Annotated in this window: 59 protein-coding genes (2 of these 59 running past the window's edge); 38 read left to right on the top strand and 21 right to left on the bottom strand. The window is 53.2% G+C overall.

What is annotated here, in order from left to right:
* The 10 genes from LG198_RS13740 to pap form a co-directional block, all read left to right on the top strand.
* On the top strand, positions 1-461 hold the final stretch of the coding sequence (locus LG198_RS13740) for a type I restriction-modification system subunit M (RefSeq protein ID WP_230343745.1). The gene continues 1,075 nt to the left of window position 1, outside the view; only the last 461 of its 1,536 coding nucleotides appear in the window; its start codon lies beyond the left edge, outside the window; its stop codon occupies positions 459-461.
* Positions 458-1,213 carry a DUF3800 domain-containing protein gene (locus LG198_RS13735; RefSeq protein ID WP_230343744.1) on the top strand — a complete coding sequence of 252 codons (756 nt, stop codon included), beginning with the start codon at positions 458-460 and terminating at the stop codon, positions 1,211-1,213. The genes LG198_RS13740 and LG198_RS13735 overlap by 4 nt, the downstream gene beginning before the upstream one ends.
* 97 nt (positions 1,214-1,310) lie before the next feature.
* Positions 1,311-2,513 carry a restriction endonuclease subunit S gene (locus LG198_RS13730; protein WP_230343743.1) on the top strand — a complete coding sequence of 401 codons (1,203 nt, stop codon included), beginning with the start codon at positions 1,311-1,313 and terminating at the stop codon, positions 2,511-2,513.
* A 15-nt stretch (positions 2,514-2,528) separates the two neighbouring features.
* Complete coding sequence (locus tag LG198_RS13725; RefSeq protein ID WP_230343742.1) at positions 2,529-4,586, top strand: ATP-binding protein; 2,058 nt, start codon at positions 2,529-2,531, stop codon at positions 4,584-4,586.
* Between the two features lie 43 nt (positions 4,587-4,629).
* Positions 4,630-5,532: a hypothetical protein gene (locus LG198_RS13720; RefSeq protein ID WP_230343741.1), complete on the top strand. Its 903-nt coding sequence runs from the start codon at positions 4,630-4,632 to the stop codon at positions 5,530-5,532.
* A gap of 2 nt (positions 5,533-5,534) precedes the next feature.
* Positions 5,535-6,086 carry a hypothetical protein gene (locus LG198_RS13715; protein WP_230343740.1) on the top strand — a complete coding sequence of 184 codons (552 nt, stop codon included), beginning with the start codon at positions 5,535-5,537 and terminating at the stop codon, positions 6,084-6,086.
* 26 nt (positions 6,087-6,112) lie between these two features.
* Positions 6,113-6,637 carry a virulence RhuM family protein gene (locus LG198_RS14355; RefSeq protein WP_268866873.1) on the top strand — a complete coding sequence of 175 codons (525 nt, stop codon included), beginning with the start codon at positions 6,113-6,115 and terminating at the stop codon, positions 6,635-6,637.
* Positions 6,638-6,665: 28 nt separating this feature from the next.
* Positions 6,666-7,130: a RhuM family protein gene (gene rhuM, locus LG198_RS14350; protein WP_268866872.1), complete on the top strand. Its 465-nt coding sequence runs from the start codon at positions 6,666-6,668 to the stop codon at positions 7,128-7,130.
* Between the two features lie 4 nt (positions 7,131-7,134).
* A complete protein-coding gene (locus LG198_RS13705; RefSeq protein ID WP_230343739.1) occupies positions 7,135-10,338 on the top strand; it encodes a type I restriction endonuclease subunit R in 3,204 nt (1,067 codons plus the stop codon).
* A 188-nt stretch (positions 10,339-10,526) separates the two neighbouring features.
* Complete coding sequence (pap, locus tag LG198_RS13700; protein ID WP_230343738.1) at positions 10,527-12,017, top strand: polyphosphate:AMP phosphotransferase; 1,491 nt, start codon at positions 10,527-10,529, stop codon at positions 12,015-12,017.
* A gap of 136 nt (positions 12,018-12,153) precedes the next feature.
* Here pap and LG198_RS13695 read toward each other — a convergent pair whose 3' ends face one another.
* Entirely contained in the window at positions 12,154-12,825 is a 672-nt protein-coding gene (locus tag LG198_RS13695) for a hypothetical protein (RefSeq protein WP_230343737.1), read from the bottom strand.
* Between the two features lie 244 nt (positions 12,826-13,069).
* On the opposite strand from LG198_RS13695, the gene LG198_RS13690 reads away from it, so the two are divergent.
* Genes LG198_RS13690 through gluQRS form a run of 3 tightly spaced genes read left to right on the top strand, consistent with a single transcriptional unit; the run spans position 13,070 to position 15,482 of the window.
* Positions 13,070-14,242 (top strand): PilT/PilU family type 4a pilus ATPase, encoded by a 1,173-nt coding sequence (locus LG198_RS13690; RefSeq protein ID WP_230343736.1) that lies wholly within the window; start codon positions 13,070-13,072, stop codon positions 14,240-14,242.
* Positions 14,242-14,568: a DUF3301 domain-containing protein gene (locus LG198_RS13685; RefSeq protein WP_230343735.1), complete on the top strand. Its 327-nt coding sequence runs from the start codon at positions 14,242-14,244 to the stop codon at positions 14,566-14,568. The genes LG198_RS13690 and LG198_RS13685 overlap by 1 nt, the downstream gene beginning before the upstream one ends.
* A gap of 5 nt (positions 14,569-14,573) precedes the next feature.
* Positions 14,574-15,482: a tRNA glutamyl-Q(34) synthetase GluQRS gene (gene gluQRS / locus LG198_RS13680; protein ID WP_230343734.1), complete on the top strand. Its 909-nt coding sequence runs from the start codon at positions 14,574-14,576 to the stop codon at positions 15,480-15,482.
* A 7-nt stretch (positions 15,483-15,489) separates the two neighbouring features.
* Here the strand turns inward: gluQRS and LG198_RS13675 are convergent, their stop codons facing one another.
* On the bottom strand, positions 15,490-17,151 hold the full coding sequence (locus LG198_RS13675) for a sensor domain-containing diguanylate cyclase (RefSeq protein ID WP_230343733.1): 1,662 nt from the start codon (positions 17,149-17,151) through the stop codon (positions 15,490-15,492).
* A gap of 157 nt (positions 17,152-17,308) precedes the next feature.
* Between LG198_RS13675 and hslO the strand changes: the two genes are divergently transcribed.
* Positions 17,309-18,190 carry an Hsp33 family molecular chaperone HslO gene (hslO, locus tag LG198_RS13670; RefSeq protein ID WP_230343732.1) on the top strand — a complete coding sequence of 294 codons (882 nt, stop codon included), beginning with the start codon at positions 17,309-17,311 and terminating at the stop codon, positions 18,188-18,190.
* Between the two features lie 21 nt (positions 18,191-18,211).
* On the opposite strand, the gene LG198_RS13665 is transcribed toward hslO, so the two are convergent.
* Positions 18,212-18,994, bottom strand: a complete 783-nt coding sequence (locus LG198_RS13665; protein ID WP_230343731.1) for a TrmH family RNA methyltransferase — start codon at positions 18,992-18,994, stop codon at positions 18,212-18,214.
* An 82-nt stretch (positions 18,995-19,076) separates the two neighbouring features.
* Between LG198_RS13665 and rpiA the strand changes: the two genes are divergently transcribed.
* Genes rpiA through dhaK form a run of 3 tightly spaced genes read left to right on the top strand, consistent with a single transcriptional unit; the run spans position 19,077 to position 21,426 of the window.
* The gene (gene rpiA, locus LG198_RS13660; RefSeq protein WP_230343730.1) at positions 19,077-19,760 is read left to right on the top strand and encodes a ribose-5-phosphate isomerase RpiA; all 684 of its coding nucleotides are present in this window, start codon (positions 19,077-19,079) and stop codon (positions 19,758-19,760) included.
* Positions 19,757-20,392, top strand: a complete 636-nt coding sequence (dhaL, locus tag LG198_RS13655; protein ID WP_230343729.1) for a dihydroxyacetone kinase subunit DhaL — start codon at positions 19,757-19,759, stop codon at positions 20,390-20,392. The genes rpiA and dhaL overlap by 4 nt, the downstream gene beginning before the upstream one ends.
* A gap of 38 nt (positions 20,393-20,430) precedes the next feature.
* Positions 20,431-21,426: a dihydroxyacetone kinase subunit DhaK gene (dhaK, locus tag LG198_RS13650; protein ID WP_230343728.1), complete on the top strand. Its 996-nt coding sequence runs from the start codon at positions 20,431-20,433 to the stop codon at positions 21,424-21,426.
* An 83-nt stretch (positions 21,427-21,509) separates the two neighbouring features.
* Here the strand turns inward: dhaK and LG198_RS13645 are convergent, their stop codons facing one another.
* The 5 genes from LG198_RS13645 to LG198_RS13625 all read right to left on the bottom strand — a co-directional run bounded on the left by LG198_RS13645 (position 21,510) and on the right by LG198_RS13625 (position 23,473).
* Positions 21,510-21,938 carry a VOC family protein gene (locus tag LG198_RS13645; protein ID WP_230343727.1) on the bottom strand — a complete coding sequence of 143 codons (429 nt, stop codon included), beginning with the start codon at positions 21,936-21,938 and terminating at the stop codon, positions 21,510-21,512.
* A gap of 115 nt (positions 21,939-22,053) precedes the next feature.
* Positions 22,054-22,299 carry a protein L gene (locus LG198_RS13640; RefSeq protein ID WP_230343726.1) on the bottom strand — a complete coding sequence of 82 codons (246 nt, stop codon included), beginning with the start codon at positions 22,297-22,299 and terminating at the stop codon, positions 22,054-22,056.
* 44 nt (positions 22,300-22,343) lie between these two features.
* Complete coding sequence (locus LG198_RS13635) at positions 22,344-22,682, bottom strand: tRNA-binding protein (protein WP_230343725.1); 339 nt, start codon at positions 22,680-22,682, stop codon at positions 22,344-22,346.
* Positions 22,683-22,686: 4 nt separating this feature from the next.
* On the bottom strand, positions 22,687-23,025 hold the full coding sequence (locus tag LG198_RS13630) for a zinc ribbon domain-containing protein YjdM (RefSeq protein ID WP_230343724.1): 339 nt from the start codon (positions 23,023-23,025) through the stop codon (positions 22,687-22,689).
* Between the two features lie 193 nt (positions 23,026-23,218).
* Positions 23,219-23,473, bottom strand: a complete 255-nt coding sequence (locus LG198_RS13625) for a hypothetical protein (RefSeq protein WP_230343723.1) — start codon at positions 23,471-23,473, stop codon at positions 23,219-23,221.
* Positions 23,474-23,691: 218 nt separating this feature from the next.
* On the opposite strand from LG198_RS13625, the gene LG198_RS13620 reads away from it, so the two are divergent.
* The 6 genes from LG198_RS13620 (at position 23,692) to LG198_RS13595 (ending at position 29,664) form a co-directional block, all read left to right on the top strand.
* Complete coding sequence (locus LG198_RS13620; RefSeq protein ID WP_268866871.1) at positions 23,692-24,195, top strand: DUF3617 domain-containing protein; 504 nt, start codon at positions 23,692-23,694, stop codon at positions 24,193-24,195.
* Positions 24,196-24,212: 17 nt separating this feature from the next.
* Positions 24,213-24,926: a pseudouridine synthase gene (locus LG198_RS13615; protein ID WP_230343722.1), complete on the top strand. Its 714-nt coding sequence runs from the start codon at positions 24,213-24,215 to the stop codon at positions 24,924-24,926.
* 299 nt (positions 24,927-25,225) lie between these two features.
* Positions 25,226-26,776 carry a DEAD/DEAH box helicase gene (locus LG198_RS13610; RefSeq protein ID WP_230343721.1) on the top strand — a complete coding sequence of 517 codons (1,551 nt, stop codon included), beginning with the start codon at positions 25,226-25,228 and terminating at the stop codon, positions 26,774-26,776.
* 12 nt (positions 26,777-26,788) lie between these two features.
* Complete coding sequence (gene recQ, locus LG198_RS13605; protein ID WP_230343720.1) at positions 26,789-28,621, top strand: DNA helicase RecQ; 1,833 nt, start codon at positions 26,789-26,791, stop codon at positions 28,619-28,621.
* Between the two features lie 18 nt (positions 28,622-28,639).
* A complete protein-coding gene (locus LG198_RS13600) occupies positions 28,640-29,098 on the top strand; it encodes a YaiI/YqxD family protein (protein WP_230343827.1) in 459 nt (152 codons plus the stop codon).
* Positions 29,099-29,124: 26 nt separating this feature from the next.
* On the top strand, positions 29,125-29,664 hold the full coding sequence (locus LG198_RS13595) for a lipocalin family protein (protein WP_230343719.1): 540 nt from the start codon (positions 29,125-29,127) through the stop codon (positions 29,662-29,664).
* Positions 29,665-29,742: 78 nt separating this feature from the next.
* On the opposite strand, the gene LG198_RS13590 is transcribed toward LG198_RS13595, so the two are convergent.
* Entirely contained in the window at positions 29,743-30,147 is a 405-nt protein-coding gene (locus LG198_RS13590) for a DUF6152 family protein (RefSeq protein WP_230343718.1), read from the bottom strand.
* Between the two features lie 201 nt (positions 30,148-30,348).
* The gene (locus LG198_RS13585; RefSeq protein WP_230343717.1) at positions 30,349-30,864 is read right to left on the bottom strand and encodes a BON domain-containing protein; all 516 of its coding nucleotides are present in this window, start codon (positions 30,862-30,864) and stop codon (positions 30,349-30,351) included.
* 213 nt (positions 30,865-31,077) lie between these two features.
* Here LG198_RS13585 and LG198_RS13580 point away from each other — a divergent pair, with 213 nt between their 5' ends.
* Complete coding sequence (locus LG198_RS13580) at positions 31,078-31,770, top strand: DUF2490 domain-containing protein (protein ID WP_230343716.1); 693 nt, start codon at positions 31,078-31,080, stop codon at positions 31,768-31,770.
* Between the two features lie 28 nt (positions 31,771-31,798).
* Here LG198_RS13580 and LG198_RS13575 read toward each other — a convergent pair whose 3' ends face one another.
* The gene (locus tag LG198_RS13575) at positions 31,799-33,211 is read right to left on the bottom strand and encodes a sensor histidine kinase (protein ID WP_230343715.1); all 1,413 of its coding nucleotides are present in this window, start codon (positions 33,209-33,211) and stop codon (positions 31,799-31,801) included.
* A 118-nt stretch (positions 33,212-33,329) separates the two neighbouring features.
* Between LG198_RS13575 and LG198_RS13570 the strand changes: the two genes are divergently transcribed.
* The 7 genes from LG198_RS13570 to LG198_RS13540 all read left to right on the top strand — a co-directional run bounded on the left by LG198_RS13570 (position 33,330) and on the right by LG198_RS13540 (position 38,265).
* Positions 33,330-33,497: a DUF1328 domain-containing protein gene (locus LG198_RS13570; protein ID WP_230343826.1), complete on the top strand. Its 168-nt coding sequence runs from the start codon at positions 33,330-33,332 to the stop codon at positions 33,495-33,497.
* Between the two features lie 66 nt (positions 33,498-33,563).
* Positions 33,564-33,977, top strand: a complete 414-nt coding sequence (locus LG198_RS13565) for a hypothetical protein (RefSeq protein WP_230343714.1) — start codon at positions 33,564-33,566, stop codon at positions 33,975-33,977.
* Between the two features lie 104 nt (positions 33,978-34,081).
* A complete protein-coding gene (locus LG198_RS13560; RefSeq protein WP_230343713.1) occupies positions 34,082-34,714 on the top strand; it encodes a response regulator in 633 nt (210 codons plus the stop codon).
* A 113-nt stretch (positions 34,715-34,827) separates the two neighbouring features.
* Positions 34,828-35,250: a LytR/AlgR family response regulator transcription factor gene (locus tag LG198_RS13555; protein WP_230343712.1), complete on the top strand. Its 423-nt coding sequence runs from the start codon at positions 34,828-34,830 to the stop codon at positions 35,248-35,250.
* A 434-nt stretch (positions 35,251-35,684) separates the two neighbouring features.
* Positions 35,685-37,115 (top strand): cytochrome ubiquinol oxidase subunit I, encoded by a 1,431-nt coding sequence (locus LG198_RS13550; RefSeq protein ID WP_230343711.1) that lies wholly within the window; start codon positions 35,685-35,687, stop codon positions 37,113-37,115.
* Positions 37,116-37,121: 6 nt separating this feature from the next.
* Entirely contained in the window at positions 37,122-38,129 is a 1,008-nt protein-coding gene (gene cydB, locus LG198_RS13545) for a cytochrome d ubiquinol oxidase subunit II (RefSeq protein ID WP_230343710.1), read from the top strand.
* Positions 38,116-38,265 carry a DUF2474 domain-containing protein gene (locus LG198_RS13540; RefSeq protein ID WP_230343709.1) on the top strand — a complete coding sequence of 50 codons (150 nt, stop codon included), beginning with the start codon at positions 38,116-38,118 and terminating at the stop codon, positions 38,263-38,265. Before cydB ends, LG198_RS13540 begins: the two co-directional genes overlap by 14 nt.
* A 79-nt stretch (positions 38,266-38,344) precedes the next feature.
* Here the strand turns inward: LG198_RS13540 and speG are convergent, their stop codons facing one another.
* The 3 genes from speG to LG198_RS13525 all read right to left on the bottom strand — a co-directional run bounded on the left by speG (position 38,345) and on the right by LG198_RS13525 (position 42,117).
* Positions 38,345-38,914 carry a spermidine N1-acetyltransferase gene (gene speG, locus LG198_RS13535; RefSeq protein WP_230343708.1) on the bottom strand — a complete coding sequence of 190 codons (570 nt, stop codon included), beginning with the start codon at positions 38,912-38,914 and terminating at the stop codon, positions 38,345-38,347.
* A 92-nt stretch (positions 38,915-39,006) separates the two neighbouring features.
* The gene (locus tag LG198_RS13530; protein ID WP_230343707.1) at positions 39,007-39,798 is read right to left on the bottom strand and encodes a TraB/GumN family protein; all 792 of its coding nucleotides are present in this window, start codon (positions 39,796-39,798) and stop codon (positions 39,007-39,009) included.
* 96 nt (positions 39,799-39,894) lie between these two features.
* Entirely contained in the window at positions 39,895-42,117 is a 2,223-nt protein-coding gene (locus LG198_RS13525; protein ID WP_230343706.1) for a YgiQ family radical SAM protein, read from the bottom strand.
* 90 nt (positions 42,118-42,207) lie between these two features.
* On the opposite strand from LG198_RS13525, the gene LG198_RS13520 reads away from it, so the two are divergent.
* Positions 42,208-43,470, top strand: a complete 1,263-nt coding sequence (locus LG198_RS13520; RefSeq protein WP_230343705.1) for an OmpP1/FadL family transporter — start codon at positions 42,208-42,210, stop codon at positions 43,468-43,470.
* A 13-nt stretch (positions 43,471-43,483) separates the two neighbouring features.
* Here LG198_RS13520 and LG198_RS13515 read toward each other — a convergent pair whose 3' ends face one another.
* The 3 genes from LG198_RS13515 to LG198_RS13505 form a co-directional block, all read right to left on the bottom strand.
* Entirely contained in the window at positions 43,484-44,638 is a 1,155-nt protein-coding gene (locus LG198_RS13515; protein ID WP_230343704.1) for a mechanosensitive ion channel protein MscS, read from the bottom strand.
* 17 nt (positions 44,639-44,655) lie between these two features.
* Complete coding sequence (locus LG198_RS13510; RefSeq protein ID WP_230343703.1) at positions 44,656-46,326, bottom strand: sensor domain-containing diguanylate cyclase; 1,671 nt, start codon at positions 46,324-46,326, stop codon at positions 44,656-44,658.
* Positions 46,327-46,629: 303 nt separating this feature from the next.
* Complete coding sequence (locus LG198_RS13505) at positions 46,630-48,822, bottom strand: heavy metal translocating P-type ATPase (protein ID WP_230343702.1); 2,193 nt, start codon at positions 48,820-48,822, stop codon at positions 46,630-46,632.
* Between the two features lie 102 nt (positions 48,823-48,924).
* On the opposite strand from LG198_RS13505, the gene LG198_RS13500 reads away from it, so the two are divergent.
* Positions 48,925-49,116: a heavy-metal-associated domain-containing protein gene (locus LG198_RS13500; protein WP_328485666.1), complete on the top strand. Its 192-nt coding sequence runs from the start codon at positions 48,925-48,927 to the stop codon at positions 49,114-49,116.
* 9 nt (positions 49,117-49,125) lie between these two features.
* On the opposite strand, the gene LG198_RS13495 is transcribed toward LG198_RS13500, so the two are convergent.
* The 4 genes from LG198_RS13495 to LG198_RS13480 form a co-directional block, all read right to left on the bottom strand.
* Positions 49,126-50,493, bottom strand: a complete 1,368-nt coding sequence (locus LG198_RS13495; protein ID WP_230343700.1) for a multicopper oxidase family protein — start codon at positions 50,491-50,493, stop codon at positions 49,126-49,128.
* A complete protein-coding gene (locus LG198_RS13490; RefSeq protein WP_230343699.1) occupies positions 50,493-51,872 on the bottom strand; it encodes a TolC family protein in 1,380 nt (459 codons plus the stop codon). Before LG198_RS13490 ends, LG198_RS13495 begins: the two co-directional genes overlap by 1 nt.
* 3 nt (positions 51,873-51,875) lie before the next feature.
* A complete protein-coding gene (locus LG198_RS13485; protein ID WP_230343698.1) occupies positions 51,876-52,157 on the bottom strand; it encodes a hypothetical protein in 282 nt (93 codons plus the stop codon).
* 76 nt (positions 52,158-52,233) lie between these two features.
* Positions 52,234-52,584, bottom strand: a complete 351-nt coding sequence (locus LG198_RS13480; RefSeq protein ID WP_230343697.1) for a hypothetical protein — start codon at positions 52,582-52,584, stop codon at positions 52,234-52,236.
* Positions 52,585-52,705: 121 nt separating this feature from the next.
* On the opposite strand from LG198_RS13480, the gene aat reads away from it, so the two are divergent.
* From aat to cmk, 5 genes are all read left to right on the top strand, one after another.
* Positions 52,706-53,401, top strand: a complete 696-nt coding sequence (gene aat, locus LG198_RS13475; protein ID WP_230343696.1) for a leucyl/phenylalanyl-tRNA--protein transferase — start codon at positions 52,706-52,708, stop codon at positions 53,399-53,401.
* Positions 53,398-54,144, top strand: coding sequence for an arginyltransferase (locus LG198_RS13470; RefSeq protein ID WP_230343695.1), 747 nt, complete (start codon positions 53,398-53,400; stop codon positions 54,142-54,144). Before aat ends, LG198_RS13470 begins: the two co-directional genes overlap by 4 nt.
* Positions 54,145-54,331: 187 nt before the next feature.
* Entirely contained in the window at positions 54,332-55,213 is an 882-nt protein-coding gene (locus LG198_RS13465; RefSeq protein ID WP_230343694.1) for a prephenate dehydrogenase, read from the top strand.
* A gap of 2 nt (positions 55,214-55,215) precedes the next feature.
* Complete coding sequence (aroA, locus tag LG198_RS13460) at positions 55,216-56,505, top strand: 3-phosphoshikimate 1-carboxyvinyltransferase (protein ID WP_230343825.1); 1,290 nt, start codon at positions 55,216-55,218, stop codon at positions 56,503-56,505.
* Positions 56,506-56,526: 21 nt separating this feature from the next.
* Positions 56,527-57,149, top strand: the 5' portion of a protein-coding gene (gene cmk / locus LG198_RS13455) for a (d)CMP kinase (protein WP_230343693.1). It continues 58 nt past the right edge of the window; 623 of the gene's 681 nt are visible here — the first part of the coding sequence; its start codon is at positions 56,527-56,529; its stop codon lies off the right edge, out of view.

Here is a 57,149-nt window from a genome sequence, read left to right as displayed (position 1 = left end):
TCATTGATTGCATCGTCAACCTGCCCGCCAAGCTGTTCCTCAATACGCAAATCCCCGCCGCTTTATGGTTTATGAACCGTGGACGTAACAAGGACAATTTGCGCAAAAATGAAATCCTGTTTATTGATGCACGCAACCTCGGCCACCTGATCAACCGCCGCACTAAACAACTGAGTGCGGAAGACATTAACAAAGTAACTGAAACCTATCATGCCTGGCGCACTGGCGAAGGCAACTACGAAGATATTGCAGGCTTCTGCGCATCGGTATCTTTAGAGCGGGTGAAAGAACTCGATTACGTACTTACTCCAGGCCGCTATGTCGGCCTGCCGGATGATGAAGATGACTTTAACTTTGCTGAGCGCTTTAACGCCCTGAAAGCAGAGTTTGAAGCGCAGTTGATTGAGGAAGAAAAACTGAATAAAGCGATTCTGGAGAGTTTAGCGAGAATAAAACTATGATTGATACTTGCCTCTCACAGTCACGCTTTATTACATTTTTTGATGAGTGCGGAGACCACTCACTGACAAAAATTGATAAGGACTTCCCGCTATTTCTACTATGCACAGTGATTGTCGAAAGAGACACCTATGCCCGGCAGGTCATTCCTTCATTGGCAGAATTCAAACTTCGCTACTTCGCACATGAAGGCATCAACCTGCATAGCCGTGAAATTCGCAAGGCAGAAGGCCCTTTCAGCATTCTGCAAAACGCCAGTGTGCGTCAGAGTTTCCTTGCAGAGCTGAGCAAGCTAATGGCTGCGCTACCCTTTACCCTATTTATTACCACCATCCATAAAAATGCCTACGCAGCACGTTATGGCAGAGAAGCAAGAAACCCTTACGATGTAGCACTTGAGTATAGTTTTGAGCGGATACTGCATTTTATGGAAGCTCAACAGGAAAATCAGCTACCCGTCATTGCTGAAGCACGAGGCCAACAAGAAGATGACGCCCTCAGAGCCAGCTTTCACAAACTGATGACTCAAGGCACCTATTACAACAGCGCGGAACGCTTTCAGAAACTCATCTGCCCGATTAGCTTCCGGCGCAAACAAGATAACATCAGCGGTATCCAGGTGGCCGATCTATGCGCACACCCCACGGCTCGCCACCTACTCAAGCCAGACATAGCCAATCAGGCATTCGATATTGTGAGGCCACATATCTATACATCAGGCAATATCAATGGACTCAAGGTACACCCCAAATGAAAACGGACGCTTCCAGTTTCCCAGAAAACGTCCGCCGACCGGGCATTCCCAATCCATATAGTTACTATAACAAACAATTGGTTGTAAATAAACAAGCATGAAAAATAATCAAGGACTTTGCGAAGGTGAAGCTGTGAGTGAGTGGCAAGAAGTTTCATTAGATTCAGTTGCTCAAATAAACCCAACGGAATCATTACCAAAGGGTACTGTAGCTAAAAAAATTGCTATGGACGCCTTGCAACCATTTACAAAAAGACCTTCTACTTTTGAAGTCGAACCCTATAACGGTGGAATGAAATTCAAAAATGGCGACACGATTATTGCTCGTATCACGCCTTGTTTAGAAAATGGAAAAACTGCATACATAGATTTACTTGATGAAAATGAAGTTGCCTTTGGCTCAACAGAATATATAGTTTTGCGTGAAAAACTAGGTGTAACTGATAAGCAATTTTTATATTACTTTTCTATTTCACCAATTTTCAGAGATGTTGCAATTGCATCAATGACAGGTAGTTCAGGAAGGCAAAGAGTTCAAACTGATGTTGTTAAACAGCATGTTTTTGAAATGCCATCATTAAAAGAACAAAAAGCCATCTCCTCAGCCCTCAGCAGTTTGGATGACAAAATCGACCTGCTCCACCGTCAAAACGCTACCATGGAACGCATGGCCGAAACCCTGTTTAGGCAGTGGTTTGTAGAAGAAGTACAGGAGAGTTGGGAGGAAAAGCGAATTGGTGATTTGGTTAAAGTAATTGATAACCGAGGGAAAACGCCACCTTACACCGATATTCCTAGCGCTCACCCTTTAATTGAAGTGAATGCTCTAACTGGTAACAATCGATTGGTAGATTATTCGGTGATCAGAAAGTTTGTTGATGAACAAACTTTTAAAACTTGGTTTAGAGGCCACCCAAAGAAATATGACAGCTTACTTTCAACTGTTGGCAGTATCGGGGAAATTTCAATGTTTCTTGTTGAAAGAGGTAGCATTGCACAAAATGTCATTGCGCTTAGCGCAGTAAATATTTGTCCAATTTATCTTTTTGAGGCACTGAAAAACATTAGAGATGAAATAAAAGAATTAGATATTGGCTCAGTACAACCTAGTATAAAAGTACCTCATCTTCTATCTCTGAAAATTAAAATCCCATCTAAAGATAAATTAGATAATTTTTCTATGATTATCAAAAGCCAGCTTGAGAAGATGGTAATTAACTATCATCAAACCCTAACCCTAGAAAAATTCCGCGACAACTTTCTCCCCAAGCTGATGAGCGGTGAAGTAAGAGTAATTTAATCGAGGAATATACTGATGTTAAAGAATAGATTTGTCGTTTTTGGTTTGTTTTTCTTCATTCTTATGACATTAAATTACTATTTCACTAAATCATTATTGCCAAGCCCTGATACCAAAAATCTTTGGTTTTACTCTGGGTTATTTATGATGGTATTTTCAATACTATTCATTGACCCATACTATTCTTCTCCAAAAAATGTAATAACAAACACCATTCCATTAGCTTTGACGCTTATAGCAATCAAAGACGTATTTATTGATCTAAAACTATGGTGGGTTTCATTTGGTGTTGTTCTGACCTTACTAATTGTAGCCCTTGTTGCATTAGTATTAAACAATGAAACCAAGAGTGAAAATCATATACAAAATCGCATTTCAATTTTGCTGAAAAATAGCGTGGTATTATTTGGTCAAGGGAGGGTTTTATATTCTTTGGTATTTATTGCATCTTTACTAAGCTACTACTCAATCCAGAACAACTACACGATAACGTTATTTTTCTTTTGGTGTGGAATTTTGCTAATAAACCCAAAAGCATTAACGAATACGTTTAGCTTGAAAAGTAAAAGGCTATCTAATAATGCTATTGGCGAAGTCTTTAGCATTCAATCTAAACAGCTTTTATTAGCGAAAGTCTTTAAAGATAAAACTGATGTTAATAAATTTGATGTTGTTGAATTTAAATACTCAACTCAAGATGATAACACGGTTTCTGTTGGTTTCGTTTTTGATACGCATTTCCTTAATAATGAAAAATGGATAAAAGTACTTAAGCTTAAGAATGATATTCAACAAAACTCATCGTTAAATCCAAACATTATTTACAAGATCAGCAATTTAGTGAATCAACACACAGACTTAGCTATTGATAAATTTGTAGGTATCGTCACTGACGGTTCTAATATAGGGAATATTAAATTTGAGTATTCCAAAAAAGATGAAGACTTAGAAGAAGGTCAATTGTTGGAAGTAATGGTTGGCAGTAAAACCATTTACTATCAAGTAGTAGAAGGCATTACAGCAATTGAGCATCTAGAATCTAAAAATGAAAGTGGCTTCACTTGTGGAGAGGCTATACAACTTGGTGAATGGCAGAACAATGATTTGAGTTTTAAGAAATATGGTTGGGTGCCAAATATAAACACGCCAATATTTTTAGCAAAAACGAACTTTGCAGTTAATCAATACGCTTATCCTGAATATAAACTGGGAGTCATCCCCGGCACAAATTTACCATCAGTTATCAATTTACATGATGCTGTCAGTCACCACATGGCTTTGCTTGGAGTTACAGGCTCAGGGAAGTCATTTTTGGCGAGAGAAATAATAGGTCAACTTCAAACGGATACTAAAGTAATTTGTGTTGATTTTAATAACGAATTTGTCACAACATTAAATCCATCACCATTACCTATCATAAATTCTGTAATCGCAACTCAAATCGCTAATCACATTGATTGGATAAATAATGATCTAGATAAATTTTCTAATCAACAAGACAAGCCCCAAATAGCAACTCGACAGGCTCAGATTAAAACATTAATCAAAACTGAAGTAGATGCATTTTTAGATGATGCACAATCTATGGTTAAAGTTTTTGAGTTACCAGATGTAAGCAACACCACAGGAATTCTTGATTACACTAAATATTTCTTTAAAGTGGTTTTCGAAGTAGCAAAAGAGCGTCTTTTAGCTGGTAATCCAGCGAGAATTTGCATTGTGATTGAGGAGGCTCATACTGTAATACCAGAGTGGAACTTTGCAGGCAGTTTTGACAAAACATCTCAAAGTTTAGTTAATAGCATAAGTCAGGTAGCACTTCAAGGCAGAAAATATGGTGTTGGGTTTATGATTATTGCGCAAAGAACTGCAAATGTTTCTAAGACCATACTAACTCAATGTAATACAGTAATTTGTTTTAAAGCGTTCGATGATACGAGTTTTACATTTGTTGGAAATCATATAGGTAAAGAGTTAGTACAGACTTTACCGAGACTTAAACAATTTCATGCTGTCGTTACTGGGAAAGCGGTTAAATCGAACTTGCCAATGATTGTGGACTTAAAGCGGTAACTCGTACTGGCAAAACTAATGAGCGATGAAGTAAGGATAAAAGATGTCTGAAGAAAATCTGTCTCAGCAATTTCAAGTCCATTATTACTTTGATGACGAAAGTCACTCAATGAATGCATTTGTCAGAAATCGAGCTGAGAAAGATTTGCTAGAGGCAGTAAAAAGAATTTTAGAGTTATCAGATGTAACCGCTGAAATTGAAACTGAAGCGTTTAATGAGGGAGGTTTAATTGAAACATTAAACCTAATTATTCCGAGTCTAAGCGCAGTCGCAATTTTCTTGTCACCTGCTATCAATGAGATTCTTAAACACCATTTCACAAAAAATAAAACAGATGACGTAATCAAAGAGGAAACCTTAAAAGGTTTGCAACTCGACAATTCTCTAAAAGAGCTTGATTATGAAACTAAGTTTGCTAAAGCGTTAGAAGATAAGCTGGTTAAAAAGCATGTTTCAAATTATTACTCAAGAATTATCGGTTATGAAAAAGTAGAAAAGATTGGCTTTAAAAACTTGAGCATAAAGACAGACGAGATTGTTATACCTCGGAGCCGATTTAAAGATTTTATTTTAGTAGATGACAAAACAGTTACTGAAGATGACGATGCCGAGATTGAGATTATTTCCCCAGTTTTAAAAGAAGGCACATTTAACTGGCGCGGTTCATATAAAGAACAAAGGATTGACTTTAGTATGGGGGATGCAAGGTTTAAGAACGAAGTCATCAATGGACAGCATCAGTTCGCTAACGGTTTTGTAATGAGTTGCTTATTACAGGTCACTACAACTTTCGATGAGTTTGGTGATGAAAAACGTAGAAGTTATTCAGTACGAAAGGTTTATGCAATAAAAGAGAGTGGTTCAACAAATTACACTCTGAGACCGTTAGGGTTTAAGAAAAAAGAAGGAAAAGACCAACGGCCATTATTTGATGATGGAGAATAAAAATGATTAAAAAAAATTGGCTAGAGCAGAATAGGTTTTATTATCAAATTGATGGCGCAAAACTACATAGTATTTTCTACTTTATCCTAGTGTGGAACATTTATGAAAAAGAGCTGTGTGGCAGGGATGGCAAGATAAGACGGCATCCAAAATATCATTCAGAAAAATATGACCAGAAAGTAAACCAAAGTCTTTTAGATAGTGTATTTAATTACTTTAAAAATCGATACGTTTTAAATGGGCAGCCGACTTATCACTTTGGTACTTTTGAGTTTAATTCAGAGCCAATTAAAAGTAAGGTGTATGGTTGCTTATCAAGTGCAGATCCATCAAATGAAGAAAAGTTAAAAGCTCTGTTATTTATAGCTTTTAGGCTTATAAATAATTTATTTCACGGTGAAAAACAAGTTGAAAAACTGTATGAACAAAATGAAAATTTCAGACAGATAAATATGCTTTTAATGAATTTGATTGATACTGAAAAGCAATTATCACGAAACCAAGTGTTGAATGAACTGACTACCGTTTCTCAAAAGTTGGGAATGGGGTACTAAAGTGAAAGCGTGTAAAAGGACTATCAATGAATAACCAACAAATTCAGGCTACCAATTTCATTTTATATACAGCCCCTAGTGGTGATGTTCAGTTAAATGTTGCATTGCGTGGTGAAACTGTTTGGTTGACACAAAAAGCAATGGCAGATTTGTTCGCGGTGGGTGTGCCCGCCATCAATAAGCACCTTAAAAACATTTTTGAGACCAATGAGTTGGTTGAAGATTCAGTTATTTCCATTTTGGAAACAACTGCCGCAGACGGCAAAAATTATAAGACCCAGTATTACAATCTTGATGCGATTATCTCCGTAGGCTATAGGGTAAACTCACGTGAAGCCACACAATTCCGCATTTGGGCAACTCGAACACTTAAAGAATATATCATCAAAGGCTTTGTGTTGGATGATGAGCGCCTCAAACAAGGTTCACAAGTATTTGGTAAAGATTATTTTGATGAGCTACTTGAACGTATTAGGGAAATACGTGCCAGCGAGAGAAGGTTCTATCAAAAAATCACAGATATTTATGCATTAAAACGCGCCGTTAACTAAAGAGTTTTTTGCCACGGTGCAAAACAAATTGCACTGGGCGATTACGGGCAAAACTTCAGCTGAGATTATTTATCAGTCTGTGGATGCTTCAAAGCCTAAGATGGGCTTAATGACTTTTAAGAATGCGCCAAACGGCAAGGTGTTAAAAAGTGATGTGGCCGTCGCAAAAAATTATCTATCTGAGCAACACATACGTGAATTAGGGCGGATCGTTTCAGCCTACTTAGACTTGGCAGAAAATCGTGCAGAGCGCCAGATTGTGATGAAGATGGCTGATTGGATTACCTTTTTAAACGGATTTCTTGAGCTGTCAAACTATCCAATTTTTCAAGATGCGGGGAAAGTAAGTGCGGAAATGGCGAAGCTTAAAGCAGAAAAGGCTTATGAATTTTTTAGAGTTGAGCAAGATAAACAATTTGTGTCTGATTTTGATAAAACGGTAAAAGCGCTTAAGAAGCCAAGCAAATCAAAAAAACAAGAACCGAAAGAATAGTCTTTTGCATAAGCTCACAGAATCTGCTATTGAAACCCTTGCCATCGAGCGCCTGCAAGCACTTGGATTTGATTATATTTATGGGCCAGATGTTGCACCTGACAGCGCAAACCCAGAACGCGAGAGTTTTGCAGACGTATTATTAAATAGTCGCCTGCGCCATGCGGTTGCCCGCATCAACCCTACCCTGCCCGCTGCCGCACTCGATGAAGCCATAAAAACCATACAGCGTATTAGTTCGCCTGAGCTACTTGCCAATAATGAGGCATTTCACCGTTTGCTGACCGGGGGCGTGAAAATCAGTTATCAAAAAGATGGCAACACACGTGGGGATCTGGTTTGGCTGGTGGATTTTGCCAACCCCGACAATAACGAATTTGTGGTGGCAAATCAGTTCAGCATTATTGAAAACAACCAGAACAAACGCCCTGACATTATTCTATTTGTGAATGGCTTGCCATTGGTGGTGATGGAGCTTAAAAATGCCGCAGATGAAAACGCCACACTGACTTCAGCCTACCGACAATTGGAAACTTACAAACAGGCGATTCCCGGCTTGTTTGCCTACAACGGCTTTGTCGTGGTTTCGGATGGGTTGGAAGCGAAAGCAGGCAGTATTTCAGCAGGGTTAAGCCGCTTTATGGCCTGGAAAAGCGCCGATGGTAAAGCGGAAGCTTCGCACCTTGTCAGTCAGCTTGAAACGCTGATTGACGGTATGCTGAATAAAGCGACTTTTCTGGATTTAATCCGCCACTTTATCGTGTTTGAAAAGTCCTCAAAAGAAGATACCAAAACAGGCCAGATCAGTATCAGCACAGTTAAAAAGCTGGCAGCGTATCACCAGTATTACGCAGTGAATGCGGCGGTGATTTCCACTTTAAGAGCATCAGCAGAAGCTAATAGTGTTGCACAAGACCCTGCCAGCTATGGTTTGCCTAGTGTCAGCACACAGCCCAAAGGCGACCGCAAGGCTGGCGTAGTGTGGCATACCCAAGGCAGTGGTAAATCACTCAGTATGGTGTTTTACACCGGCAAGATTGTGCTGGCGCTGAACAACCCGACCATTGTGGTGATTACCGACCGTAATGATCTGGATGACCAGTTGTTTGATACGTTTGCGGCATCCAGCCAGTTATTGCGCCAGGAGCCTAAGCAGGTGGAAGACAGGCAGCAACTTAAAGAGCTGCTCAAAGTCGCTTCGGGCGGCGTGATATTTACCACCATCCAGAAATTCCAGCCTGAGGAAGGCAATGTGTATGAAACCTTATCGGAACGCCGCAATATTGTGGTGATTGCCGATGAGGCGCACCGCACACAATATGGCTTTAAGGCCAAAACGGTAGAAGATAAGAATGCAGCCGGTGAAGTCATCGGCCAAAAGATAGTGTATGGCTTTGCCAAATATATGCGCGATGCTTTGCCGAATGCCACTTACTTGGGCTTTACCGGCACGCCGATTGAAAGCACCGATGTGAATACGCCGGCGGTATTTGGCAATTATGTGGATATTTACGATATTGCCCAGGCAGTGGAAGATGGGGCGACAGTCCGAATCTATTACGAAAGTCGTTTGGCCAAGGTGCAGCTCTCGGATGAAGGCCGCCAACTGGTGGCAGAGCTGGATGAAAAACTGGCGCAGGACGACCTCAACGAAACACAACAGGCCAAGGCACGCTGGACCCAGATTGAGGCATTGATCGGAAGCGAAAAGCGCATCAGGAATATTGCGCAGGATATCGTCACGCATTTCGAACAGCGGCAAGAGGTATTTGCCGGCAAAGGCATGATTGTGAGCATGTCACGCCGCATTGCGACGGCATTATATGCCGAAATTATCAAACTCAAACCTGAATGGCATTCAGACGACTTGAACCAAGGCGCCATCAAGGTGGTAATGACGGCATCCTCCAGCGATGGGCCTGCGCTTGCCAAGCACCACACCACCAAACAACAGCGACGTGCACTGGCAGAACGCATGAAAGACCCGGAAGACCCGCTCAGATTGGTCATTGTGCGTGACATGTGGCTGACAGGCTTTGATGCGCCCAGCATGCATACGTTGTATATCGACAAGCCCATGAAGGGCCACAACCTGATGCAGGCCATTGCGCGCGTGAACCGCGTGTATAAAGACAAGCCTGGTGGTTTGGTGGTGGATTACCTGGGTATCGCGGCAGACTTGAAACAGGCATTGTCGTTTTATTCAGATGCCGGCGGCAAGGGTGACCCGGCCATTGCGCAGGAACAGGCATTGCAATTGATGCAGGAAAAGCTGGAAGTCGTCGCCAACCTGTATCACGGCTTTTATTACCAGAATTATTTCCATGCCGATACTTCGCAGAAGCTATCGCTGATATTGGCTGCCGAGGAACATATTCTCGGATTGGAAGATGGAAAAAAGCGTTATATCAACGAAGTCACCTTGCTCTCCCAAGCATTTGCCATTGCCATCCCGCATGAGCAGGCCATGGATGTGAAGGATGAAGTGGCTTTTTTCCAGGCAGTGAAAGCACGCCTTGCAAAGTTTGACAGTGCAGATAGCAGCCAATCAGACCAGGCCCTTGAAACCACGATACGCCAGGTGATTGACCAAGCATTGGTCAGCGAACAGGTGATTGATGTGTTTGATGCTGCAGGAATCAAAAAACCTGATATTTCGATATTGAGCGATGAGTTCCTGATGGAGCTCAAGAACCACCAGCACAAGAACATTGCACTTGAAGTGCTGAAAAAGCTATTGACCGAAGAGATCAGAATCCGCGAGAAAACCAATCTGGTGCAAAGCCGCAGCTTGATGGAAATGCTGCAGAATTCAATCAAACGCTACCAGAACAAAATCATCACGGCAGCGGAGCTGATTGAAGAGCTGATTAAAGTCAGCAAGGAAATTGTGCATGGCGACAATGAACCTGAGCGCTTGAAGCTCAACCCGCTGGAATTTGCCTTTTACTCCGCGGTTGCCAACAACAACAGCGCACGCGAGCTGATGCAGCAGGAAAAACTGCGCGAGCTGGCCATTGTGCTCTTGCAGCGTGTTCGCGAGAATGCCTCGATCGACTGGACCATCAAGGAAAGTGTGAAGGCAAAACTGAAAGTGATTGTCAAACGCACTTTGCGCCAGTTTGGCTATCCGCCCGATATGGAGTTGCTAGCGACAGAAACCGTATTACGCCAGGCTGAACTGATTGCTGCGGAATTACAGCGCTGAGAACCCGTCAGTCTGTGGAAAGACTTGCACTTCCTCTTCTGTCATGCCGGATCAAGCCCGGCACGACAGCGTGTAAAAAAAATAACTGGCTCAAAACCGGAATGGCAAGTAGCTGCTTTGAGGGCGCTTTGACACCCAGCTGGAATTTATGCACCATGAATTAACCCTCAACCTGGAAAGCCGCACTCATGTTCGAATCCGCCGAGCTAGGCCATAGCATTGCCGATGAAGTCTATAAAAAGGAAACTCCCGCCCTGCGCGAAGCATTGCTCGACGTACAGTTTGATTTGGCCGAAGCCAAGAACTTTCCGGTAGTGATCCTGATCGGCGGTGTGGACGGTGCGGGCAAGGGCGAAACGGCCAACCTGCTTAATGAATGGATGGACCCGCGCCTGATCCATACTTGTGCTTTCGGACCCGCAACGGAAGACGAGGCAGAGCGTCCCCCGATGTGGCGTTTTTGGCGCGAGTTGCCGCCCAAGGGAAAGATCGGGATTTTCTTCGGCTCATGGTATACCTCAGCGATCCTGGAAAACCTGGACGGCAAACTGCGCAAGAAGCTCGACAGTCATCTCAACGATATCGTGCATTTCGAGCGCATGCTTACGGATGAAGGCGCGCTCGTCATCAAGCTCTGGTTCCATTTGTCAAAGAAGCAGCAAAAAAACCGGATTGCCGAGCTGGAAGCCAACCCGAAGACACGCTGGCGCGTCACCGAGCAGGATAAGCAGCATCTCAAGCATTACGACGCCTTCCGCACCCTCACCGGACACATCTTGCGCGAAACCAGCACGGCCAACGCTCCGTGGATGGTAGTTGAGGGCTTTGACGCCAACTACCGCAGCCTGACTACTGGCAAGTACTTGCTGGAAACCATACGCAAACGCCTGGATAGCAAGACCCCTCCCCCACGCAAGGCGGCAGCGCCCGCCTTGGCGCTGGCGGCAGTCGATGGCCTCAATGTGCTGAATACGCTGGACCTGAGCAAATCCCTGGACAAGGATGATTACGAGGACCAGCTGGAAGAGTATCAAGGCAAACTCAACCTGCTCACCCGGCATGAGAAATTCAAGCAGATTTCAGTGATTGCGGCGTTTGAAGGCGTGGATGCGGCTGGCAAGGGCGGCGCGATCCGTCGTGTCACCCAGGCACTGGATGCGCGTATCTACAGCATTATCCCAATCGCTGCCCCCACCGATGAGGAAGGCGCGCAACCCTACCTCTGGCGTTTCTGGCGCCAACTGCCAAGGCGCGGGCGCGTCACGATCTTTGACCGCACCTGGTATGGCCGCGTGCTCGTGGAACGGGTGGAAGGCTTTTGCAGCACGCAAGACTGGATGCGCGCTTATGCCGAAATCAACGACTTTGAAGAACAACTGATCAACCACGACATCGTGCTCGCAAAGTTCTGGCTGCATATCGACAAGGACGAACAGCTATCCCGCTTCAAGTCACGTGAAGAAACCACCTTCAAGCGCTACAAGATCACCGATGAAGACTGGCGCAACCGCGAGAAATGGGATGAATACCAACAAGCCGTCTGCGACATGATAGACCGCACCAGCACCGAGCAGGCCCCGTGGACGCTGGTGGAATCCAACGACAAGAAATACGCACGCATCAAGATACTCAAGACAATTTACGAACAGCTGGATCGCAAGCTTGATTCGCTTAAGTAACAAGGGGAACGTAGCGAAGCCAAGTATGGGTTTGGCCTCCCTTCCCATTTGACCGCGCCAAACAGCTCAGACAGACGGGGATCCTAAAGTCAAAAGCGACTTGGCTTCGCTGCGCTAACCCTTGATATTGAGAAGCTCAAGCAATATTCTCCGCCCGCTCGATCTGGATATGACTTACCGCATCCGGATCACCGATCCAGAAATAATAGAACTCCCGTGCAACGGAAAGAAACAACCTCTGGGTAGGTTTCATGCTGAAAATCCCCACAGTGGCATCCACAGCCTGGCGGTATACCTTGTGGTCGCGCTCGGGGACGTCCCTGAGTTTGAGCAGCAATAGCTTGACGAGGCGCACGCGCGTATCCACCAGTGCCTGTTCGGCGCCTTCCTGGCGCAAGGCGTGGCTATAGGCCTTGAGCGGCCAGGTGTCGGCCACGCCGAACTTCTCATTATCCAGCCGTTGCCAAAGCGTCTTGAGGTCTTGCTCCACCGGTTGCCACTTGGCGGGATTCAGTTCGAACTCATGTCCGGCATTCAACGCAGCAATCGCCTTGATGTCATAGTTCCAGAAGTGGTAATACTCGCGCACCACAGACAGAAAAAACGGCCACTGTTCGCGCTCCACCTCGGTCAACAGTTGCTCGACGGCTTCGCGGTAGATCAAGCCATCCGCAGGCTGGCCGGTAATGGCGGGGACAAGCTCAAGCAGCCAGTGCTCTCGTTGTTTAAGCCCTTCATCGTTAACGCCTTTGTTCTTGAGCAGCTTGAGATAGGCGTTGAGGGCTTCACGTTCACGGGTATCATTCATTGGCTTGGCACAACTCGATGGAATCAGTCAAAGAAACAATATCCAGGGGGGACGGTTTAACATGCATCAACATATTATCGGCATTGGCTGAATTAACTTTACCCCTTGATATAAGAAATTCATGACCGCATATTTAAACCTCATAATGACAGCCGAGTTTATCCTCATTTAATATGGCGGCTGCAAACGGAGCATCAACAGGCCCTCATGGCCTTTTAACCAACATCCCCAGATTGGATTTGGCATGAATCAGGAACAGGCCCTGGCCTATATGCACACGCTGCTGCGCTCCATACTGGAGAAAAAAGCGTCCGACCTGTTTATCTCTGCGGACTTTCCGCCCGCCATGAAGATAGATGGCAAGATGACGCCGGTCACCCAGCAGAAATTGACCGGCGAGCATACCAAGGCCTTCGCCTATGCACTTATGAGTGAGAAGCAGCGGTTGGAGTTCGAGCAGAGCAAGGAATGCAATTTCGCGATATGGCCCAAGGAGATAGGCCGCTTCCGTGTCAACGTGTTCATCCAGCAGGAAAAGGTCGGCATGGTGCTGCGCACCATTACCACGCAAATTCCACGCTTTGACGACCTAGGCCTGCCGCCTGTGCTCAAGGAGGTCATCTCGGCCAAGCGCGGCCTGGTGATTCTGGTCGGCGGCACCGGCTCGGGCAAGTCCACGACCCTGGCTGCCCTGATCGACTATCGCAACGAAAACAGCCATGGCCATATCATCACCGTGGAAGACCCGGTGGAGTATGTGCATGCAAGCAAAAACTGCCTGATCACGCACCGCGAGGTCGGGCGCGACACCAACGACTGGTTCAGCGCGCTCAAGAACACCTTGCGTCAGGCACCCGACGTGATCCTCATCGGCGAAATCCGTGACCGCGAGACCATGGAATTCGCCCTGGCGTTCGCCGAGACCGGCCACTTGTGCATGGCAACGCTACACGCCAACAGCGCCAACCAGGCCATAGACCGCATCATCAATTTCTTTCCCGAGGAGCGCCATGCGCAACTGCACATGGACCTTTCGCTCAACCTGCGCGGCTTCATTTCCCAGCGCCTGGTGCCGAAAAAAGGCGGCGGACGCTGCGCCGCGATCGAAATCCTGCTCAACTCGCCGCTGGTGGCCGACCTCATCCTCAAGGGTGAAACCGGCATGGTGAAGGATGCCATGGCCAAATCCGTCGAGCTCGGCATGCAGACCTTCGACCAGGCCTTGTTCACGTTGTGCGAGGAAGGCCGCATCACAGAAGAGGACGCCTTGCGCAATGCCGATTCCTTTAACGAACTGCGCCTGCGCTTCAAGCTGCATGGCAAGAATGCCGCCGCGCAGGACAACAACGCACGCGTTGACACACTCTCCCTGCACGAGGATGAGCCCGAAGAACAACCTGACCGGCTGAAACCATAATGGAACTGTATTTACTCATTATCGCCGTGATCGCCGCCTGGTACTGGATAGACAGCATCGCCAGCCGCGAACAGGCCATTGCCTGCGGACGCGAATTGGCGGAACGCTGGAACCTGCAACTGCTGGATGAAACCGTTTCCTGCAGCAAGGTCTGGTTTGGCCGCAACAGCCGCGGCCGCATGCAGTTGCAGCGCACCTACCAGTTCGAGGTTAGCGCCCGCGGCAGCGACCGTCTTTCCTGCGAGCTTGTCATGCTTGGCCGTCATTTGCAGAGCTGGCACATTCCGCCCTATTTGCAGCCGGTGCCCTCCAATCCTCTCCACTAGGCAGTATGACTGAAGCGTTTACGACCGGCACCCCCAAGGGCCGCTTCGCCCCTTCGCCCACCGGGCCGCTGCATTTCGGCTCGCTCATCGCCGCTGTGGCAAGCTATCTCGACGCCCGTGCCAGGCAAGGCGAATGGTTGGTACGCATCGAGGACCTGGACCTGCCCAGGCAAATGCCAGGCGCTGCCAGCCTGATCCTGCGCACGCTGGAACAATACGGATTTGAATGGGATGGCGAAGTGCTGTACCAGAGCCAGCGCGATGCCTATTACCAGGATGCGCTGCAGACCCTGTCAACGCACGGCCTGCTCTATCCATGCGGATGCTCGCGCAAGGAAATTGCCGACTCTGCCACGCACGGCATAGATGGCCTGGTATACCCCGGCACTTGCCGCCATGGCCTATCGCCCGGCAAAAACGCCCGCGCCTGGCGCATCAGGGTAGATGACCAGCCCATCAGTTTCCATGATGCGGTACAAGGTGAAATCGGCCAGGTGCTATCGCGCGACATCGGCGACTTCATACTAAAGCGTGCCGATGGCTTGTTTGCCTACCAGCTCGCGGTGGTAGTGGATGACGAGATGCAAGGCATCACGCATATCGTGCGCGGCGCCGACCTGCTGGATTCCACGCCGCGGCAGATTTTCCTGCAACACGCGCTGGGTTACGCTACCCCGGAATACCTGCATGTGCCGGTCGCGGCTAATGCCGCAGGTGAGAAACTCAGCAAACAGACCCTGGCGCAACCGCTGGACAGCCGTGACACAACCAAGGACTTATGGGACGTGCTAGCGTTCCTGCGCCAGTCTCCGCCGATAGACTTACTTAAAGAGAACCATGCGTATTTGTGGCAATGGGCCCTGCAACACTGGCAGCCGAACAGCATCCCACGTCAGCGCGCCATTACGGTTTGATGGGCTTTCACGCCCCCGACGCCACTTCCACACGGTTACGGCCTGCCGCCTTGGCACGATAAAGCGCCTTGTCCGCAAGCCTCAGCAACTCCTCAGCACTAGTCGCATGCTCAGGGAAGAATGCCAAGCCGAACGAGGCCGAGACTTGCCCCAGCGACCGACCGAAATGCTGGAGCTGCAAGGCGAAAATCAGCTGCCGCAAATGTTCGGTCCGCTCCAGGACAATCTCGGCGGAAGTCTCGGGGAAAATCAGCAAGAACTCCTCGCCGCCGAACCGGCATACGATATCGCTGGAACGCGAACTCGAGACCAGCAACGCCCCGACCTCGCGCAACAGGCAATCCCCCGCATCGTGGCCGAAGGTATCATTGAAAGTCTTGAAATGGTCCAGGTCGAGGATCACGACGCCCAGCGAGCGTTGCTTGCGGTGTGCAATGGCCAGCTCGCGCTGCAGGGATTCCTCCATATAGCGGCGGTTGAACAAGCCGGTCAACGGGTCGCGCACAGAAAGGTTGCGCAGGGTTTCGCGTAACTTCATGCTCGCCATTGCCAGCGCCACCTGGCTAGCCAGGGCGGAAGCAAGCTTGCGCTGGACCTCATCCAGAGCATGGCCCTGGGGATTCTCCAGGTGCAGGATACCCAGCACATTGCCCTGGGCAACAATGGGGATGCACAAGCTGTAAGCCCCAGCTGCATCATGCTGATGACGGCATGCCAATGAATCGTGCGTGCCGCCGGTCATATGGGGTTCTCCCCGGCGCAAAGCCCAGCAATCATCAGGTTGGAATATGGGGTCGCTCTTCAATTCATTGCCCCAGCTTATTTTTTCTTCGATCTGGTTACCAGATTCGCAGAACAGGTAAATTGCCCCTGCATCCGCATTCAAGAGCTGCATGGCAAACTGCCGGATAACCTCCAGCGACTCGTCCACCTGGGAACAGGCTTGCAACAGGTTGCTCATCTCGCCCATCAGGGAAAGGTTGTGCACAGTCTCCTGGTTTTGCATCTGGCTTGCCAGCAAACCAGCCTCAACCTTGCGCCGCTGCCGGATTTCGCGATACATATTGTTCAGGACAAACCCCAGCAATAACAAGAAACTGACCCCCATGAGCGCCAGCATGAGGCTAAGTTGCGATTGCTTGCCGGCACTGTTTGCAAGGCGGCTTTTCAACACGGCATTTTCATGGGCATGTATTTCGCCAAGCACAAAACGCGAGCGCTCAAGCAAGGGAAGCGCCTTGTTGCTGTAAGCCGGGTAGGCAATATTGTTTTCCTCGAGCTCGGCAATGTTGTTCGCCGTTTCCTCCAGCAAGAGCGCAACCGTCTTGTCCAACTGCTCAAGACGGGCCTGTTGGTAGGCATTGTCGCGGGTCATGCCTTGCAGCACCGCAATCTGCTGCGGAATGCCCGAACGCGCTTGGTGGAATTGCTGCAGGTGCTCGGTATTCCTGCGGATAAAGTAGCCTTTGCGCCCGATTTCCAACGTATCCAGTTCGGCACGCAACCCATGCAAGTGCTCCAGTACTCCATAAGTATGCTCAAGCCAGGCACGGGAATTCACCAACTCGTGGGTGACCTTGCTCGAAAGCCAGAAAAATAACGGCACGATGGCCACGATTAATAAAAAGGCAAGCTGACGGAGATTGAAGGACTGAAAGATTCTTGGCACCAGGTTTCCATGACTTTTTTATTAGTGATGAAATTATATAGAAAAATCATCATTTTAAAAAAACGCCCTCACGGCACACATAAGCAAAACGGCTTCATCGCACAGGTGCAGTGGTATCATTCACCTATTGGCAATATGCATCACACCTTGAGATTCCATGCAAATCAGCGACCAACTGCACCGTTTTATTTTTGAAAGCACGCCCGTACGCGGCAACATCGTTCACCTTGACGAAAGTTTTACCCAGGCCTTGCAACACCACGGCTTTCCCCCCATCTTGCGCAAAGCCTTGGGCGAGCTCATGGCGGCCAGCGCACTGCTTGCCGCAACTCTCAAGCTGCAAGGTGGCACACTGGTTCTGCAAGTGCAGGGCAAGGGGCCGCTCAAGCTGCTGGTGGTGGAATGCACGGCCGACCTCAAACTGCGTGCAACAGCAAAATGGTCTGGAGATTTTAACGACATTAGCTTCGGTGACATGGTCAGCGAAGGCCATTTCGTCATTACGCTGGACCCGCGCGATGGCGGCCAGCCTTATCAAGGCATTGTGCTGGTCGAAGGCGACAGCATTGCAGAAATATTACAGAACTACATGCAGCGCTCGGAGCAGATCGATACCCACATGTGGCTTGCCTGTGACGGCAAGAGCGCTGCCGGCATGCTGCTGCAAAAGCTGCCGGATCAGCCCGATGCTGCCGACCCTGATGCATGGAACCGGATCACGACATTGGCCGACACGGTACAGGATGAAGAGCTGCTCACCCTGGCCGCTGTTTCATTGATCAAACGCCTGTTCAACGAAGAAGATGTGCGGCTGTACAAAGAGCAGCTTCTGCAATTCCATTGCAGTTGCTCGCGTGAAAGCGTGGGCAACATGCTGCGCATGCTGGGTGAAGAGGAAGTCGCCGATATCCTGGCCGAACAGCACACCATTGATATTAATTGCGATTTCTGCAATGCGGAATATCACTTTGACCAGATAGATGCCGAGCAGCTATTCGCTAGCGAAATCGTGCTGCCCGGCAACGATGTGCGCCACTAGATAGGCCACAGGCGGCCAGACTCAAACCCGGCTTGCTTTCTGCCGGCTGCGTTCAAACAGGCATACCGCCGTTGCCGCAGCCGCATTGAGCGACTCTACCTGGCCTGCCATCGGAATACTTACCTGGCGGCGGGCGGCGGCAATCACAGCCTCAGTCAATCCCGCTCCTTCATTGCCCACCACAAATGCTGTCGGCTGCGCCAAATCCAGTTCGTATAGCGACTCGCCAGCCAACGTAGTCGCAAGGGTTTGACCTTCAAAATCCTGCAACACCGGCACCAAGTCGGCACGCTCTACAACCGGCACAACAAACTGGGCACCCTGCCCGCCGCGTAATGCCTTGGGTGACCACGCATCGGTACAGCCCGGCGACAGATATACGCCCTCAACGCCTGCCGCAGCAGCCGAACGCAATATGCTGCCGAGATTGCCCGGATCCTGGATATCCTCCAGCAGCAAGAGAAAATCCGGCTTTTCAGGCACGGGCAATTGTGGAATATCTACCAAGGCAAGGATGCCAGTAGGCGTCGCGACTGGGGATAACTCCGCAAACATCAGTGTCGTGAACATCACCGTGGGCACATCCGACAACTCCTGCAACAGCGCCGCCACCTCATAAGTGGATTCTCCCTCGGCGGTAATCAGCAGTTTGGGCAGACCAAACTGCTCGATATACGCCTGCAGCAAATGAACGCCGTCCAGCAGGGTCTCATTGCTTTTCCGGCGTTCGCGGGCATTGTCGGCCAGCCGTTTCAATTGTTTGAACAGGCTGTTATCGCGGGAGGTGATATGTTTAAATGTCATGAGAAATCGCACACAGCTTGAGATGCGGGCCATTTTACCCGATTAAGCAGCAAGCGCCCGCCCCAAAACAGAGGAGAAACCCATGAACGACAAGCAACTGGTCGCCATCCAGGCCGCGCGCCAGGTTCAAGACGGCATGATCGTAGGCCTGGGCACAGGCTCTACCGCCAACTACTTTATCGAGGAACTCGCCCGCCGCCATCGCGAGCAAGGCCTACGCATCACGACAGCCTCCAGCTCGGTGGCCAGCGCACTGCAGGCACAGGAACAAGGACTGCCGCTAGTGGCGCTAGAGCATCTGCGCAAGCTCGACCTCTATGTCGACGGCGCTGATGAAATCACGCCATCGCTGGCTCTGCTCAAAGGCAGGGGTTACGACCTCGTCCGCGAAAAGCTGCTTGCGCGTGCCAGCGACCGCTTTATCGTCCTCGCCGACAAAAGCAAGCTGGTCAGCCACCTGGGCGAGAAATTCCCCATCCCGGTGGAAGTCATGCCATTTGCCTGGCAACTGGTCAAAACCTCGCTGGAAAGCCTGGGCATCACAGTCAGCCTGCGCCAGAATGCCGCCAAGGACGGCTGGGCCATCACCTCATACGGCAGCCTGGTACTCGAACTCCAGCTGCCGAAAGCGCTCAATAGCGGCGAACTCAACCAGTTGCTCAACAATATCCCCGGCATCGTCGAGCACGGTGTATTTGATGAGCTTGCCGATGCAGTGTTTATAGCAGACAACGGACAAGTGGAAGAAATCTGGAAGAACCCATGAGAACCGAATTTATTCTTGAAGCCATCGAGGCAGTGAACAATGCCCTGCTGAACAGCGAAGCCGAGCTGGAATCATTAGACCGGGAAATTGGCGACGGCGACCACTTCATCAACCTCAAGCGCGGCTGTGCAGCCCTGCTCGCCATGCATGACGAACTGGCCCCGCTACCTCCCGCAGATGCATTGCAACGTATCGGCATGAAGCTGCTTTCCACCATCGGCGGCGCATCCGGCCCGCTATTTGCCACATTTTTCACTACCCTGGCCAAGGTTGAAAAGGCAGGCAATATCAGCAGCCTGACCGAAATCGCTGCCGCCTTCAGTGCCAGCGTGGAGGCAATCAAGCAGCGCGGCAAAGCCGGCGCCGGTGAGAAAACCATGCTCGACACCCTGATCCCTGTCGCAGAAACCTTTGGCCGATTGACTGCGGCCAACGCTGCCCCAGTCGAGATATTCGACGCCATCCAGCAAGCAGCGGAAGCAGGCATGCTGTCCACCCGCGACATGATCGCCACCAAGGGCCGCGCCGCCTTCCTCGGCGAGCGCGCTATCGGCCATATCGATCCTGGCGCGCGCAGCAGCCAGATCATCATCCACACCATCGCCGACCTCGCAAAACAACAAATTGGCTGAAGCCAAGGTTTAAATGCCTAAATGTAACGGAGGAGAACATGAAAAAATTCATCAACAACGTCGACGACATCCTAATAGAGAGCCTGAGCGGCTTCGCCGCGGCGCATGCCGACATCGTCAGCCTTAACCTGGAACCGCACTTCCTCACGCGCAAGCAGAAAGCGGAGAACAAGGTCGCTATCATCTCCGGCGGCGGTTCGGGACATGAGCCGCTGCACAGCGGATATATCGGCTACGGCATGCTGGATGCCGCCTGCCCCGGCCATGTGTTTACCTCCCCTTCCCCAGACCAAATGCTGGCGGCAGCCGAAGCCGTCCATGCCGGCAAGGGCGTGCTATTCATCGTCAAGAACTATGCCGGGGATGTGATGAACTTCGAGATGGCAGCCGAAATGCTGCCATTCGAGAATGCCACCGTACTTACCAGCGATGATGTCGCCGTGGAGAATTCCACCTATACCACCGGCCGCCGCGGCGTGGCAGGCACGGTGATTGTCGAAAAGGTCGTGGGCAGCCTGGCCGAGACCGGGGCAGACCTTGCCGCCTGCAAGGCGCTCGGCGACAAGGTCAACAGCCGCACCGCCTCCATGGGCGTCGCTCTCACCAGCTGTACCGTGCCCGCAGCGGGCCGGCCTACCTTCGATATTGGCGACACTGAACTGGAAATGGGCGTCGGCATCCATGGCGAGCCTGGACGCAGGCGCGAAGCGATGAGAAACGCCGATGCCATCGTCGCAGACTTGGTCGCCGCCATCCTGGAAGACCTCAAACCGACGCCGGGCAGCGAAAGCGAAGTGCTACTGCTGGTCAACGGCTTCGCCGCGACCCCGCTCATGGAACTGTACCTGCTCTACAACAGCGCATCCAAGCTGCTGCAAGCGCATGGCCTGGTCATCAGCCGCTCACTGGTGGGCAACTACACCACCGCCCTCGACATGGCAGGCGCCTCCATCACCGTCACCTTGCTTGATGATGAAATCAGGCAGCACTGGGATAGCCCGGTGCATACTGCCGCCTTGCGCTGGCAGTGCTGAAAGATCATTGCCTGAAAATAAAAATGCCGCTGAATGCGGCATTTGTGTTTTGGGTTAGCCATTGTTCATCTAATAAACCATGGCTAGAAAGTGATCATCACAGAAGCAGAGCTCCGAATTGCCTCACCATGATAAACAGCTTCGATATTGTTACCGTCTGGATCTAAAACGAAAGCAGCGTAGTAGCCGGGATGATAAGCACGCTCTCCGGGAGCACCGTTGTCCTTGCCGCCATGCGCGAGCGCGGCCTTGTAAAAGTTATCGACCATAGTTCGATCTTGCGCTTGAAATGCTAGGTGATGGCGACCAGTTAAGGCTCCTAGCGCTGCTGGGCTATCAACGGAAGTCACAAACAATTCATCGGCCCAGAAATAACCGTCACCCGCACCTCCCATCGGTACATTAAGAGAGGCAAAAATAGCAGCATAAAAGGTTTGGCTGGCAGAAAGGTCTTGCACTACTAATTGAATGTGATCAATCAGGCGTCCTCGATGCAGTTCTTGCGTTTCCATAAAATACTCCTAGTAAGAACTTCAGTCTCTCACGCAATGCACATGCATCGCCTGAATTAAACCGCACCGCGAATCGGCGTCGGCTTGAATGAATTGTTAGGCTGATCTAGCCGCATTAATCACCGTTGGTGTTCGTTCGAACTATCAGTTTCCAGCGAATCGCGCCTTGGGCTCTGTCATGCTGGTGGTGGTTCTGGGGAGGAAATGGATCGCCACTATTAGAAGTGATCTCTTTCCTGCAGCCTTGGCATTTGTAGATTCCAGATACCGGAACCTCATCGCCCGGATCATAGATGGTTTTCCACCAAATATTGTTTCCGTTGCTCTGCACTAATGAATTTCCATCGAAATACCAGGCCATCTGTACCTCCTAATCTGGTTGCAATCAACTGCTATCCAGCCATATTAAAGCAGCTTTGTCCCCTTAGGCACTAGCTTATCCGGCACGCACAAAGCCACTGCCCCATTCTCATCATGGAACCCGGTAACCAAGCATTGCGATTGAATCGGGCCGATCTGTTTAGCCGGAAAATTCACGACTGCCACCACTTGCTTGCCGATCAACTCATCAGGCTGGTAATGCACGATAATCTGGGCGCTGGATTTCAGCACGCCGATCTCCGGGCCGAAATCGACATGCAATATGTAGGCAGGCTTGCGGGCTGCGGCGAATATTTCCGCGGAAACCACTTCGCCCACGCGCAACTCCACCTTGAGAAAATCCTCGAAGCTGATTTCGTTCATGGGCTCAGGCCTTCTTCACGAACTCCGATTTCAGCTTCATCGCTCCGATGCCGTCGATCTTGCAGTCGATGTTGTGGTCACTGTCCACCAGGCGGATGTTCTTGACCTTGGTGCCCACCTTGACCACCAACGAAGATCCCTTGACCTTGAGGTCCTTGATCACGGTAATCGTGTCGCCGTCCTGCAGCAGGTTGCCGTTGGCGTCCTTGACGATGAAATCGCTGCCTGCGGCTTCATTACTGTCCGTTGTCCACTCATGCGCACATTCCGGGCAGATCAATAGGCCGCCATCTTGGTAGCTATAGCTAGAACTGCATTGGGGACAATTAGGTAATTCGCTCATTTTTACTCATTTCAAGATTAAACAAAGAAGTTGCATGGCAAGCCCAGACACATCATCGGCTGCCGATTAACCAACATTACAACATGGTTATTATACACTCCCCATCCTGGCATCCCTGATCGGCCTGGCCTATACGCGATCTCCCCCAGCATGAGACCGAAACCAATCAAGGCAATGTCCCTGGCGACACGCCTTACTCATCGCTACCGCGATATGTCAGCCGGCAATAGTAAGGCGAATTTTTCTCATGCTTGAGGAATGCACAGCCGCGCTTGATCTCGTCAATGACCAAGTCGCAGCTATTCGCCGCATTGCAAGGCGGATGCGTCGCGGGGCTGACGTTCTTGCACCAATTCACCAGCATCTCTGCATGCCGTTTGCCTACCTCAGTAGAACAGCTTTTCTCCCCGGCACTGGCTAGAGATGCTTGTAAAACAGAAATGAACATTAACAAGATGATGTAGGGCTTCATAGAATTTTTGCCTCGCAAACTATAAGTGGAATATCTTCAAGATTTCGCATCATTGCAACATCGGCCAACACATATTTTAAATTAACAGCAGTGCACTGGCCGGCTAAACAACACTTCCAAACTTACCGTGATTCCAGAGCAACCGGTTCGCGGGTGTTATACTTCGTCCATTATTTTCAACATCACGCCAGCCTATGCCCAACCGCATTGCAAGATTATGTTTATGTGCATTATCCCTCAGCCCCTTGCCGGCACTTGCCATAGACCAGATCAAACCAGGCCAGTGGGAAACCTCCGTGACGATGCAAGGCCTCCCGGCAATTGCGCCTGAGCAACTGGAACAGTTGAGGCAGTTTGGCATCGAGCTGCCTGTCGGCGGCAATGCGATCGTGACACAGCAATGCATTACCCCTGAACAGGCCAAGCTGAAACAGCCACTGCTGCCACAGACGGAAGATGGCTGTAGCGTGCGAAACTACCAGCACAACGGCAACAAAGTCACCGGGGATGTGAGTTGCAATGGCGCAATCAAGGGCAGTGGCCGCTTCGACATGACCTTGCTTAGCGATAGCGCTTTCCAGGGCAACATCTCCATGCAGGGAACCGCGCAGGGCTTGCCTGTGAACCAGAACTCATCCATCAGCGGCAAGTGGGTCAAGCCCGCTTGCGATACCGATCTCCCAACCTATCAGCCGTAATTCCCAATTCCAAACTTATGCAACTAGAACGTATCCTGCACTCCCAGGGCTTCGGCTCACGTAAAATCTGCCGCAGCCTGATTCGCCATGGCGAGGTAAGTGTGAATGGCGAGGTCCATGATTTCCCGTTCACGGAATTCGATACTGATAATTTTACTTTCACGGTGCGCGGCGAGGATTGGCAGTTCCGCGAAAAAGCCTACCTGATGATCAACAAGCCGGCGCATTACGAATGCTCGCACAAGCCACAGCACCATCCCAGTGTGTTCAGCCTATTGCCTGCGCCATTGCTGGAACGCGGCGTACAGTGCGTGGGCAGGCTGGACGAGGACACCACCGGCCTACTGCTGCTTTCCGACGACGGGCAGTTTATCCACCGTATGAGCTCACCCAAATGGAAAGCACCCAAGGTTTATCAAGTGACAGCCAAACATCCACTGGAAGAGGCACAAGTGCAGGCATTGCTGCAGGGCGTACAACTGCTGGATGAACCTGCGCCAGTGGCAGCACTCGCCGCGGAGGTTGTCAGCGAGCATGTACTGCACCTGACTTTGGCAGAAGGCAAATACCACCAAGTCAAACGTATGCTGGCTGCCGTGAGCAACCGGGTGGAAGCCTTGAAGCGTATCCGCATCGGCAACCTGGACTTGCCGGAAGACCTTGCTGCAGGAGAGTGGCGTTGGCTCGATGCCGAAATGCTGGAGGCAGTGTTACCGGTGCGCCAACCATAAATTCACCTTTGGCTCCTGAATGACTTGCCATTCCTGGCTATTAAATCAGCACAATAGTAGATAAAGATGCCGGTTCAAGTCCGGCATGACAGCTACCAATTTAGCGCTGTGCAATAAAACACCAGCATATACATTGCACAGCTTGCGTGCTTTTGCCGTATAATCTGCGTTCCCTGCGCTTCATCCAATCCGCGCAGCGGTCTTGAATCTTAAAGATACCTTCTTGCTGTCAGCCCAGATTGGAGTTATGTCATCGTAACAGGCCGACAAAAAACCCTTGAATATACTGGAGTTTCAGCTTGTCTTCCGACATAAGCCTTGCGCTTTCCAACATACAATTTTCCGATCTCGGCCTAGCAGAACCCATTTTGCGTGCGATTACCGAGGCCGGCTACACCCACCCCACCCCGATCCAGGCACAAGCGATTCCCCTGGTGCTGAATGGCGGCGACCTGATGGCCGGTGCGCAAACCGGCACCGGCAAGACCGCTGGGTTCACATTGCCCCTGCTTCACCTGTTGCAGAAGAACCCGGTCAAGGCAAAGCCAGGCCAGCCGCGCTGCCTGATCCTGACGCCCACCCGCGAGCTTGCCGCCCAGGTGGAAGAATCCGTGAAGACTTATGGCAAACACCTCAAGCTGAGGTCCATGGTGATGTTCGGCGGCGTGGGCATCAACCCGCAGATCGAGCTCCTGAAGAAGCCCCTGGATATCCTGGTGGCAACACCCGGCCGCCTGTTGGACCATGCCGCGCAAAAGAACATAGACCTTTCCGCAATCGAAATCCTGGTGCTGGACGAGGCAGACCGCATGCTGGACATGGGCTTCATCCGCGATATCAAGCGCGTACTGGCATTATTGCCCAAGGTCAGGCAGAACCTTTTGTTCTCCGCGACCTTCTCCGATGAAATCAAGGAACTTGCAGACGGACTGCTGCACAACCCGGGCTTTGTCGAGGTGGCACGCCGCAATACCACCTCCGAACTGGTGGAGCAGACCGTGCACCTGGTTAGCCAGGGCCACAAGCGCGAGCTCATGGCCCACCTGATCCGCGAGCACGGCTGGAAGCAGGTTCTGATCTTCACCCGCACCAAGCACGGGGCCAACCGCCTTGCGGAAAAGCTCAGCAAGGATGACATAGGCGCTGCAGCCATCCACGGCAACAAGAGCCAGTCTGCCAGAACCAAGGCGCTTGCAGACTTCAAGGATGGCGTCCTGCCGGTGCTGGTGGCGACCGATATTGCCGCACGCGGGCTGGACATTGACCAATTGCCGCAAGTGGTGAACTTTGAACTACCGAATGTGCCGGAAGACTATGTGCACCGCATTGGCCGTACCGGCCGTGCCGGCAGTACCGGTGCTGCCGTCTCCCTGGTGGACGATGAAGAGCTCAAGCTGCTGAAAGGCATCGAGAAGCTCATCAAGCGCGAAATTCCGCGCGTGGAGATACCGGGCAACTTTGTGCCGAGCGAAAAACCTGCGACTGAAAGCCGCCCGCCCCGGCAGCAACCAGGCACACCGCGCCAGGGCAAGAGCAGCAACAAGCCGCAAGGACAGCGTCGCGAACCCAACGCCAATACCGCCGAGCCCCGCACAGGCAACAAACCTCGCCAAGGAAAACCCAGCCAGGCCAAACCACAGCGCGGACAAGGTCAGCAGCCGCAAGGCCAGGGACAGCGCAACAAACCCCAAGGCCAGGCAGAACAAGCCAAGAAGCAACCGGAGAAACTCCTGTCCGAAGCCGCGCGCCACCAGGCCATGCCACAGGTCGGGCTGTTTGTGCCGCCAGCAGCACCCAAGCGCCAATACAATGCCAACCCCGGGCAAAAGCCCAACCGGGGCCGCCGCTAGAGCCTAGCGAGCATGCAGGCGAAAACCGCCGCCCAGCAACTGCTGGAGCAAACCTTCGGCTACAGCGCCTTCCGCGGGCAGCAAGAAGCCATCGTCAACCATGTCGCGGATGGCGGCGATGCCCTGGTGCTGATGCCCACGGGCGGCGGGAAATCTCTCTGCTACCAGATACCCGCTTTGTTGCGGCAAGGCATGGGTATCGTAGTTTCGCCATTGATCGCCCTGATGCAGGATCAGGTAGATGCCTTGCGCCAGCTTGGCGTACGTGCCGCTTTCCTTAATTCCAGCCTGGATAGCGATACTGCGCGTACTATTTACCAGACATTGATGCGCGGCGAACTTGATGTGCTTTATGTCGCGCCTGAGCGGCTGATGACGCCAAACTTTCTCGCCACGCTGCATGAAATCGAGCAACGCTTCGGCATTGCCTTGTTTGCGATTGACGAGGCGCATTGCGTTTCGCAATGGGGGCATGATTTCCGTCCCGAATACCGCCAACTCACGGTATTGCACGAGGAATTCCCCGATGTGCCGCGCATGGCGCTCACCGCCACCGCCGACACGCCCACCCGCAACGAGATTGTCGAACGCCTGGGGTTGGAAAGCGCCCGGCAATTCGTCTCCAGCTTCGACCGGCCGAATATCCGCTACCGTGTGGCGTTGAAGGACAACGCCCGCAGGCAGTTGCTGGTATTCTTGGAAGCCGAGCACCCCAACGATGCCGGCATCATCTATTGCCTTTCGCGGCGTAAGGTGGAAGAGACTGCCGGCTGGCTCAAGGAACAAGGCTGGGATGCATTGCCTTACCACGCCGGCCTCGATGCCGGCATCCGCCAGGCCAACCAGCAGCGATTCTTGCGCGAGGAAGGCATCATCATGGTGGCAACCGTGGCTTTCGGCATGGGCATAGACAAGCCCAATGTCCGCTTTGTCGCCCACCTTGACCTGCCCAAGAGCATGGAAGGCTACTATCAAGAAACCGGCCGCGCAGGCCGTGACGGGCTAGATGCCGATGCCTGGATGGTGTATGGCCTGGGCGATGTCGTGAACATGCGCCAGTTACTGGATGGCAGCAATACCCCGGAAGAAAGAAAACGCCTGGAACGGCAGAAACTCGATGCCCTGCTCGGCTATTGCGAATCTACTGCCTGCCGCCACCAAGCGATATTGCGCTACTTCAGCGAGCAACACCCGGGCGATTGCGGCCAGTGCGACAACTGCCTCAACCCTGTGGACACCTGGAACGGCACAGAAGCCGCCCGCATGGCGCTCTCCTGCGTTTACCGCAGCGGCCAGCGCTTTGGTGCCGGCCATCTCATCGACATCCTGCTCGGCAAGAGCACCGCGCAGATACAGCGTTTCAACCACCACTCGCTTTCCACCTTCGGCATAGGCAAGGCCTTGAGCCAGACGCAATGGAGCAGCGTGTTCCGCCAGCTTGTAGCGGCCGGATTGCTTTCTACGGATATGGAAGGCTATGGCGGCTTGCGCCTCACCGAAGAGGCACGGCCCTTGCTGCGAGGGGAAAGCGAAATCTGGCTAAGGAGCGACCCGCCAGCCGCGCGCACGACAAGCAAGGCCGAACGCGCGGGCCGCAGCCGAGAGGCCTACAAAGAGGTGCAGGACGACCCGCTCTGGCTCGCGCTCAAGGCCAAGCGGCTGGAACTTGCCCGCGAGCAGGAAGTGCCGCCCTATGTGATCTTTCACGACAGCACATTGCTGGAAATCCTCAACCAGAAACCAGTCAGCCTGACGGATATGGGCCGCATCAGCGGCGTAGGCGCAGCCAAGCTGGCCCGCTACGGCGATGCCTTCCTGGAGGTATTGGAAGAGCATGCAAGCTGAACAAGGCCAAACATCATGATACAAATCTGGGTGGATGCTGACGCTTGTCCGGTGGCAGTGAAGGAAATTCTTTTCCGCGCGGCTGACCGTACCGGCATCATGGTGACGCTGGTCGCCAATAAACTGTTGCGCGTGCCGCCGTCGCCTCATATCCGCGCCTTGCAGGTACCCGGCGGCTTTGATGTCGCAGACAGGGAAATCGTGCAAAAGCTGGAGGCTGGCGACTTGGTCATCACGGCAGATATTCCGCTGGCGGCGGAGGTGATTGCCAAGGGAGGCCATGCGCTCAACCCACGCGGGGAGATGTATGACAAAGGTAGTATAGGCGAGCGCCTTGCGATGCGGCATTTCATGGAGGATTTACGCAATAGCGGCGTTGATCTAGGCGGCCCTGCCTCATTCAGCCAATCAGACCGGCAGGCATTTGCGGCTGCACTGGATCGCTTCATTGCACGTCAGGCCGCAGGCACACCCTGAAACGCATTCATTCGAAAGCATATCTCATGAAAAATCCGTGGTTACTGCTGCTGTCATTGTGCCTTATCGCCTGCACGGGAACAGAAACACCCAAAGGCCTGCACCCTGTCACGCACTTCAAGCCCGATCAGTACCTCGGCACCTGGTATGAAATTGCCCGGCTGGATCATTCATTCGAACGTGGATTGCAGCAAGTCACCGCCACCTACAGCAAGCGTGAAGATGGTGGAATCAACGTAGTCAATCGTGGCTACAACCCCAAAAAGCAAAAATGGAAAGAGGCGGAAGGCAAAGCTTATTTTGTTGATGGGCCTGATACGGGCAAGCTCAAGGTATCGTTTTTTGGTCCGTTTTATGGTGCCTACAATATCCTTGTGCTGGATCGCGTCAATTACAACTTCTCGCTAGTGGCTGGCCCTGACCGCGATTACCTTTGGATATTGTCGCGCACACCCGAACTGTCGTATCCGGTCAAGGCTGAATTGATCGCCAGGGCACAAAGCCTGGGATTTGATACGAGCAAGCTGATCTTTGTCGAACACGATACACCTGGCCCGGCCAATTAGCTTTATTCGGCTCATTTCCTGCTGGATCGCCATGATACGAAAGGCAAGGTTATTGTTGCTGAGGACCCAGCACTCCCATCAATTCTTAATGCGCTCCGGGTACATGTTGTAGTCTGTGCCATTGACCGTGATGCGTACTGCTTTGATATGCAGCTTGGAATGGTCCTGTGCCCGGTTGCCCAGAATAACGATCGTATCGCCGACCTTGGCAGTGTCACCGGTAAAACCTGAACGAGAAGTTTGTAAAGGATTGCCCAAATCCACTTGCCACTCTCCCCCGTCGGTGCTTTTTACACGCAGAACCGGGTGAGGCGGTGCCATTGATATCGATTGTATAGTGCCATCAAGTGTGATTTGGTCGCCGTCCGTCCACGCCCAGCCATGGTGTGCATGCGCCAGCGAAATAGCGACTAACAGGCTTGCAGAAGCAAACACCGGTAGAATGACTCGTTGCGTCAGTGTCCTGCAATTAGGTAGTGTCATGATATCCCTCAGCGTTGGATTGAGACGTTAAGCGTTATTCAGCAGTAGATATGCAGGAATTAACAATAGTTCCGTCCCAACCCGTCGGGCAATGACCAGATATCTGTGGATTTTCAAGGCCGTAATTCACATATAGTCAAATAAGCAACCGGGCATAAGCCAATTACCTCATGCCCGGCACCGACCTCGTACCACCAAGCCTTAACCCTTGACGATCAGGCTATTCTTGACTGACTTCACACCCTCTATCGATTTGGCAATTTCACCGGCTTTCTGGATTTGCGCCTTGTTGTTGACGAAACCGCTCAACTGCACCACGCCCTTGTAGGTTTCCACACTGACCTGCAGACCCTTGAAGCCCTCTTCCTTCAGAATATTCGCCTTCACCTTGGCGGTGATGGTGCTGTCATCCACTACGCGGCCTACTTCTTTTTTCTGCTGTGCGGTTTTGTAGTTGCTATATTCCTCTTGGCTTAGCTTGGCATCTTTATTCTGATCGGCAGCATTAAAGCGCTCCTTGGTGTAGAAGCTGTCGCGACTGGCTTCCGTATAGTTAAGGTGCCCATCATTATTCGTGTCCAGCTCATGGAACTGTTTCACATCCGGGCTCTGATTGAGCTCGTCTGAAACGGATACAGCCCAGGCGCTGCCCGCAGTCAGGCCCAATAACAAAGATGTTGCGACAGAAATTGTTTTGATATTGAATGGGTAACGCATATTGCTCTCCTCTTCATGGCTATCGCAAACGGATAGATGTATGGATGGTAATGTCATCCGACAACATCAACCGTCAGCTATCCGCTGGAAATGGTGTCAGAGGCGGCTGACACCCTACCAAGGTCGCATTTTTGCCCCAGTTGAGGTAGAGTCACGCCCGGATTGGCATTAAGCTGTTCTTGTTTCTGGCGTATTTATTCAAGAAGGATGCGTATGAAGCTCTATCCCCGACTCCTCACCGTGTTGCTCCCCTTCACCATGCTGGGCATGACTCAATACGCCCAGGCTTCAGTGGAAGAAGATGGCAGGATATGGCTCAACCTAACCATGGAAGGCACGTTGTCGCAGCAAAACAAGTTGGGCTGGTATATGGAATTGCAGCCACGCTGGAAGGAAGAGGGTCGCGAGCACGACCAGAACATTATCCGCCCGGCAATCAACTACAAACTTTCTGACCGCGCCAGCATCTGGCTCGGCTATGCCGATGTCAGGACACATGGCGCCAGGGGCTCCAACCATGAGCAGCGCTGGTGGCAACAGTTCATGTATACCTTTCCACCCACCGCTAGCGGCATTGTGCTCACCAGCCGCACGCGGCTGGAACAACGCAACTTTGACATTGGTGACGACACAGGCCACCGCGTGCGCCAGCTGGTCCGCGCTATCAAAAAAATCGAGTCGAAAGAGTCACTAAGCTGGCTGGTGTGGAACGAACTTTTCATCAGCCGCAAAACGGACTGGGGCGCATTGAGCGGCTTTGACCAAAACCGTGCCTTTGCGGGAATTGCCTGGCAGGCAGCCTCCAATACGCGGCTGGAGATTGGCTATGTGAACCAGTATGTGCGTGGCAGCACCTTGGACCGCATGCATCATGTGCTATCTACATCATTATTTTTTCGCTTCTAGCCTGTTGCAATAGATTGTCGCAGCCGATCTAAAGCTTGATGGGAATAATCGCAAGCAAATAAAACCCCTGGTTTGGCGCACTGGTAATATCCACGCGCCCACCGATGGCCATGATGCGATTGCGAATGCCGGAAAGACCATGCGTGGTTGATTTTTCCTTGTCGAGATCCACACCCACGCCGTTGTCTTCAATTTCCAGCTTGAGGTAATCCAATGCCTCCACCATGTGTACCGAAACCTTGGTGGCATAGGCATACTTGCTCGCATTGTTGAGGCTTTCCTGTACCACGCGGTAAGCAATCAGGCCAATAGTTTCAGGCAACTCAATGTGCGCATCCGGCAGGATGAGATCCAGCTCCCACTCGTTGCGCTCCGCCATATCCTCGATCAGTGATTTCAGCGCCGGCCAGAAACCAATGGTGGTGATAATCGAAGGATGGAGGTTTTGCACGACCTGCCGCTTGAAGTGTATGCCCTGATTCAGGTAACGCATGGTTTTTTCAAGCTTTTCCACCAGCTCAGGATCCTGATCCTTGATTCTGCGTATTGTCCAGGAAATATCCATCTTGGTGGCGGTAAGAATTGAACCAAGCTCGTCATGCAGGTCGCGCGCCAGCTTCTGCCGCGCACGCTCGACATCGGACTGGTAATCCAACGCCAGTGTCTTCATCATATGGGAGTTGTTGCGGATACGCTCTTCATAAGCCTCACAATCCCTCGCGAGTTGCTGGCGCAAGTGGTCACGGCTATTCATTTCCTGCACCAGTTGACGGATGACCATAATCACGAGCAACAGGAGAATCAAGGCAGAACCGATCACTGCGGTACGCGTAATGGCAATGGTTTGCGCGCGTTTCTTTACCAGCTTCTCTTGCGCTTCATATTGTTGGTCAAGCAAGGTCTGTGAGTACTGCATGAACTTGGCCATTTCTACGATACCCTGATCGAGCCGGGCCAATTGCATTGCCTCTTCCTCCTTGCCTGACTGCAACAACGAGATCGCCAGCTTCATCTCGGCATTCTTGGCCTCCAGGCTGGAATTCAGCGCAATCAACCAGTTTTGCTCCTGCTTGCCCTTCATGGCTACGTTCTGGCTGGTAAACAGGCCTTCAATTTTCTGGATGTGGCGACGCGATGCCTCTATCGCCTGGTCAAAAGCCGCTACCAATTCGGCACGCTGATTCAGTAAGTAGCCGCGCTGGGCACTCTCGGCCTGGTTCAGGCTGGTGCGTAATTGTTGCAAAACGACGATATTGCGCTGCGCCTGATTGATTTGTGCGCTTTGCTGCTCTACCTCCACCAGCCAGGCGTCAGTAAACATCACGGAAATCAATGCCAGCACCATGGAGGCGACCAGGATGGCAAGCACGCGCCCGCCCAGCCGCCTGACCAGGCTATTGCCCCAGGCCGTTATTTTCCCGCCAATTGCCTTTATATCCATTGTTTCTCGATCATTGTGTAAGCCTTTTCTGACAAGGAATTCAGTTCCTGTCTGCTAATTCAGCATTAAGCAACAGCCTACAGTGTAAACCGTGCATTAAACAACCAAGGAGCAGATGATGCTGCATTATTCCGTGATCTTTTTTGTCATAGCCCTGATTGCCGCTTTTTTCGGCTTTAGCGGTATTGCCGCAGGTGCAGCAGAAATCGCCAAAATCTTGTTCTTCGTATTTCTGGTCATTACCATCATTTCACTGGTTGCCGGGATTTTTTACAATCGGCATTGACTAATTCATGGTTCACTGGCCTGGATATACACATAATTTCATCAATAGACAGCATTGGAGCAAAGCATGTTCAGTATCAACAAACAATCCGACATCAAGGAACACGCGGAAGACTTGGCAGAAACCGCGCAGGAAGCATTGAGTGATAGCGCCGAAGCTGGCAAAACCTCTGTCCGCAAATTAGGCCGCAAGCTGGAAAGCAAGGCCCGCGACAGCAAGAAAGAAGCCCTGGCGCTACTTGAAAGCCTAAAGGATGTGCTGGACCCGGATGCGCATGGCAGTGCCACGGAGCACATTATTGAGCAACTCACAGAAAACTTCTCCGAATGGTCCGAGTCCCTGGACAAGGAACTCTCACAAGCACTCAAGACCAGCCGTACCACATCGCGCAAGTGGTTGCGCAAACGCTCCTTGCTGACGCTCTCTTTGGCTGTGGGTGCCGGTGTACTGGTCGGCTACGCCCTGAGCAAGGATGATTAAATCTGCCCATGGCATTAGGTGAGCATACAGGTGGCTTGCAGAACCCGGCAAGCCACCTTAGTATCAATAGTCAAACGTCACATTTGCAAGGATCGTCAGCCTCCATGAAAAAAATATTATTAGTTGATGACCATAAAATTGTCCGCCAAGGCCTGCGTAACCTGATTGAACTCGAATCCGACCTTGAAGTGGCAGGAGAAGCGGCTTCGGGGCTGGAAGCCATCAAGCTGGTCAGAAACCACCAATATGATGCAATTGTCATGGATATCGCCATGCCGGACAAGAATGGCGTTGATACCCTGCATGACCTGCGTCATGTAGCGCCAAATCTGCCGGTGTTGATCCTGAGTGGCTATGGCGAGGAGCAATATGCGCTCAATCTCATGCGTAGCGGCTGCAAGGGCTATTTATCCAAGGATGCAGACTCTGATGAGATCATCAAGGCCATCCGCACCGTCGCAGGTGGCAAGCGCTATATTTCGGCAGAGCTGGCCGAACTCATGACCAATGAATTAAGCAACCCCTCCGAGAAATTGCTGCATGAAACACTCTCCGACCGCGAGTTCCAGGTCTTCTTCAAGCTCGCCAGCGGCTTGAGTGCCACCGAAATTGGCGAAGAGCTTTGCATCAGCGTGAAAACGGTCAGTACCTATCGTACCAGGATCATGGAAAAAATGAGCCTGAAGACCAATGCAGACCTCACTTATTATGCAATCAAGAACCAGTTGATTGCCTAGCACCAATGAAAAGCCCCAGCGTCAGATTATGTAGGAGTAAGGCGGATGGCAACAGGTATCCCCAACAGGATAGAATTCACAAGCAATGGGTAGTTAAGACTATGGATACCATCATGAAAGAGCGTCGCGCTTCTCTCGAGCCGGACCCGAAGACAATGAAAGTATTACTGGTTGAAGATTCATCGCTATTACGTGAAACGCTCATGGACATCCTGTCTGACTGTCCGGGTTTGTCATTTGAGGGCGTTGCATTAAGCCAGGATGAAGCGATTCGGCAGCTACAACACCAGGCGTTTGATCTGTTGCTGGTGGATATTGAACTAGCCCAGGGTAACGGCTTTGAAGTAATCAAGGCAACACAACAGGCCGATTACCCATTTCCCCGGCCTACCTACTTCATCCTCACCAATCATGCCTACCCGCAATACCGCCAGATGGCGAATGAACTAGGCGTAGATCATTTCTTTGACAAATCCATGGACTTTGACCTTGCCATTGAGACTATAGAAGCCCACGCTGCCAAATTTGCCGCATAAGAGATCAGGCAGGGCCTGCACCATCCATCTGTGATGGTGTTTATCTGCTGATCTGTGTCTATTGAAGCGCATGGATCGGCAGTAAGCTAGCGGCTTTGAGCCTGTTGATGATCTTTTCATAGGGTACGTTGTCCCGGCAGGGTAGTCGATGCAAGGCGCAAACCGCAGACGTGCTTATTGCACGGCGAGGATTTGCAACGCAGCAGCGGCTGCGCTGCCGGGGCAACCCGAAGGGCATGGTGTCAAAACGCGCCCGCTCTGCGTTGCAGTCCTTGGCAAGGCAATGGGCATTACCTGCGGACTGCGCCTTGATCGGGCGCGTTTTGACACCATGCGTACCCCATGAAAAGATCATCAACAGGCTCTAAGTTTCAGGCAACGCTCCCGGTTAGGCGTACCTGCAAACCAGGTAATCAAGGAATCAGAACACCGCCATGCCAGACATCTCCGCCCTCGACCTCGCGCGCGTCCAGTTTGCCTTCACCGTCTCCTTCCACATCATCTTTCCATCCATCACGATCGGCCTTGCCAGTTACCTGTTTGTACTGGAAGCCATGTGGCTGAAAACCGGGAGTGAAGTTTACAAGGATCTTTACCATTACTGGCTCAAGATCTTTGGCGTCAATTTCGGCATGGGCGTGGTTTCCGGGCTGGTCATGGCCTACCAGTTCGGCACCAACTGGAGCGGATTTTCTGCCTTCGCAGGCAGCATCACCGGGCCGCTACTGACCTACGAGGTATTGACCGCATTCTTTCTCGAAGCCGGATTCCTTGGCGTCATGATGTTCGGCTGGAGCCGCGTCGGTCCCGGCTTGCACTTGCTTTCCACAGCCATGGTCGCACTCGGCACCCTGATTTCCGCCACCTGGATTCTGGCCTCAAACAGCTGGATGCAAACACCGCAGGGATTTGAGATTGCCGATGGTATTGTCATCCCGACTGACTGGTGGCAAATTATTTTCAATCCATCCTTTCCCTATCGTCTGGTCCATATGAGTATTGCAGCGTTTCTTGCCACGGCGCTCATGGTCGGGGCAGCCGGGGCCTGGCATCTGCTGCGCAGCCAGAACACGCTGGCCGTACGCACCATGCTTTCCATGGCGATGTGGATGTTGTTGATTGTTGCGCCAATCCAGGCTTTGGTCGGGGATTTTCATGGCCTTAACACCTTGAAGCACCAACCTGCCAAAATTGCGGCGATGGAAGGCCACTGGCAGAACCATGAAGGCGAAGGCGTGCCCTTGCTACTGTTCGGCCTGCCTGACATGCAGAAAGAAACCACCCGTTTTGCCGTAGGCATTCCACATTTGGGCAGCCTGATTCTCACCCATAGCTGGGATGGTAAAATTCCGGCACTGAAGGACTTTCCGCCTGAAGACCGTCCCAATGCGAGGATCATCTTCTGGTCGTTCCGCATCATGGTCGGCCTAGGGTTATTGATGATAACGCTTGGTCTCTGGAGCCTTTGGCTGCGCCGCAAAGACCGTTTATATACGCATAAATGGTTCCTGCGCTTTTCCTTGTGGATGGGCCCTGCCGGCGTCGTTGCCATTCTTGCCGGCTGGTTCACCACGGAAGTCGGGCGCCAACCCTGGGTGGTTTATGGCATCATGCGTACCGCGGATGCAGTTTCCAGCCATGATATTGCAACATTGGCAGGCTCTTTGACCCTGTTTGTGCTGGTATACCTGTTTGTGTTCGGCATTGGCATTGGCTATTTGCTGCACCTGATGCGGCTGCCGGTACAGCATGCAGTACCCGAACCTGAAGGCGGCCCGGGCCAATCCAAACAGCCAATGCGGCCCTTGTCTGCGCCGGATGCGCCCTTCTCGCTCGAAGCGCATTTGCCTAACCCTAAGGAATAGTAGTTGATGGAATTCGATTTACCGATGATATGGCTGATGGTCATCCTGTTTGCGATCGCAATGTACGTGATCATGGATGGTTTCGATCTGGGGATAGGCATTCTTTTCCCCTTCGTCAAGGACAGGCATGACCGCGATGTGATGATGAATACAGTAGCGCCAGTCTGGGACGGCAACGAAACCTGGCTGGTACTTGGCGGTGCAGGGCTGATGGCAGCTTTTCCCCTCGCCTATGCCGTGGTGCTAAGCGCGCTCTACCAACCCATCATCCTCATGCTGCTAGGCCTCATCTTCCGTGGCGTTGCATTCGAGTTCCGCTTCAAGGCCCCGGAAAAAGAGCGGCCACTATGGGACAAAGCGTTTATTGGCGGCTCCATCACAACAGCCTTCTTCCAGGGCGTCACGCTGGGCGCCTACATCAATGGCATTGTGCTTGAAGGGCAAACCTTTTCAGGCGGTGCATTCGAATGGATCACCCCGTTCTCGTTGTTTACCGGACTGGGTGTCATGGTCGCCTACGCCCTGCTCGGCAGCACCTGGCTCATCATGAAGACAGAAGACAAACTACAACAACGCATGCTGCAACTGACACGCCCATTGGTCGGGCTGGTAGTGATTGCACTGGCAGGCGTGAGCATCTGGACACCGCTGGCCCACCCCAGCATCGCCGAGCGCTGGTTCAGCCTGCCCAACTTCTATTTTCTTTCCTTAGTGCCGGTATTGGTTGCCATCAGCCTGTATTCCCTCATGCGCGAGCTTAAGTCCGGCTATGACCGGCAGCCTTTCATTGCCGCCCTCATCATTGTCCTGCTGGGTTTGTTTGGCCTGGCCATCAGCATCTGGCCACAAATCATCCCGCCCGGCATCACCATTTGGGAGGCAGCTGCCCCCGCTGCCAGCCTCAAGTTCGCACTGGTCGGCACGCTTGCCATCATCCCGATGATACTGGCTTACACCATCTGGTCCTATCGTGTATTCAGGGGCAAGGTGCGTCACGGCGATGGCTATCACTAAACCGGACAAGCCGCGCGCGATATGGGTAAAACGCGTGCTCTGGCTGGTACTGATCTGGACAGCCAGCGTTGTCGCCATGTTGGCTGCCGCCTACCTCATGCGGCTCTTCATGCAGGCGATCGGCCTGCACTCCTGACCACTCCTCGATTCCGGCTATTGTTGATAGGCTCTATCATTGGCCTGAAGCTTGTGGCGTAACCAGGCAAAAGGCAAAATCACTGGTCTTGCCACTCCATCAACACCGAGGCATCCACCGGCGCCGCACCCACATGTTGCAGATAGTCATCCTGCAACAAGCGCATACGCAAGACATCCCGATAGGAACCATTGGAGAAAAACTCTTCCTTCAAATGGCCTTCCACCTCAAAGCCACAGGTTTCATAAATGTGAATCGCCGCCAGGTTGTCCTTGTCCACCACCAGATATACCTTATGCAGATTCAGCACGCGGAAGGCGTAACCGACGGCAATCCGTGTCGCTGACTTGGCCAGGCCACGCCCTTGAAAATCAGGCGCCACAATAATCTGGAATTCCGCCCGGCGATGGATGTAATCAATCTCCACCAGCTCAACCAGCCCTGCCAGCTCCCCGGTTTCCAGCTGGATAATGAAGCGCCGCTCATTCTGGTCATGGATATGGCGGTCATACAGCGCAACCAGTTCGTCATAAGCTTCATACGGCTCCTCGAACCAGTAGCGCATGATGGTATCGTTGTTGTTGAGCTTGTGTACGAAGTGCAGGTCGTTGCGCTCAAGAGGACGCAGATTGATACGATCAGCAGACATAGTTTTGCTTTGGAAATGGGATAGGTTGATTATAGCGCCATGCCATGACAGGCAACAAAACCCGGACCAGGAACAAAGCGAGCCGGATAAACCTATTCTACCAAGCTGACCGTGAAACCCGATTGCCTCAATCGGGCGATCAAGCCCTGCTCCCCGGGCAAATGCGCCGCCCCTACGGCAACAAACACGGATTGTTGCCTGGCCTCGGCAGCAATGCTCTCCGCCATCTGCACATTACGCGCATCCAATAACTGGACACGCAGCTTGTCCCACAATGCCTTGGGCAAATCATCCCCAGTCATCTGCTCATCCAGCGCCCCGACTCTTTCCAGGTCGCCTGCGAGGTAAGCCTGTATCAACAACTCGAAGTCCGTTTCCTTCTGTTGCTGGGTACGTGCCAACACGCTGCGCAGCATCAACAGCTGTTCATCCAGGCTGATACTCTCCAGCGCAGAGAAATGCGCTTGTACTGACTCAAGCGCTTTTACTCCCTTGCCGGCTCGCTGGGCCTGCAAATAAAGCTGCACGTCCATGGTGTAGGGCGATTGTGAAATGGGTAGGTCAAATACCATGGCCAGCAGCCAGGGCTTCATGCGCAACACCATGCCGCGCTCAATTCCATGGAAATCGGCCAGTTCAAATACCTTTTCCAGCTCCTGCTGATCCAATAGCTTGTCCAGGCTGGTTTCCTGCATGAAATAAGGCGAAACATCGCTGGAAGGTAACACTTCCATCATGAAGAATGCTGCAGAGTCCAAGGCAGCATTCACCGATTCGACCAGCGTAGTCACTCTGGAATCATCCACATGGATAGTGCCGAACAGGTAACTGGCCGGGCCATCATCCAACTGGATTTTCCAGAGCATGCCCTGTCCCGCCGCCATGACCGTGGCCGACCACAGACAACACACGAAAAAAAAGCCCCGCAAGCAAAAACTCGTGAGGCTTCGATAACAATACATGCGAAGTTGTCCTGGCGTTTATGGACGCCCGAGCTTCCTGGCAGGCCTGGGCTTATTCTTATTGCCAGCTATGGGGGCACGCGCGACCGGGCGTGATGCTGCAGGGGCTGCCAACTTTGCGGGGCGGCGGCTGCCATTGGCTTTCACCTGATCCTTGGCAAGGATAGGTTGCCAGGCAGGTACCAGGTGCTTTTTGCCATTACCGATCAAGTCTTCTCGCCCCATCTTTTTCAGGGCTTCGCGCAGCATGGGCCAGTTGTTGGGGTCGTGATAACGGATAAAAGCCTTGTGCAAACGCCGTACGCTGCCGGCCTTGGGGATAGGCACATCCTCGCTGTCATGCGTCACCTTGCGCAAGGGGTTCTTGCCCGAGTGATACATGGCAGTGGCCATTGCCATCGGCGTCGGCGTGAAGGTCTGCACCTGGTCGAGCTTGAAGTCATACTTCTTCAGCCACAATGCCAGGTTGAGCATGTCTTCATCGGTAGTGCCGGGATGGGCCGCAATAAAATAAGGGATGAGATACTGCTCCTTGCCCGCTTCCTTCGAGAATTTCTCGAACATGGCCTTGAACTCGTCGTAGGCGGTCATCGCAGGCTTCATCATCTTGTCAAGCACGTTTGCTTCAGAGTGCTCGGGCGCAATCTTGAGGTAGCCGCCGACGTGATGCTGCACCAGTTCCTTGACGTATTCCGGCGATTTCACCGCCAGGTCGTAACGCAGGCCAGAGCCGATCTGGATGCGCTTGATGCCGGGAATCGCACGTGCCTTGCGGTAAAGCTGGATCAGGTGTGAATGGTCGGTGTTAAGGTTCTCGCAAATGCCCGGGAACACGCAAGAAAGCTTGCGGCAGGATTTTTCGATCACCTCGCTCTTGCAAGCCAGGCGGTACATGTTAGCCGTGGGTCCGCCCAGGTCGGAGATGGTGCCGGTAAACCCTTCAACCTTGTCGCGGACTTCTTCAAGTTCCTTGAGGATAGATGCTTCGGAACGACTCTGAATGATGCGGCCCTCATGCTCGGTAATCGAACAGAAAGTACATCCGCCAAAGCAGCCGCGCATGATATTGACCGAGAAGCGGATCATCTCCCAGGCCGGGATACGCTCTTTTTTATACACAGGATGGGGCGTACGGGCATAGGTCAGGTCATAGACATAGTCCATTTCCTTGGTGGTGAGCGGAATCGGCGGCGGGTTGAGCCATACTTCGCGGTCGCCATGACGCTGCACCAGCACGCGGGCGTTGCCCGGATTAGCCTCGAGGTGCAGCACGCGGGAGGCATGGGCATAAAGCACCGGGTCCTGCACAACCTCCTCATACGCCGGCAGGCGGATGAACTGCCTGCTGCGGTCAGCCTTGGGCTTATTGGGCTTGCGTACAATGGTAATGGCCTGCACGCCTGGCTCGAGGCCGGTATTGGCTGCCGCAGCCGCGGTGGAAGCGCAGGAGGCACCGGTTTTCTCCATGGCTGGCTCCATGGCATAAGGGTCTACGGGCGTTTCTACCTTGCCCGGACGGTCAAGCGCGGTGGAAGAAACTTCCTCCCATCCTTCGGGCAAGGCCTTGCGCAGAAATGCCGTGCCACGGATATCCGTAATCTCGCTCACCAACTCGCCCTTGGCGATGCGGTGGCTGATCTCGACTAAAGCACGCTCGGCGTTGCCGTAAATCAGGATATCAGCCTTGGAATCCACCAGCACCGAACGCCTGACCTTGTCAGACCAGTAGTCGTAATGCGCAATGCGGCGCAAGGAAGCCTCGATGCTGCCGATCACCAGCGGCACGCCTGGGAAGGCTTCACGGCAACGTTGGGAATACACCAGGATGGCACGGTCAGGGCGTTTGCCTGCTATCGCACCAGGGGTATAGGCATCATCAGAACGGATTTTACGATCAGCCGTGTAATGGTTGACCATGGAATCCATATTGCCGGCGGTAATGCCGAAATAGAGGTTGGGCTTGCCCAGCGCGCGGAAAGGATCGGCCGACTGCCAGTCCGGCTGCGCAATAATGCCGACACGGAAGCCTTGTGCCTCAAGCAGGCGACCCACCAACGCCATGCCGAAACTGGGATGATCAATATAGGCGTCGCCAGTGACCAGGATAATGTCGCAGCTATCCCAGCCCAGGCTATCCATTTCCGCACGACTCATGGGTAGAATGGGGGCTGTGCCGAAACGCTTGGCCCAATAAGGCCGGTAAGCGCTTAATAAACGAGGTGGTTCCAGTTGTAATTCCATAGCGTCGGCATTTTACCTTGGAATGCCTGTGTAATGACGGAACCCCGGCAAAATTTTATAAAATCAACTGATAAATCAGGCAATTATTCAATGTCACCCAAACTCATGCATAACACCAGGCAGCACAATATCCGGGGAATATCCATCTTATTCATGGCCATGGCCTTGCCCGCCCATGCCACCAACGGCTTCAACCTGATCGGCTTCGGTGCAGAATCCACCCTGATGGGCGGCGCGGACGTAGCCGTGGCGCGAGACAGCTCGGCAATCAACACCAACCCTGCAGGGCTGGCGCAAATACGCGGCAAGGTGTTCAACGGCTTTGGCAGCGTACTACGTACGCTGGACCTGTCCCATGCCGATCAGTTCGGCAGCGATGAACATGCCTCCAACCGCTATACGCTGCTGGGCGGCGGCGGTTATGCGCAGTCCCTGGACAGCATTCCCTGTGGCGCAGGCGTAGGCAGCTTTGTGCAAGGCGGCGCGGGAGGCGTATTCCGCAACATCAATAATTACCATGGATCACAGGATGATTTCGCGGCCAAGTTCGGCATCGCCAAAATTGGCATAGGCCTAGGCTGCCAAGTCACCGAGCGCCTGGCACTGGGTGCAACCATAGGCATGACTTACGCACGGATCCAGCAATCCTTGTATCGCAGCTCGCAGGACGGCATCAAGTTCGCAGATGCCGACGTCATCCGACCCAATTTCAAGATTGGCCTGCAATATAAGCTTACCCCTGCCCTCACCTTTGGTGCGGCTTACACGGAAAAAACCAAACTGCCGATGTCGGGTGGGTCACTGGACCTGAACATTGGCTCGATTGTGCATTACGACGATGCCAAGCTGGATGGCTTTGCCACGCCACGTGAAGTGGCATTGGGGCTGGCCTGGAAACCGGAAGATGACTGGCTGCTTGCCATCAAGCTCAACTGGATAAACTGGTCGGATGCAATCAACTCGACGAAGCTGACCGCCAAGAATCCGGACAATCCGTTGTTGCCCGCGCTGTCTGTGACAAACCGCATGGACTGGCGTGACCAGGTGGTGGTGGCACTGGGCCTGGCCTATGACCTGAATACAAGGACCACCCTGTATGCAGGTTACAACTATGGCAAGAACCCGATCCCGAGGACGCATACCACGCCCTTCGTCGCCGGGATATTGGAGCATCACTACACCGCAGGTGCGGCTTACAAGCTGAATCAGGAATGGACCTTCACCGGCGGACTGGAATACTCACCCGTGGTCAAGGTCAACTACAACAATCCCGACCTGCCTGTCTTCGGCAATGCCCAGCTCAGGAACGAGGCGCTATTCCTGCACTTCATGCTGAGCCGCCAATGGCAATAACCGGGAGCAGCGGCTATGGCTGACTCTGCTGATCAAGCTCTATGCTGGTGTCAAAGCCAAACAGCTTGCCCACCCAGATAAAAACCACCCAGACCAGCACACCGAACGGCAGGTAGCCAAAGAAGCCCAGGAGAGGCATTTCGGCAAAGATATGGATCACGTTCACATACGGGATGTTGTAGATCCAGTAGTTGGGATTGGTGGCAAGCTCCGGCATGGGATGCGCACTACCGTAATTCCATACTTCCCAGAAAAAGCCGTTGAACAGGGATGCCAGCGCCACCAGCAGCAAGGGCGTCCAGTTGCCTTGCGCCAGTGCGGTGAAAGGGCTCCAGATATTCAGGCGGATCAGGATGCCGGACACGACAGCGAGCGGGCCTATCCATACCACCCAGAACAAAGGGTAAGGCAGGAAGGTCATGAGGAAGATCAGGGCAAAACCGCCCAGGATCAGTAACCAGGCCGGCAGTGCCAGTTTAGGCCCCTGGCTGTAGCGTGTTGCCAGTTTCGGACAGGTCTTGAGCAGGGTGTACCACTCGAAGATCGCCGGCCACACGGTGGTGTAGGCAATCAGGAACAGCGCCACGACTAGGCCATGGGAAAGGCCGGGAATGTGGGTATTGGGGTAATACCAGTTGCCCAGAACGAAATAGTCATAGTACTCAAAGAACAGCCAGCCGAATACCGAGACTAGCGCACTAAGAACAAAGGTTTTGGGCTTGCTCGAGAGCAGTGATACGCCATTGTTGCGCCTGTAGGTCAGGCCGTCCAGCACCAGGATAAAGCCCCACCACATTGGGCTGAACGCGTAATAGACCAGGTCGCCGAATGGCGTTACGCGCGCCCACATCAGCCACCAGAAGAATACGGTCAACACCGCCCCTATCCAGAACCAGGCAGGGAACGGGCGCTTGCTGGGCTGAGGAGCAGGCGCCGCCGTCTTGAAACCGAACCAGCTCGGGAACAGCAGAAAAACGCCAAAGGCAAGCTCAACCAGCGCGATCACGACAAACACCGTGGGATTTAACCCTGGCATGGGCTGGTCATAATCTGGGGGAAACACGCCGAAACCCGGCGGCAAGTGTGTATCAGGATAGGCAAACCATGCAGCAATCAACGGCAAGACCAGGCACAAGAGCACCGGCCACAGCAAAGGCCATTTCTTCATTTCATCCCCTTATTCAATCAAATTGATGTTGTGGTTTTTCTCGGGTACTGCAAAACACCGCGCTGTCGCTCACGTTTGTGGGCGTACATGCGGGTGTCGGCCAGGTACTTCAACACATTACCGTCCTGGCTTTCCATGGCATGGGCAATGCCATAACTCATGCCTGAAAACTCGAAGCCTTGCGTATGCAAGGCCCGCATTGCCGACTGCAAGCGTGCCTCCAGCAGTTGCACATGTCCCTGCGGGCTGGTAATGGCAAACTCATCGCCGCCAATCCGGTGCAATATGCCCACATCCCGGATAGCATCATGCACTGCGCGCGCAAATCCGCACAGGAGTTCATCCCCGCGCTTATGGCCAAAATTGTCGTTATAGTATTTAAGCCCGTCGATATCAATAAAGACCAGCACGCCTTCGGGTGGCAGCATGTCCAACTCCTGATCCAGCGCATAGCGGTTGGGCAGCCCGGTGAGGGCATCGGTATGCGCGATCTGCAAGTGGTGCTGCGATAGGGTCAGGGCATACTCTTTCTCATTGTGCAGCAAGGCGAACTGCCGGGCCAATACCAGGGCCAGCAGCACCATTTCCACCGTCACCGCCAGCATGCCGAAATGCTCGATATAAAATGTCTGCGAGCCATGCACTTGGGTATTGGTAATGGAGTAAGAGCCAATGAGGAAAAAAGCCAGTATCGCCACCAAGTAATACTTGGCGATCAGGTTGCCGCGCCATGCCTTGATACTGCCGGCAACAAGGCCATAGAGCATAATCAGGCCCACCCCGTAACGGTCAAATTCCAGCGACCAGTTAGGCAAGATCAGCGCTGCGGGTATGAACAGCAGCAGTACAACCAATATCCAGCGCCCCAGTTGATAGAGTTTGGAGGTTGGGTATCTGCGCATATCCAGCAGGTAGATCACGAAGAACACGTAAGCGATATTGGAGAACAGGATGGGATAGCTGATCAGGTAGAACCAATGCATGCCGGCAAGATCAGGCAAGATCAGCAAGGCGGTACCGTTATAGAACAGGTTGCCGAAAATGAACAAGGCATACATGTAATCCGTGACCTGCTTGCGCACAAAACCCAGGGCGGCGTAATAGATCATAAGGATCAGCATGGCGCCATAGCAGATCAATACCATGGCGTTGCTGGCCTTGATTGACTGCTGGTATTCCTGCGCAGTGGTGATATAGGGTTCGGGATGGGCAAGGAAGAACGGAGAATTCAGCTCGCTTACCAGTTCATAGCGCCCGGCTGGCAACGCCAGATCGCGACCGTGGCGCAGCATATATGGGTTGACGATGCGAGACTGGATGCCGCCTTCCAGGGTTGCGACTTCATTTCCGGCTGCATCATACACATGGTGCGTAAATCGGCCGATGACGCTTGAATTGCTGAAATCCAGCACATAACGCCCATCCTCGGGCAGATCGAACGCAGCCTTGTAGACAAAGTGGCCGCCAGTGCTGGCAGGACGCGTGACAGGATGGAGCCCAGCGTCTCCGCGCAAGTCGCCAGCCATGACAGGCTCGTCGGCAAGTTGGTACCACTTGCCACCGGTAGCCAAGGGCTCGGCCTGCGCAAAAACCACATGCAGCGCCAGCACGCACATCAATAACCAGCGCATGTGCCTAGCGGCGGCCAAACCACGGGCAAGCATATGTCCACCACCGATGACAGTCATGATGTTCCATGCCAGCAGCACCTATTGACAGGATGAAAGGCGAGCAACATCCTCGCAGCCGCATATGACGGTTGCTGCTGGTATCGGCTGACATCGCGGTCTCAACTTTCATGGCTGAGCATTCTACCCTGCAATCAATTGACTACTAACACTTTTAGTATCGACATACTGGCGCTGAACATGAAGGCGAAAAACCAGCCCACACACCTCCTGCGGCCGGTATATCCAATATTTGATAACACAGGAATCAGGTTGAGACCTTGATGGCATATCGACTCTTCCGCAACACCACCCTCCCCTATCTCATGCCTGATCCTTGACAGCAGGCTGCCAACGACGCAATGTCAGCGCATTAGTCACGACGCTGACCGAACTCAATGCCATCGCCGCACCTGCAACCACCGGGTTCAACAAACCTAAGGCCGCCAGCGGAATTCCCACCAGGTTGTAGATAAACGCCCAGAACAAATTCTGCCTGATCTTGCTGTAGGTCCGGCGCGAGATTTCTATCGTATCGGCCACCAGCACCGGGCCGGACCGCATCAAGGTTACCGCGGAAGTATGCATGGCCACATCCGTGCCGCTGGACATGGCAAAGCCGATATCGGCCGCAGCCAGGGCCGGCGCGTCATTAATCCCATCCCCTATCATGGCGACTACCCTGCCTTGCTCGCGCAACCCGGCAATGACCTGCGCCTTGGTTTCGGGCAGTTGCCCGGCATGCAACTCATCCAGGCCCAACTGCTGACCGATGCGCTGGGCGCTGGCCAGCGTGTCTCCCGTCAACAATAACACTTTGATATCCAGAGCATGCAATTTTTGTACCGCCTGACGCGCATCAGGCTTGAGTTCGTCGCCAAACGACATCACGCCGAGCAACTCCGGCCGCCCGTCTGCATCTTCCGCCGCCAGCCAGGACACGGTATGGCCGTTATTCAACATGGCCTCTGCATCGCCCTGCAGGCCTTCTACAAGCAAGCCGACGTCTTGCATGGCGCGCTGGTTTCCGAGCCATACCCGGCACCCGTCCACCTTCGCCGTCAGGCCTCGGCCCGGCAACACCATAGCCTCAGTTGCCACGCTGAAAGCAATCCCCCGGCTTTGCACATAATCGAGCACGGCAGTAGCCAAGGGGTGGTGGCTGCCACTTTCCAGTGCAGCAGCAAGCCCCAGCAGACGATCCTCATTTCCCAGGGTTGCAAGCACATTGATAAGCCGCGGCTTACCTACCGTCAAGGTGCCGGTCTTGTCGAAAGCCACCATCGTGATACGGTGCGCCAATTCCAGCGCATCAGCATCCTTGATCAGGATGCCGTGACGCGCCGCCACTCCGGTGCCAGCCATGATAGCCGTAGGCGTCGCCAGCCCAAGCGCGCAAGGGCAGGCAATTACCAGCACAGCCACTGCATTGAGCACGGCCTTCTCCCAATTGCCGTCATGCCATACCCAGCCGGCGAAAGTCAACGCGGCAATCACCAGCACCACAGGCACAAACACGGCACTTACCTTGTCCACCAGCCGCTGGATGCCCGGCTTGGCAGCCTGGGCATCCTCCACCATGCGGATGATATGCGACAAGGTAGTCTCAGCGCCTATCGCCGTCGTTTCCACTAACAACACGCCATCCAGGTTCACAGCCCCGCCAGTCACCTTGTCATCAGAAGCTTTCTTGACCGGCACGCTTTCACCAGTCAGCATGGCTTCGTCAAGGTGACTGCTGCCCTCACGTATCAGGCCATCCACCGGCACACGCTCACCCGGGCGTATGACCACCTGATCGCCCACTATGACACTTTCCAGCGGCACGTCCTGCTCCTTGCCGTCACGGCGGATGCGCGCAGTATCTGGCCGCAATGCCTGCAAGGCGCGAATGGCCTCGGTGGTCTGGCGCTTGGCGCGGCTTTCCAGCCACTTGCCGAGCAACACCAGCGTGATCACGGCACTGCTTGCCTCAAAATACAAATGCGGGGATTGCTGCCAGAGCAAATAAATGGAGAGCCCATAAGCCGCGGAGGTGCCGATCGCCACCAGTAAATCCATATTGCCCGAGAGATTGACCGCAGCCTTCCAGCCCGCGCGGTAGAATCGCGCGCCCAGCCAGAACTGCACCGGCGTGGCGAGCAGCCATTGCAACCATCCCGGCAGCATCCAGTGCTGCCCGAACAGCATGCTTGCCATCGGCAATACCAGGGGCAAGGTCAACAATGCAGCCACCACGACCTTCCAGCCATCCTGGGCAGGCTCGGCCAGTCTTGAGGGAGCATCAGGCCTGATCAGACTGGCCTGGTATCCCAGCTTGGCCACAGCCTGTACTACTTGTTGCTCCAGGCCTGTACCATAAGCCTCCACGTGTGCTTTTTCGGTCACAAGATTGACATTGGCAAGTTGCACGCCGGACAGTTTGTTTAAGGATTTTTCTATGCGTCCGGCACATGAGGCACAGGTCATGCCGGTAATGGCGAAATCCAGTTTTTCTAATGGTGCTTGCTTTAACATGGCAAAAATGCCCCCATCAATATCTTATCTAAACAGCCTGAACCCTCCCATCATGGCAGGCTCATACTGCATCTTTCAAACACCCGATAAGGAACTATCCCCGTGCATACCTTCAAAGTAAACGACATGAGCTGCAATCATTGTGTGCAATCCATTACAAAGGCCGCGTTTGCAATTGATCCGCAAGCCGTCGTCAATGTAGATTTGGCGGCCAAGACGGTGAGCATAGAAAGCAGTACCGATGCAGCCGCATTCCGCCATGCCATCAGCGAGGCAGGTTATACGCCGGAATAGTTACTTTGCTTAATGCCCTTCATGGCCCCCAGGCTTCCTGATATGGACCTCGTGTCCATTCCCGGCATCTTCAGGCGCCCTGGTGACTGGGGCATCGCTGCTCCCGACTTCGTGGGCCACGCTGCCTGGAGGGTGCCGGTAATCCCCTGGATCGCTGTAATCTCCCGGCTTCAAACCCGCCCGCACCTTGACTGTCGTAAACATACCGCCCATGTGCATATCACCGAACTGGCCTTTGCCGCTCATCATCGGCAAGGTGTTTTCTGGCAATGGCATGGACATCTCGCCCATTTCCGCCATCCCGCTCTCGCCCATGGGCATGTAATTCGGCAATAGCTGGGTGATCTTGTCCACCAGCCCCTGCTGTTCCACGCCTATCATGGTCGGCACCTGGTGGCCCATGGCATTCATGGTGTGATGGCTCTTGTGGCAATGGAACGCCCAGTCGCCCGGCGCATCGGCGATAAACTCGACTGCGCGCATTTGCCCGACGGCAATATCCGCAGTGACTTCCGGCCAGCGTGCCGCAGGTGGCACCCATCCTCCATCCGTACCCGTTATAACAAACTCATGTCCGTGCAGGTGTATGGGATGGTTGGTCATGCTGAGGTTGCCGACACGGATACGCACCCTTTCGTTCTGTCCTGCCACCATGGGGGCAATCCCTGGGAACACCCGACTGTTGAAGGTCCACAGATTGTGTTCCAGCATGGTGGCAACCTTGGGCGTGTAACTGCCGGGGTCGATGTCGTAGGCATTGATAAGGAAGACATAGTCGCGATCCACGCGCATGAAGTCGGAATTCCTGGGGTGGGTCACCCAGAACCCCATCATGCCCATCGCCATTTGCACCATTTCATCCGCATGCGGGTGGTACATGAACGTGCCCGCACGCTTGGCCTCGACCTCATAGACAAAGGTCTTGCCACTCGGGATCGCAGGCTGGGTCAGGCCGCTCACTCCGTCCATGCCGTTGGGCAGGCGCTGCCCGTGCCAATGCACGCTCGTTGCCTCGGGCAAGCGGTTTGTCACGTAAATACGCACGCGGTCCCCCTCTACCACTTCTATTGTCGGCCCTGGGCTCTGCCCGTTGTAGCCCCACAGATGCGCCTGCATACCGGGCGCAATTTCGCGCACTACTGGCTCCGCCACCAGGTGGAATTCCTTGACGCCGTCCCGCATGCGCCATGGCAGGCTCCAGCCGTTCAGGGTCACGACCGGATGATAAAGCCGGCCATTGGCAGGCATAGGCGGTGCCTGGGTCTCGGCATGCTCCGCACTGACGATTTCCGGCAAGGCAGCCATCGCCACCTTGCTGACCGTGCCCGCGGCAACAGCTGCCGCACCCAGCCTGAAAAAATCCCGGCGATTCAACATCAATCTCCCCTTCCATAGCTATCCAACTCGGCCACGGGCCCCAGGGTCGCCATGGTCAATGTGGCTTCAGCCAGCCAGAAATCGCGCACGGCACTAATGTATTGATTGACGCTGTTGACCTGCATGCGGGCATCGGCCAGCAACTCGAAGGCGCTCAGCAGCATGCCGTTGTAGCGCAACTGGTTCTCTTGCAGGATGCGCTTGCGCAAAGGCACGATCTCATCCTGGAAATGGCGCGCCACTTCATAGCGCACACGGTAGCGTGCATAGGCTGCGCGTATTTCAGATTCCGCATCCACAGTTGCCTGGGCAGTACGTTCCAGTGCCTGTGTGTAGATCGCCTCGGCACGCTTTACGCGTGCACCGCCCCAATCAAACAAGGGCAACTCAAACCCCAGCGTAATGCCCTTTTTATAAGCCTCGCTGCGGCGGCCTTCCAGGACACGGGCCGGCCCGATGTCCAGCACATTGATCAGACGTGTTGTCTTGCTCAGGCCGAGCTGCTTCGCGAGTGCATCCACCTCGACACGCATCGCCTGCAAGTCCAGCCTTTGCGTAAAAGCCTGCTGCTGTACCTGCAACAAGTCATTCTCCTGCGATGGCAGGTCGGGCAAACGCTGCGGCAGGCTGAAGTGCTGGCTATCGGCCAGGCCCAGCACGCGGGAAAGCCGCTCGCGCGTCACTATCTGGTATTCACGTGCGGCAGCATATTCAAGCGCAGCATCCGCATAAAAACTTTGCTCGCGTGCCTGGTCGAGCTTGTTCCAGTTGCCCTGCCGGTTCATGCGCCGCGCCAGCTCCGCCGCGGCTTCCGCAGCCTGCATGACCTGTGCGGCATACAGCGCAGACTGCTCCGCCGCAACCGCCTGAACCCAGGCCTGACGTGCTGTCTGCGCAAGCGCGAGCACCCGCAGGCTGACATCGCGCTTGGTTTGTTCAAAACGGCGCTGCTCAATTGCCTTGGCTTGCGGCATGGTCAACAGCGAAAACACATTGAAGGTGAATGCCTGTTCTATCTTATATTCGCCATCACGACGCGCATACAGCATGGAAAAGCGCGGGTTGGGCAACCGGCCCGCCTGCACCAGGTCGGCCTCGGCAATGCCCAGCTCCGCAAAACTGGCCTGCAGCCCGCGGTTGTTGAGCAAGGCCATTTGCACTGCATCATCAATGCCCAAAGGCTGGCCCAGTAACTCCTCGGTTCGCGCTTGCATAGGCATACCTTCACGCTGCCATGCAATATCCTGCTTAAGGTGACGGCCAGCAATGCTACGCACATCCTCAAAACCACCATCCCGGCTGAAGCTGGCACAACCGCCAAGCATGCCTGCAACTATTGCCAGGCCCAGCAGGCTTGGCCTGAAAACCAATCTGGCCATGATTTACTCCTTGTTGACATGCCCATGTGTGGCATGGTCATGCTGCATGTGCTCATGATGCCCTTCATGCTGAGGCATATCATGGGCACCATGGTCATGGCTCACGCCATGGCCGGCATGCGGATCAGGCTGCGCTGTGGCGTTGCCATGGTCGAACTTGTGGTAGTGGTTGAGCACAGGCTCGTGACCCAAAGTGGTATTGCCTTTAACATCAGGCTCTGCTGCCAGGACAGGCAGAACAAGGCATAGGGAGAAAAAGGCTGAAATAATAATGCTGAATCGCATAATGCTCTCCGTTCATGATTTATTTGGCTTGCATAGCGCAAACGGCCAAGACGAGCGGCGCAAGACCGCAAGGAAATCAAACGGAAAGCGGAATCGGCGGGCGTTGCAATTGCGCCAGGGCGGGCGGGTAATAAATGACAATGCTGGCACTCGCCAATTGATGGTGAGGCAGATAAGGCGAAACTACCTTGAAAGCAAGAGGCAACACGCTGAAGCACGACAGGCAATCATGGCAATTCTTGCAGCTATCGGCCTGCTGGGCAGCTTGGGCATCATGCTGCATATCCCCAGGCATGGCATGGTGCTGATGCACATCAGCCTGCGTGCCAGCCTGGAAGGCTGGCAAATGCAGGCTGGCGCTGGCCGACACCGTATCCGCCAGGAATATGGTCAGCAACAGCATAATAATGACGCGGTAAAAACGCATAGGTGCAACATAGCACAACTGCGACAGGCGGCAAAGCGCCTTCGCACTATGCTAAGCTAGGCGGCTGGAGCATCTGGAATGCAATCTTGCCCTTCACTTTCACCCCTTCAAAGCATATGGCATGAGTCATAGATACTATCGCCTGCCCGGCGGCCTGGTGCGCGCATTGCAGGCGGATACGCCTTTCCCGCCTTTGGAAGATGCCTTGCAGGAGCCAAACGGCTTGATCGCCGTTGGCGGGGAACTGAGCGCGGCACGCCTGCTCAGCGCTTACAGCCGGGGCATATTTCCCTGGTTCAGTGCAGGCGAGCCAGTCTTATGGTGGAGCCCCGACCCGCGCATGGTGTTGTTCCCGGAAGAACTGAAGATATCCAGGTCGTTGGCCAAGCGGATGCGGCGCCAGGATTATGAAATCCGCTTCAATTCAGCTTTTACCGAGGTGATTGCCGCCTGCGCGAATACCCGGCGCGAAGGCCAGGACGGCACCTGGATCACCGATGACATCGTGCAGGGCTATAGCGAACTGCACCGCCTGGGTTATGCCCATAGCGCGGAGACCTGGATCGACGGCAAACTGGCGGGAGGCCTGTATGGCGTTGGCCTGGGACACATGTTTTACGGCGAGTCCATGTTCCACCACGTCACGGATGCCTCCAAGCTGGCCTTCGTGCACATGGTGCAACGCCTCAAGGCCCAGAACTGCGGCATGATAGATTGCCAGATGAAGACCCCGCACCTGGCATCGCTCGGCGCCAGGGAAATTCCGCGGATAGATTTTTCACAACGGCTGCATGAATTGGTACACTACCCTTCATGACCTTGCCCGGCGAACAGCATCTGCAAAAAATCCAGTTCTACGCAACCACTGCGTATTCCTGCGGCTATCTTGCCGACCAGCCGGCGCAGTCGCTGATCGCCACACCCCACCATTTAATTGATGCCCACGCCTATAGCGGCCTGATCCAGCTCGGCTTCCGCCGTAGCGGCAAATTCGCCTACCGTCCGCACTGCGAAACCTGCCACGCCTGCATTCCAGTTCGCCTGCCGGTGGCCGAGTTCCAGCCCAAACGCAGCCAGCGCCGCGCCTGGAAACAACACCAGAACCTATCCGTGGTATTGATGGAGTTGACTTTCTCGGAAGAACATTTCGCGCTTTATTCCGCTTACCAGGTAGCGCGGCATGAAGGTGGCTCCGGCGATCCGGAAACCGCCGAGCAATACCGCAACTTTCTCGTGCAAAGCAATGTGGAAAGCCTGATGGTCGAGTTCCGAGAGAATGGCGTACTTAAAATAGTGAGCGTGATTGATATCGTGCACGACGGCGTTTCTGCGGTCTATACGTTTTATGACGCGGCAGACCAGCATGCGAGCTACGGCACCTACAACATCATGTGGCTGCTGGACTGGTGCAAAAACCTCAACCTGCCCTACCTCTACCTTGGCTACTGGATCAAGGAAAGCCGCAAAATGGCCTACAAGCAGAACTTCCTGCCGCAAGAAGGCTTGATTGATGGTGAATGGCGCCCGATTCACACTGAAGAAGCAGACAAACAAAAATAACTGTGCTGTTTTGGTGAACTAAACCCGGTGTCAGCTTTCTGAAGAATACTCCTTGTCATCTCCCGCAACCGGCGCTTTGTGTTTCTCTGCCTTCACACAAAGCGCCGCGTTTGCTTTTCGTGACCCCAGCCGATCATGGCTGGCATGTTACAATTGCGCTTTTAACTTTGCGCCCTCGAATTCCATCTTGAAAAAACTGCTCGTTTTCGGCGTTGGCCTGATTGGCGGGTCGCTTGCACTTGCGCTCAAAGCCGCACAAACTGGCTGGCATGTGACCGGTATCGGCCGTACAGGCGATAGCCTGCAAGAAGCACTGGCGCTGGGCATTATTGATGAAGCCGCAAGCGACCTGGCAGCCGCGCTCAAGGATGCGGACATTGTCATGATCGCAACGCCAGTCGCTCAGATTGCACCTATTCTGCAGCGCATTGCCCCTTACCTCGAAGACAAGACCGTCATTACCGATGCAGGCAGCACTAAAGCCGATATCGCTGAGCAAGCACAAAATATCCTTGGCAAGGCTGCATCGCGCTTTGTGCCTGGCCACCCGATTGCGGGCGCGGAGAAAAGCGGCCCAGCCGCTGCACAAGCCAACCTCTACCAAAACAGGAATGTGGTACTCACGCCAGGGGAACAGACTGACCCAGCTGCCCTCAATGCAGTGCGCGAATTGTGGCTGAGCACCGGTGCTATTGTGCGTGAAATGAGCGCCAGCAGCCACGACACGATCTTTGCAGCAGTGAGCCATCTGCCGCACCTGCTCGCATTTGCCCTTGTAGACGAATTGGCTGCGCGCCCAGACGCAAACCAGTTCTTTGAATTTGCCGCCAGCGGATTTCGCGACTTCACACGTATCGCGGGCAGCTCCCCGGAAATGTGGCGTGACATCAGCCTTGCCAACCGCACCGCCCTGCTGCAGGAGCTGGATCACTACCAGGCCGCCCTTTCCGGTTTGCGCGAAATCCTGGAACAAGGTGACAGCACAGGGTTGCAGGCTTTGTTTGAACGAGCCAGCCACGCCCGCAACGACTGGGCACGGCAGCAAGCATCCGCGTCGTGGAAAAACTGAATATGGAAACCCTGACCCTGCCTGCCGTACGGCACGCCCATGGCACCGTCAAGCTACCCGGCTCAAAAAGCATCTCCAACCGTACCCTGTTGCTCGCCGCCCTTGCTCAAGGCAGCACCGACATTCATGAATTGCTGGCATCCGACGATACGCAGCGCATGCTGGAAGCCTTGCAGGCACTTGGCGTTGAATTGCAGCAAACCGGCCCCCGCCAATGGCAAGTGCAAGGCACCGGCGGCCAGTTCCCGGTCAGGGAGGCCAAGCTGTTTCTGGGTAATGCCGGCACCGCCTTCCGGCCGTTGACCGCCGCACTAGCCTTGTCACAAGGCGACTACGAGCTCTCAGGCGTTGCGCGCATGCATGAGCGTCCCATCGGCGACCTCGTAGATGCACTCAATGCTGCGGGTGCCGCAATCGAGTATCTAGGCAACCCGGGCTTTCCACCACTGCATATCCGGCCAGGCCAGCTTGATACACAAAACCCTATCCAGGTGCGCGGTAATGTCTCAAGCCAGTTTCTTACCGCAATATTGATGGCACTCCCGCTCACGGGCCAGGAAGCACGGATTGAAGTGGTGGGCAAACTGATCTCCAAGCCGTATATCGAAATCACCCTCAACCTCATGGAGAAGTTCGGGATCAAGGTCTTGCGTGACGGATGGAGCAACTTCACCATTCCTGCACGCAGCATTTACCAAAGTCCTGGCCGCGTACATGTCGAGGGCGATGCCTCTTCCGCCTCCTATTTTCTTGCCTCAGGCGCAATTGGACACGGCCCGGTGAGGGTGGAAGGCGTTGGCCGTAACAGCATTCAAGGCGATGTGCGCTTTGTCGAAGCACTGGAATTGATGGGAGCCGCAGTAACGACCGGAGACAACTGGATAGAGGTCAGTACGCTGCCTGGCAAGCTCAAGGCGCTGGATCTTGATTGTAACCATATCCCGGATGCCGCCATGACGCTTGCCATCCTGGCCCTGTTTGCCGATGGCCCCAGCACCTTGCGCAATATTGCCAGCTGGCGCGTCAAGGAAACCGACCGGCTCGCTGCAATGGCTACAGAGTTAAGGAAAGTCGGCGCTGTTATTGAAGAAGGCAGCGACTATTTGTACATCACGCCTCCCGCCCATCTGACGCCCAATGCCAGTATCGACACCTATGACGATCACCGCATGGCCATGTGCTTCTCGCTGGTAGCGCTAGGAGGCGTGCCTGTAGTCATCAACGACCCGAACTGCGTCGCCAAAACCTTCCCGGATTACTTTGACCGTTTTGCCACGCTGGTGCATCCATAAAGCACCTATTCAAATCTTTAAATGATCGATATGCCAGACTCCACCATTCCCGTGATTGCCATTGACGGCCCCTCTGCATCAGGCAAGGGCACTGTCGCCCAGCGCGTAGCCCGGGAACTGGGCTACCACTACCTTGACTCCGGTGCGATCTACCGTATTGCCGCCCTGGCCGCGCTCAAGCGCGGAATCAGCTGGCAGGACGAGACCACCCTGGCTGAAATGGCAGCACATCTCAATATCCGCTTCTCCGCTGCTGATATTTATCTGGATAACGAAGCCATCACCGAGGCAGTGCGTACTGAAGAGATCAGCCGCGGCGCATCAGAAGTTGCGGTTCATCCTGCACTGCGCCAAGCGTTGCTCAACCTGCAGCAATCCTTCCGCAAGGCACCTGGCCTGGTGGCAGATGGGCGCGATATGGCAACCGTGGTATTCCCGGATGCGCAGACCAAGATATTCCTCACGGCAAGCGCCGAGGTCAGGGCCAAGAGACGCTATAAACAGTTGATGGAAAAAGGAAACCATGCTAATCTCGCGGACATCTTGCAGGATTTGCAAACCCGCGATGCAAGGGATAGTCAAAGATCCGTTGCACCATTGCAAAAAAGCGAGGATGCCAAGCTACTGGAAACCAGCCAGCTTAG

The organism is Methylobacillus arboreus (genome assembly GCF_020532725.1).
In the GTDB taxonomy this organism is placed as follows: domain Bacteria; phylum Pseudomonadota; class Gammaproteobacteria; order Burkholderiales; family Methylophilaceae; genus Methylobacillus; species Methylobacillus arboreus.
The sequence above is the reverse complement of the archived record's forward strand: the minus strand, read 5'-3'. Positions and strand labels throughout refer to the sequence as shown.

Bases quoted from the DNA above. Each gene is read 5' to 3' on its own strand.
- LG198_RS13735 (WP_230343744.1), top strand. From the start codon at position 458: ATGATTGATACTTGCCTCTCACAGTCACGCTTTATTACATTTTTTGAT.
- LG198_RS13730 (WP_230343743.1), top strand. From the start codon at position 1,311: ATGAAAAATAATCAAGGACTTTGCGAAGGTGAAGCTGTGAGTGAGTGG.
- LG198_RS13725 (WP_230343742.1), top strand. From the start codon at position 2,529: ATGTTAAAGAATAGATTTGTCGTTTTTGGTTTGTTTTTCTTCATTCTT.
- LG198_RS13720 (WP_230343741.1), top strand. From the start codon at position 4,630: ATGTCTGAAGAAAATCTGTCTCAGCAATTTCAAGTCCATTATTACTTT.
- LG198_RS13715 (WP_230343740.1), top strand. From the start codon at position 5,535: ATGATTAAAAAAAATTGGCTAGAGCAGAATAGGTTTTATTATCAAATT.
- LG198_RS14355 (WP_268866873.1), top strand. From the start codon at position 6,113: ATGAATAACCAACAAATTCAGGCTACCAATTTCATTTTATATACAGCC.
- pap (WP_230343738.1), top strand. From the start codon at position 10,527: ATGTTCGAATCCGCCGAGCTAGGCCATAGCATTGCCGATGAAGTCTAT.
- LG198_RS13695 (WP_230343737.1), bottom strand. From the start codon at position 12,825: ATGAATGATACCCGTGAACGTGAAGCCCTCAACGCCTATCTCAAGCTG.
- LG198_RS13690 (WP_230343736.1), top strand. From the start codon at position 13,070: ATGAATCAGGAACAGGCCCTGGCCTATATGCACACGCTGCTGCGCTCC.
- LG198_RS13685 (WP_230343735.1), top strand. From the start codon at position 14,242: ATGGAACTGTATTTACTCATTATCGCCGTGATCGCCGCCTGGTACTGG.
- gluQRS (WP_230343734.1), top strand. From the start codon at position 14,574: ATGACTGAAGCGTTTACGACCGGCACCCCCAAGGGCCGCTTCGCCCCT.
- hslO (WP_230343732.1), top strand. From the start codon at position 17,309: ATGCAAATCAGCGACCAACTGCACCGTTTTATTTTTGAAAGCACGCCC.
- LG198_RS13665 (WP_230343731.1), bottom strand. From the start codon at position 18,994: ATGACATTTAAACATATCACCTCCCGCGATAACAGCCTGTTCAAACAA.
- rpiA (WP_230343730.1), top strand. From the start codon at position 19,077: ATGAACGACAAGCAACTGGTCGCCATCCAGGCCGCGCGCCAGGTTCAA.
- dhaL (WP_230343729.1), top strand. From the start codon at position 19,757: ATGAGAACCGAATTTATTCTTGAAGCCATCGAGGCAGTGAACAATGCC.
- dhaK (WP_230343728.1), top strand. From the start codon at position 20,431: ATGAAAAAATTCATCAACAACGTCGACGACATCCTAATAGAGAGCCTG.
- LG198_RS13645 (WP_230343727.1), bottom strand. From the start codon at position 21,938: ATGGAAACGCAAGAACTGCATCGAGGACGCCTGATTGATCACATTCAA.
- LG198_RS13640 (WP_230343726.1), bottom strand. From the start codon at position 22,299: ATGGCCTGGTATTTCGATGGAAATTCATTAGTGCAGAGCAACGGAAAC.
- LG198_RS13635 (WP_230343725.1), bottom strand. From the start codon at position 22,682: ATGAACGAAATCAGCTTCGAGGATTTTCTCAAGGTGGAGTTGCGCGTG.
- LG198_RS13630 (WP_230343724.1), bottom strand. From the start codon at position 23,025: ATGAGCGAATTACCTAATTGTCCCCAATGCAGTTCTAGCTATAGCTAC.
- LG198_RS13625 (WP_230343723.1), bottom strand. From the start codon at position 23,473: ATGTTCATTTCTGTTTTACAAGCATCTCTAGCCAGTGCCGGGGAGAAA.
- LG198_RS13620 (WP_268866871.1), top strand. From the start codon at position 23,692: ATGCCCAACCGCATTGCAAGATTATGTTTATGTGCATTATCCCTCAGC.
- LG198_RS13615 (WP_230343722.1), top strand. From the start codon at position 24,213: ATGCAACTAGAACGTATCCTGCACTCCCAGGGCTTCGGCTCACGTAAA.
- recQ (WP_230343720.1), top strand. From the start codon at position 26,789: ATGCAGGCGAAAACCGCCGCCCAGCAACTGCTGGAGCAAACCTTCGGC.
- LG198_RS13595 (WP_230343719.1), top strand. From the start codon at position 29,125: ATGAAAAATCCGTGGTTACTGCTGCTGTCATTGTGCCTTATCGCCTGC.
- LG198_RS13590 (WP_230343718.1), bottom strand. From the start codon at position 30,147: ATGACACTACCTAATTGCAGGACACTGACGCAACGAGTCATTCTACCG.
- LG198_RS13585 (WP_230343717.1), bottom strand. From the start codon at position 30,864: ATGCGTTACCCATTCAATATCAAAACAATTTCTGTCGCAACATCTTTG.
- LG198_RS13580 (WP_230343716.1), top strand. From the start codon at position 31,078: ATGAAGCTCTATCCCCGACTCCTCACCGTGTTGCTCCCCTTCACCATG.
- LG198_RS13575 (WP_230343715.1), bottom strand. From the start codon at position 33,211: ATGGATATAAAGGCAATTGGCGGGAAAATAACGGCCTGGGGCAATAGC.
- LG198_RS13570 (WP_230343826.1), top strand. From the start codon at position 33,330: ATGCTGCATTATTCCGTGATCTTTTTTGTCATAGCCCTGATTGCCGCT.
- LG198_RS13565 (WP_230343714.1), top strand. From the start codon at position 33,564: ATGTTCAGTATCAACAAACAATCCGACATCAAGGAACACGCGGAAGAC.
- LG198_RS13560 (WP_230343713.1), top strand. From the start codon at position 34,082: ATGAAAAAAATATTATTAGTTGATGACCATAAAATTGTCCGCCAAGGC.
- LG198_RS13555 (WP_230343712.1), top strand. From the start codon at position 34,828: ATGAAAGAGCGTCGCGCTTCTCTCGAGCCGGACCCGAAGACAATGAAA.
- LG198_RS13550 (WP_230343711.1), top strand. From the start codon at position 35,685: ATGCCAGACATCTCCGCCCTCGACCTCGCGCGCGTCCAGTTTGCCTTC.
- cydB (WP_230343710.1), top strand. From the start codon at position 37,122: ATGGAATTCGATTTACCGATGATATGGCTGATGGTCATCCTGTTTGCG.
- LG198_RS13540 (WP_230343709.1), top strand. From the start codon at position 38,116: ATGGCTATCACTAAACCGGACAAGCCGCGCGCGATATGGGTAAAACGC.
- speG (WP_230343708.1), bottom strand. From the start codon at position 38,914: ATGTCTGCTGATCGTATCAATCTGCGTCCTCTTGAGCGCAACGACCTG.
- LG198_RS13530 (WP_230343707.1), bottom strand. From the start codon at position 39,798: ATGGCGGCGGGACAGGGCATGCTCTGGAAAATCCAGTTGGATGATGGC.
- LG198_RS13525 (WP_230343706.1), bottom strand. From the start codon at position 42,117: ATGGAATTACAACTGGAACCACCTCGTTTATTAAGCGCTTACCGGCCT.
- LG198_RS13520 (WP_230343705.1), top strand. From the start codon at position 42,208: ATGTCACCCAAACTCATGCATAACACCAGGCAGCACAATATCCGGGGA.
- LG198_RS13515 (WP_230343704.1), bottom strand. From the start codon at position 44,638: ATGAAGAAATGGCCTTTGCTGTGGCCGGTGCTCTTGTGCCTGGTCTTG.
- LG198_RS13510 (WP_230343703.1), bottom strand. From the start codon at position 46,326: ATGACTGTCATCGGTGGTGGACATATGCTTGCCCGTGGTTTGGCCGCC.
- LG198_RS13505 (WP_230343702.1), bottom strand. From the start codon at position 48,822: ATGTTAAAGCAAGCACCATTAGAAAAACTGGATTTCGCCATTACCGGC.
- LG198_RS13495 (WP_230343700.1), bottom strand. From the start codon at position 50,493: ATGTTGAATCGCCGGGATTTTTTCAGGCTGGGTGCGGCAGCTGTTGCC.
- LG198_RS13490 (WP_230343699.1), bottom strand. From the start codon at position 51,872: ATGGCCAGATTGGTTTTCAGGCCAAGCCTGCTGGGCCTGGCAATAGTT.
- LG198_RS13485 (WP_230343698.1), bottom strand. From the start codon at position 52,157: ATGCGATTCAGCATTATTATTTCAGCCTTTTTCTCCCTATGCCTTGTT.
- LG198_RS13480 (WP_230343697.1), bottom strand. From the start codon at position 52,584: ATGCGTTTTTACCGCGTCATTATTATGCTGTTGCTGACCATATTCCTG.
- aat (WP_230343696.1), top strand. From the start codon at position 52,706: ATGAGTCATAGATACTATCGCCTGCCCGGCGGCCTGGTGCGCGCATTG.
- LG198_RS13470 (WP_230343695.1), top strand. From the start codon at position 53,398: ATGACCTTGCCCGGCGAACAGCATCTGCAAAAAATCCAGTTCTACGCA.
- aroA (WP_230343825.1), top strand. From the start codon at position 55,216: ATGGAAACCCTGACCCTGCCTGCCGTACGGCACGCCCATGGCACCGTC.